The organism is Paenibacillus naphthalenovorans (assembly GCF_001465255.1).
Taxonomy (GTDB): Bacteria; Bacillota; Bacilli; order Paenibacillales; family NBRC-103111; genus Paenibacillus_G; species Paenibacillus_G naphthalenovorans.
On sequence record NZ_CP013652.1, the window covers coordinates 5,135,074 to 5,192,744 of the forward strand.

A 57,671-nucleotide genomic window follows, 5' to 3' on the forward strand; every position below is an offset into this window, starting at 1 on the left:
AACTTCGCCATCCCGAAAAATACCGATATGGATGGATTCTTTCGTTTTTTTACCCAGTTGGCGGATAACGGGCAGTGCCGTTTGATGAAGGGGCATGGTGGAAGTGACGATATTGCTGATGGCCAGAATCGAAATGCCCAGTCGGTACAAATTCGTATTCGGGTCCTTGGCGATGAAGCCTTCACCTGCCAATGTGGTTACCAAGCGGTGAACGGTGCTTTTGGCAATCCCCAGCTTCTCGGACAGTTCGCTGATGCCCAATTCGGCTTCTTCCGGGGAGAAGGCGTTCAAGAGGCGCACCGCGTTTTGAACAGAACTAAAGCGCTTGCCGCCTTGATGAGGCCGCATCACGATTTCCTCCTTATATCCGGGTACTACGCTATTCCACGGCCCTCCTTTAATACGTATTTTATTTCATTTGTTTAATATAGAAGAAAATTAAAGTTTCGCAAAATACACTCTGATACTATTATAGATTCCAATAACGTTATTTGTAATCGCTTTAAAAACCTGTGCAGGGTGAAAATGTAAATATTTTTGCGGTGAGCAGAGGGAACACGATTGAATTTCATATTGGAAAGGCGGTTTACCATGGAACCATCATCCCCGAATAACCAATCCGCAGTAACTTATGAGCTAAAGGATGGTTTGGACAACAAGGCAGCAAGTAAATTTACTACGGCTTCCGCTTTAATGGAATCGCTTCATGAGGCCGGCGTTTCCTGTATTTTCGCCAATTTGGGAAGCGATCACCCCGCTCTCATCGAAGAATGGGCACAGGCCCAATTACAAAACAAGAACTACCCCCGCATTATTATTTGTCCGCACGAATTCGTCGCTTTAAGCGCTGCCCATACCTACGCCCAAGTCAGCGGACGGCCGCAAGCGGTATTTATCCATGTGGAATGCGGCACCCAAAATCTCGGCGGATCCGTACATAATGCGGCAAAAGGCAGGGTGCCTGTGCTTATTTTTGCCGGCGCTTCTCCGTTTACTCAGGAAGGCGAGCTTGTCGGAAGCCGAAATGAACATATTCATTGGATTCAAGACGTGTTTGATCAACGCGGTATTGTGCGGCAGTATATGAAGTACGATAATGAAATCCGCACCGGAAAAAATGTGAAGCAGCTTGTCCATCGGGCACTGCAAATAGCGGAAAGCGACCCGAAAGGGCCGGTATACCTCATGGCCCCGCGCGAAGTGCTGGAGGAAGAGATCGAACGGTCTTCCTTCCGGACGCAAGGCTGGGAACCGCTGTCCCCGAGTGCCATTCCCCCGGAGAAGATTGCCGAGATCGCGAACGATTTGCTGCAGGCCCAAAAACCGCTAATCGTCACCTCTTATTTAGGAAGAAACAAGCAGGCGGTTCCGGAGCTTGTCCGATTGAGCGAGCGTTTAGCCGTTCCGGTACTGGAATCAGCGCCTTATTATATGAACTTCCCCGGAGATCATCCTCTTCATGTAGGCTATCAGTGGAATCATCCGGAGCAAAATGAAATCCTTGCCGAAGCGGATCTGGTTCTTGTGATCGACAGCGATGTGCCCTGGATTCCGCTGCACAATCAACCGGCCAAAGACTGTACGGTTTACTTTATAGACGTTGACCCATTAAAAGAAAAGACACCTTTATGGTATATCCCGTCCAAAAGATTTTATAAGGCCGATTCATTCGCGGCTCTTCAGCAGTTGAACGCTTATTTCAATACAATCCATCATTTGATCGATGAAAAAGCTGTCCGGGAGCGCAACCAATATTTCACCCTGATTCATCACCGGCAAAGGGAAGAATGGAGGCGCCTGGAGCAGCTGGACGACAGCGACATCATTACGCCGGAGTATCTTACTGCCTGTATCCGTGAAGCCATAGATGAGGATACGATTGTGCTGACCGAAACGATTACCAATTATGCAACCGTCAGCAAGCATTTACCGCGCAATACACCTGGAACCTTGCTGGGAAGCGGTGCGAGCGCTTTAGGATGGCACGGAGGAGGGGCGATTGGCGCCAAGCTTGCTGCGCCGGATAAAACCATCGTCAGCCTTACGGGGGACGGTTCCTATATATTCAGTAATCCGACACCCGTTCATTGGGTGGCGAGGAAATACAATACCCCTTTTCTGACCGTTATTTACAACAATCATGGATGGGGCGCGCCCAGAATGTCTACGCTCGGTGTCCATCCCAACGGCGTAGCCCGCCAGACGGACCAATTCTGGGTCAATTTCGATCCATCGTCCGAATTGGCCAAGGTGGCCGAAGCCGCCGGCGGAGCGTATCCCAGATTGGTTGAAAAACCAAGTGAATTAAAGGAGGCCATAGTCAGCGCTCTGCACATGGTCAAAGGAGGGCGGTCTGCTGTGCTTGATGTGCGTTTGCCGCAAGTATCCAAGCAGCAGCACTGAATGTTGAACACGAGGGTTCGGATTCTCAAAGAGGATAGTTGGACAAAAGGTGCGGCGGGACATCTTACGAATATGATTACTCCTATGGAGGGAATCAGATGAAGAACATATCCAAATGGTTAGGTAACGCTTTGAACATTTTGATGGCGTTTTCCCTATTATTTATGTGCATTCTGGTACTGGGCAATGTGATTTTGCGGTATGTGTTTGATTCGGGGATCACCTGGTCTGAGGAAATGTCCCGTTTCTTATTTGTGTGGATGATCTTCTTGGGATCGATCGGGGCCTTGAAGGATAATGAACATCTCGGGGTAGAGATGCTGGTCAAAAGACTGCCGCCTTCCATGAAAAAGATCGCCTATATCATCAGCCATGTGTTGATTCTCTTTGCCTTGTTGTTGATTTTACAAGGAAGCTGGAAGCTGATTCTGCTCAATATGGACAGCAATGCGCCTGCTACAGGAATACGGATGTCCTATGTATACGCGATTGGCATCATTATGAGCTTAGGTATGGCCCTTGTGGTTATGATCAAAATGTACAAAGTGCTGCTCCGCAAATCTGCCATAGATAAAGCTGTTCGCATGAAAGAATCGGAAGAAGAGATGCTCGGGCCTGTATACGAAAAGAGGCAGACGCTTTCGGGAGGGAACCAACCATGACAATGACGATTTTCCTCGGTTCACTCTTGGGCTCTATGGTTCTTGGAACGCCTATTGCTTTCGCGCTGTTAATTAGCGGTGTGGCTTTAATGATCCAATTGAATATGTTCGACAGTCTGATCATTGCCCAGAATTTGATTAACGGAGCGGACAGCTTCCCGCTAATGGCTGTCCCGTTCTTTATTCTCGCAGGCGAATTGATGAATGCAGGGGGGATTTCCACTCGTATTATCAACTTTGCATTGTCGTTCGTCGGACATATACGCGGAGGATTGGGTTATGTCGCCATCATTGGAAGCGTCTTGTTTGCCGGTTTATCCGGGTCGGCTTTGGCCGATACGGCGGCGCTTGGCGCAATCCTGATCCCGATGATGGTAAAGGCCGGGTATGATCGCAATCGATCGACCGCTTTGATTGCATCGGGCGGTATTATTGCGCCAATTATCCCTCCGAGCATTCCGATGATTATTTTCGGCGTGACCAGCGGTGTATCGATTACCAAGCTGTTTATGGCCGGTATTGTCCCCGGGCTTCTGATTGCATTAGGGCTAACCATTGCTTGGACCCTGGTCGTTCGTAAAGATAAGGTAGCCGTTTTCCCCCGCAAGTCTGTAAAAGAAATGTGGCATGCAACCAAACAAGCCGTTTGGGCGCTCCTCCTGCCGGTGATTATTATCGGGGGATTGCGCGGGGGGATATTTACACCAACGGAAGCAGCGGTGGTTGCGGCTTTCTATGCCTTTCTCGTCGGCTTCATCATCTACCGTGAATTGAAAATCCAGCACTTGTTCCGTGTCTTTGTGGCTTCAGCAAAAGTGACGAGCGTGGTCATGTTTTTGGCGGCTGCCGCGATGGTTTCCGCTTGGCTGATTACGATAGCAGATATTCCCATTCTTTTGGTGGATATGCTGGGACCGTTGATTGAGAACAAATTGCTGCTGCTCATTGCGATTAATATCTTGGTATTACTTGTTGGGACGGCTATGGATCTTACACCCACTATTCTGATTTTGACCCCGATCCTCATGCCGATTATCGAACAGGCCGGGATTGATCCGGTTTATTTCGGAGTCCTTTTCGTTCTAAATAACTGTATCGGTTTGCTAACCCCGCCTGTGGGGGCCGTATTGAACGTCGCTTGCGGTGTCGGCAAGGTGGATATGGAAGGCATATTGAAGGGAATTTGGCCTTTTTTACTGGTTGAAGTGCTGATTTTGTTTCTGCTGATCCTCTTTCCGTCTATCGTAACCGTTCCGCTAGGATGGTTCACTTGAGAGAAGGAAGGCTTCAATATCAAATCCACATGAAACGAGGGAAGGCTATGAAAAAATGGTTAAAACCGCTCGTAATTGGATTAACTGTACTTAGCTTACTTGTAGTCACAGGCTGTGGAAATGCCGGAAGCGGGGGAACTCAAGGCGGTAACGGAGATAGCGGTGCAAATGTCGCCAATGGAGCATCAACGCCGGCAGCAGCTAAAGCCCAAGATTCCGCCAATGTGAAAACGCGCGTGATGAAAGCCGGAATTGTCAGTCCTAAAGGCCACCCGCAGGGGCTCGGTTTGGAGAAATTCGCGGAACTCGTCGAGCAAAAAAGCGGTGGGAAAATGAAGGTTCAACGATTTTATGATGCATCGCTTGGTGATGATAAGAAAATGATGGAAGCCGTGCAGGGCGGCCTGCAGGAGGTAGCGGGAATCACGACCCCGCCCATATTCGGCACGATCAAAGCATTCGGTATTTTCGATTTTCCTTTCGTAATTAATAATGAAAAACAAGCGGATGCCGTCATGGATGGGCCTATCGGCCAAAAATTGATGGATTTACTGCCGCAGCACAAAATCATTGGATTAAGTTATTGGGAAAACGGATTCCGTAGTATCACCAACAGCAAGCACCCGATTACGAGGGTAGAAGATTTTAAGGGAATTAAGATTCGGACGCTGCCTAACCCCATCCATTTGGAGATGTTTAAAACGCTGGGAGCCAATCCGACGCCGATGGTCTTTTCCGAAGTATTCTCCGCTTTGGAGAGCAAAGCCATTGACGGACAAGAAAACTCCTTTGCGGTGGTCGAATCCCATAAGCTGTATGAGGTTCAAAAATATTTAACTATCACGAATCATCTGTATGCTCCGACCATCCTCATATTCAGCAAGAAATATTGGGATCAATTGTCGGATGAAGAAAGAAAGATTGTTCAGGAAGCCGCTGCAGAATCCGGTAAATTTCAGCGGGAAACCAACAGAGCGATGGCCCAGGAAACATTGGAGAAGTTGAAGGCCGCCGGTATGCAAGTGAATGAAATGTCACCTGAAGAAAAAGCCAAAATGCAACAGCTCACCCGACCGTTAATTGATAAGTTCTCCAAAGAAATTGGCGAAGATTTGGTGAAGGAGCTCTTCAAGGAATTGGATAGTATCAAATAATCAGCTTGACCGCGAACCCGACAATGAAGCGGCATAGCTGTCAAAGAGGTGATGGGATGAGAATCGCAGTCGCAGGCGCAGGAGCGATGGGGTGCCGATTTGGCTCGATGCTGCATCGCAGCGGGCAATCCGTGATATTGATCGATCGTTGGAGAAATCATATAGAAGCAATTCAAACCAACGGATTGCGTGTCATTCATGAAGGCGGCACATCCACGTATAGATTAGAAGCCGTGACGGATTTTACTACGGTAGGCGTTGCAGATCTTGTCATGGTCTTCACCAAAGCCATGCATACCCAAGCTGTTGTCGAGCAAGCGCTGCCCATCATGGGTCCACACACGCAAGTGCTGACATTGCAGAACGGATTGGGTAATTTGGAAGCGGTTACTTCATATGTCCCTCGCGAGCGGGTGATTGTCGGCGTGACCAATTTCGGTACGGAGCTGGTTGCTCCGGGAGTGATTCGCGCACTCGGCTCCGGGGAAACCGTCATGATGAGCGCTCACGGACAAATCACCGAAGCGCTGCAGCAGATTTGCGGCATGATGAACGAGGCCGGCCTGCATGTGTCCATTGAACCGGACGTGATGTCCATCGTTTGGAAGAAGGTCGCATTTAATGCGGTGTATAATCCGCTTGCGGCGCTGACTCGATTGAAGGCATCGGATATCGGAGGCTATGAACGGTTTGACGAGCTCGTGAACGGCATCCTGGACGAAATCGTGACCGTAGCGAAAGCGGAACAAGTGGATATCGAAAAAGAAGATATCATCGCAGCGATCCAAGGCGTTCTCGATCCGGCCATGTCGGGCGAGCATCTGACTTCCATGCTGCAGGATGTGCTGGCTCAACGGGCAACGGAGATCGCCTTCCTCAACGGAGCCATCGTGGATAAAGCGGGGAAATACGGTATTGCCGTTCCGTATAATACGCTGCTGACCCATCTGATCCGTATGCTGGAAAGCACGTATGAGAAACGGATCGAAGTCCTTCACTAGAAGGGACTGTCAGCTTTCAGCCTTTAATAATAAATGATGAGAGGAGCTTACAAATGGCAATCACAAAAGAAGAACTTCCAATGATGCGTTACGAAAATTTAAACAAAAGCTTTATTAACGGCGAATGGGTGGAGGGGAGAAGCGACCAAACTTACGATATTGTAAATCCTTACGATCATTCGGTTGTGACTACGGTTCGGTTGGCGACGTCCCAGCAGCTGCATGAGGCCATTGACATGGCGAAGCAGGCGCAAAAGAAATGGGCCAAATCTTCCGCCGATGAAAGGAAGACGGTCATTTACAAGGCGGCAGAGTATTTGAAAGCTAACCGGGCCGCCATTGTGGATATCATCGTTCGTGAGACGGGAGGCACTTTGTTAAAAGCCAATGTGGAAGTGCATCTCGCCCTGGAGGTGCTGGAGGAAGCAATACATTATGCGGACGCAATCGATCAGGTGAGGGAGATTCCTTCTGCCATCGAGGGGAAGGTCAATCATATCCGCCGGCTTCCTTTGGGAGTGGTTGCGTCGATTTCGCCGTTTAATTTCCCAATGAATTTGTCGATGAGAACCATTGCGCCGGCCATTGCGTTGGGGAACAGCGTGGTGCATAAGCCTGATATTCAAGTTGGCTTAACCGGCGGTTCCATTATCGCCAAGGCATTCGAGCACGCCGGTCTGCCTCATGGCGTATTCAATATGATTCTCACGGATATCACAGAAATCGGCGATGACCTGTTAACCCATCCGCATGTCGGATTGATCAGTTTCACCGGTTCTACTGCCGTCGGAAGACACATCGGCGAGATTGCCGGTAGAAACTTGAAGCGAGTTATTCTGGAACTGGGCGGTAACAGTCCGTTTGTGGTGCTGTCGGATGCGGACGTCGACCGGGCGGTGGATGCTGCGGTGTTTGGGAAGTTCATCCATCAAGGACAAATTTGTATGATTATTAACCGTATCATTGTCCATAAAGATAAGCACGACGAGTTTGTCCAAAAGTTTGTGGAAAGAGCGAAGGCCCTTCCGTGCGGCGATCCGAGGGACCCGAACACCATGATCGGCCCTCTTATTAACGAGCGTCAGCTTGAGAAAGCGGTCAGTGCGATTGAGGCGGCCAAACGAGATGGAGCGAAAATGGCGTTGGAAGGCAAACGGGAAGGCAATGTGCTTACACCTTACGTATTTATTGATGTAGATAACTCAAGCAAGCTGGCGCAAACCGAGCTGTTTGCCCCCATCGCCACCATTATCAAAGCGAATACGGACGAAGAAGCCATAATTATGGCGAATGAAACCGAATACGGGTTAAGCTCTTCGATCTTTACGACAGATTTGGCCAAAGGCGAAGAGTTGGCGCTGCAAATCGAGAGCGGGATGACGCATATTAACGACCAGACGGTGAATGACAGCCCCAACATTCCGTTTGGCGGAAATAAGGCGAGCGGAAGCGGAAGGTTTGGGAATCCGTGGATTATCGATGAATTTACAATAACCAAATGGGTTTCGGTTCAGGAAAAGTATCGCCGTTTCCCATTCTAAAAAGCAGCGACCGCTCCCCGGTATCGTTAGAAGGAGCGGTCGCTTTGTGTTATCTGCGGCCTTGGATCTCACCGAACGCCGGGATTCAACCGTAATAGCCCAATTTGGCGGAAATCCCAAGCCCCGCTTGCTTCAACGTTGTCACCGCATGCTCAATATTGCAGCTCCGGATGCGTTCTGTCGGCCCGGCGATACTGACGGCGGCCACCACCTCGCCGGTATAATCGCGTACAGGCACCCCAATACTTGAAACGCCTTCGTATATTTCATCAATACATAGGGCATATCCCTGGCTTCGGATATCCTTTAAATGCTTCTTGAAGCGTTCCGGGTCGGTGATGGAATTGGGACCGTAAGGCTGCAAGCGTTCCGCTATTCCTGAAATGATCTCCTCTTTTTGAAAGGCCAGAATCGCTTTTCCCGATCCGGTGCAGGATACGGGGTTCCGGTTGCCTACGGGCGACAGGGGATGGGGATGTTTAACATCCACTTTCTGAAGGTACGCCACATTAGTCCCTTCCAAAATGCCGATAAAAGCGGATTCCCCCAGTTCCTCCGCCAGTCTCTCCAAAAAAGGAAGCGATTCCCGGTGAATTTCCATCTGTGTCGTAATGATCCCGCTGTAACGCAAAAAGGCAAGGCCGAGGCGGTACCGGGACTTTGGGCTTTTCTCCAACAGACCCTCGGCCGTGAGGAAAGTCATGAGATGGTAGGCCGTACTTTTGTTTAGTCCCAAGAGCCTGGAGATCTCCGTCACTCCCAATTCAGGCCGTTCCAAAGAGAACAGACGCAAGATACGCGCCGCATTTTTTACGGAATTAAGGGTATAATCCTTCTTTTTAAGCGCTTTCATAAGCCTCTCCGGCGAATTCGCGTTTTTCACTTATTATATCACTAAATGATATGAATATGGTAAAGGGGGGCCCATATAGTCAATTGACCGGACTCAAAAATTCTACTGTATATTGACATCAAAAAATCGTCTATGTAATATTAAAAGAAGAGTTAGCACTCAGGCGCTTAGAGTGCTAATCGCGGAACGGATTGAAAGGAGAGCGAATCATGGCCAAAAAACAGTTTAAAGCCGAATCCAAAAGATTATTGGAAATGATGATTAACTCCATTTATACGCAGAGAGAAATTTTCCTAAGAGAGCTGATCTCGAATGCGAGCGATGCCATTGACAAAATCTACTATAAAGCGCTGTCCGACGATCAATTGGTTTTTGATAAAGACAATTATTACATCAAAGTAAAGCCGGATAAGGCCAACCGGACATTGACCATCTCCGATACGGGGATCGGTATGACCAAAGAGGAGCTGGAGAATAACCTGGGGGTTATCGCCAAGAGCGGCTCATTGGCATTCAAGAAAGAAAACGAATTGAAGGATGGGCACAATATCATCGGTCAATTCGGGGTGGGATTTTATTCTGCTTTTATGGTAGCCGAAGTGGTTACGGTCATCAGCAAGGCTTTGGGCAGCGATGAGGCGTATAAGTGGGAATCCAGAGGAGCAGACGGGTATACGATTGAGCCATGCGAGAAAGCGACGGCAGGTACGGATATTATTTTGAAAATTAAAGAGAATACGGAAGAGGATCAATACGACGAGTATCTTGAAGAGTATCGTTTAAGATCGATTATCAAAAAATACTCCGATTTTATCCGGTACCCCATAAAGATGGATGTGAAAGGGCAGCGGCCTAAAGAAGGCAGCGACAATGAATTCGAAGAATATGTTGAAGAACAAACCATCAACAGCATGGTTCCGATTTGGCGGAAAAACAAGAACGAGCTTACGCCGGAAGACTATGAAAATTTCTACACCGAGAAACGCTACGGGTTCGATAAGCCTCTAAAGCATATTCATATTAGTGCCGACGGTGCCGTGGTGTATAATGCCATTCTGTTTATCCCGGAGAATACGCCGTTCGATTATTATACGAAGGAATATGAGAAAGGCCTGGAGCTGTATTCCAACGATGTGCTGATCATGAATAAGTGTCCCGATCTGCTTCCCGACTATTTCAGCTTTGTTAAGGGAATGGTGGATTCCGAGGATTTATCGCTCAACATTTCCAGAGAGATTCTGCAGCATGACCGGCAATTGAGCCTCATCGCCAAAAACATCAAGAACAAAATCAAGAGCCAGCTGCAAAGCTTATTGAAGGATGAAAGAGAGAAGTATGAAAAATTCTATAAGGCCTTTGGCAGACAGCTGAAATTCGGGGTATACAGCGATTTCGGCGCCAATAAAGAGGTGCTGCAGGATCTGCTGATGTTCTACTCCTCCAAAGAGAAGAAGCTGGTCACCCTGGATGAGTACGTGTCGAGAATGCCTGAGGATCAAAAATACATCTACTATGCCTCCGGGGAATCGATTGAACGCATCGAGAAGCTTCCTCAAACCGAGCTGGTAGCCGACAAGGGATATGAGATCCTATACTTTACCGATGATATCGATGAGTTCGCCGTCAAAATGCTCATGACCTATAAAGAAAAAGAATTTAAATCGGTATCGAGCGGCGACCTGGGAATTGAACCGGATGCAAGCGAAAACACGTCGGATGCAGAAGAGGGCGAAACCAAAGACCTCTTTGAATATATGAAAAACATACTGAAGGATAAAGTGAAGCATGTCAAAGCATCCAAGAGATTGAAGACCCATCCTGTCTGCCTGTCTACGGAGGGCGAATTAACGATTGAAATGGAAAAGATCCTCAAAGCCATGCCTAGCGGCCAGGATGTCAAAGCGGACAAGATTCTGGAGATCAACATCCATCATGAGGTATTCCAATCCTTAAAGGATGCTTATGCAAACGATAAAGAGAAACTCAATCTGTATACAAATTTGTTGTACAACCAGGCACTGTTAATCGAAGGATTGCCGATCCAGGATCCCGTCGAATTCACCAACGATATTTGCAAAATCATGGTTTAATATAACAGAATAACCCGATTCGGGCGCAAGCCCGGGTTGGGTTATTTGTCGTTGTCCCCCTGACGCACCGTGCATGGGATATGTCCAAAGAAGGACTTTCCTGTAGACAGAAGAATAAGTAATATACAGAAAAATAGTGCTGGATGACCAAGGGGAAACACAGGAGGCAAACTCATGAATCAATTGGCTATGAAAACATTCAATACGACACAAGTCAACCTCGAGAAAATAGCGGCGCTGTTTCCCAATGTGATTACGGAGACAAGAGATCGTCAAGGGAAATTGATCCGCGCGATCGATTTTGATTTGTTAAAACAGGAGCTGTCCGATGTCCTTGTCGAAGGAGAGAAAGAACGATACCAGCTGACCTGGCCGGGCAAGAAAGAGGCGATCCTCAACGCCAATACGCCCATCGATAAAACGCTGCGGCCGGTCAAAGAAGACAGTGTCGATTGGGACAGCACGCAAAATCTGTACATCGAAGGCGACAACCTCGAAGTGCTGAAGCTGCTGCAGGAGTCCTATTTACATAAGATTAAAATGATTTACATTGATCCCCCGTACAATACAGGAAAGGATTTCATTTATAAGGACGATTTCAAATCGTCTGCCGATGTCTATTTGGCGGCGTCGGGACAAGTCGATTCCGAAGGGAATAGACTGGTTCAGAATACCGAATCCAATGGAAAATTCCATAGTGACTGGTTAACCATGATGTATTCCCGGCTTAAAGTATCCAAGAACTTGTTAAGAGACGACGGAATCGTGTTTATCAGTATCGACGAAAGCGAGCATCCAAGACTGCGCCTGTTGTGCGATGAGATATTTGGAATCAAAAACCATATCGCGGACCTGGTTTGGCAAAATAAAAAGGGCGGGGGAAACGACTCCAGGCATGTCGCCGTCGAGCATGAATATATTCTGGTTTACGCCAAAAATAAAGAGATGGTCGATGAGCTTTATGAAATGTACTCCGACGACTATTTGAAGCGCTACAAAGAGGAAGACTCGGAAGGTAAATTTTATTGGGACACATTTAAAAGAAAATCGGGGAAGCAATATTATCCGATTACCTGCCCGGACGGCACCGTCCTGGAATTGGACGAAAACGGCAATCCGATCAGCTGGCTCCGGTCGGAGAAAAGGTTTAAAGAAGACCTGGCCAAAGGAGAAATCCGGATCATTAAAGTCGGCGAGAACTGGTCGGTCCAGTTTAAACAACGATTGCCCAAAGGCAAGACGCCCAGAAGCATCTATAAATCCGGCGCCATGCTGGATGAGAATGGAACAACCAGCGACGGCAGCAGCGATTTGCTCCGGCTATTCGGCAAAGACGTGTTTTCTAACCCGAAGCCCGTCAGCTTAATCAAGCATCTGATCGGCTTTGGCATAGGCTCCGAGGATCTGGCCCTCGATTTCTTCTCCGGCTCCGGTACACTGGCCCATGCGATCATGGAATTAAACGCGGAGGATAACGGCCGCAGAAAATTTATTCTGGTGCAGCTGCAGGAAGATATTGACGCGATGTACAATCAGGCCGAACAAAACCGGAAAATGATCTTCAAAAATGCGATAGATACGTTAAACGAACTGAACCGCCCTCATTACTTAACGGAGCTGGGTAAAGAGCGCATCCGCCGCGCCGCCGGGAAAATCAAAGAGGAGACCGGAGCGGACATTGATTATGGCTTCCGGGTATACCGTACGGATTCCTCCAATATGAAGGATGTCTACTATACGCCGGCCGAGCTGGGTCAAGTGGATCTTGCGGATTTGGCATCCAACATCAAGGAAGACCGGACCGGGGAAGATCTGCTCGTTCAAGTGATGCTGGAATGCGGCCTGGAGCTTTCATTGCCCATGGAAACAAAGGAAGTTGAAGGGAAGACCGTTCATCATGTGGCAGGCGGCTCCTTGATCGCCTGCTTCGATGAAGACATCACGGAATCGGTCATGAAGAAGATTGCAATGGAACAGCCTCAGCGTGTCGTATTCCGCGACAGCTCTTTTAGGGACGACGCCGCACGCATCAACGTGGAAGAACTGTTCAAGCTGCTTTCTCCGGGCACGGAAATCCAGGTGCTGTAAGGAAGGTGAGCTGACATGAGAATAAAATTCAAGCACCAACCGTTTCAGCTGGATGCCGTCAAAAGCGTTGTCGGCGCGTTTTACGGGCAGCCTAACGAATCCTCCCGTTTCACGCTGGATAAGGGCAGACGGCAGAAGGCCGAATATGCGGGGGATTTGTTTCAAACGGCAAATAACGAACCGGAATATGGATTTAAAAATCATGCCATCAAGCTGCCCGATCATGACATACTCCGCAATATCCAAGCCGTACAACGCGAGAACGGATTGAAAATATCGGAGCGGCTCGAAGGCCAATATAACCTGACGGTCGAAATGGAAACCGGTACGGGCAAGACCTACACCTATATCCGGACGATGTTTGAGCTGTACAAGAAATACGGATGGAGCAAATTCATCATCGTTGTCCCGTCCATCGCCATCCGGGAAGGCGTACTCAAGACGTTTCAAATGACGGAAGATCATTTTATGGCCGAATACGGGTCGAAGGTTCGATATTTTGTCTACAACTCCAAGCAATTGCATCATATCGAGAGGTTTGCCGCCGATGCCGGCATCAATGTCATGATTATTAATTCGCAAGCGTTTGCAGCCAGAGGGCAGGATGCAAGACGGATTTACATGGAGCTGGATGAATTCCATACCCGCAGACCCATGGATGTGATTGCCGGCACGAATCCGATCCTGATCATTGACGAGCCGCAATCGGTGGAAGGCCAGAAGACCAAGGAATCGCTCAAATTATTCAATCCGCTGTTCACCCTGCGATATTCGGCCACCCACCGGGAGGAATATAACAAGGTTTACCGGCTCGACGCCTTGGATGCATACAATATGAAGCTCGTAAAAAAGATCAGCGTCAAGGGCATCTCGGTGAAAGGGACAAGCGGAACCGAAAGCTACCTGTATCTCGAAGGCATCGATGTCAGCGATAAACATGCTCCCATAGCCCGGCTTGAGCTGGAAATCCGCACAAAAACCGGCTTGAGCAAAAAAACGCTGAGAATCAGAAGCGGCGACGACATGTATCCATTATCCGGCCGGCTGGAACAGTACAGAGGCTATAAGGTGTCCGAAATCAACGGTCGGAACAATACTGTGAGCTTCATTAACGGGGTTACGCTGCGGGCCGGTGACGTCCAGGGCGACGTGAGCGAGCTGCATTTGCGGCGAATCCAGATTCGGGAAACGATTAAATCCCATTTGGAGAAGGAGCGGGTGCTGTTCTATAAAGGGATCAAAGTGCTGTCGCTCTTCTTCATCGATGAGGTTGCCAAATACCGGCAGTATGATCAGGACGGCAGCGAACATAATGGCGTGTACGCCGGCATGTTCGAAGAGGAATATATGGATCTCCTGAACGAGCAGCTGTCGCTGGGTTCGGACGATCCGTACGTTCAGTATTTAAACGGAATTCATGTAAAAGAGACGCACAAAGGGTACTTCTCCATCGACAAGAGGAGCAGCCGGTTCATTGATTCCAAAGTATCCGCCAGAGAGACGGATTCGGATGATGCCGACGCCTACGATTTGATCATGCGGGACAAGGAGAGGCTGCTGAGCTTCGAGGAACCGACACGGTTTATTTTCTCGCATTCCGCCTTGAAAGAAGGCTGGGATAATCCGAACGTGTTCCAGATATGCACGCTGAAGTACAGCGATTCCGCCGTCAAAAAAAGGCAGGAGGTAGGCCGGGGCCTCAGACTGTGCGTCAACCGGCATGGGGAGCGGATCGATTCCAGCGTCCCCGGTATCGACGTGCATGAGATCAACGTCTTGACAGTAATCGCCAGCGAATCCTATGAGCAATTCGCCAAGCAGCTCCAGCATGAAATTGCCGCTGCTTTATCGGACCGGCCCCGCAAGGCGGATATGGGCTTCTTTATGGACAAGGTGTTAACAAACGCCCGCGGCGAGCCATTGAAAATCGGCGAAAAGCTGGCCGCCAAATTGCAGTATACGTTCATAAAGAACGGCTATGTCGACGATCAGTTCCGGTTAACGGATGATTATTATGCCGCAGTTGAACGGCAAGACGTCAAGCTGCCTAATGAACTGTTGCCTTATAAAGAACCGCTCATCGAAATGATCAAAACGATATATGCAGCAGGCAAGGAGGAAATGACGGAGAATGACCGGGACCGCAATATCCCGTCCGTCACCGTGAACGGCAACTTCTACAAAAAAGAGTTTAAGGAGCTGTGGGATCGGATCAACCGCAAATCGGTCTATACCGTCCGGTTCGATTCCGGCGAGCTGGTTCGAAATTGTATCGCGGCATTGGATGCCGACTTACGGGTTCCCTCCGTACGTTATGCCGTCCAGCATGGAGTAATGAACCGGATCGAGTCAAGGGAGCAGTTGAGGCAGGGTGAGGCGTTTGTGACCCGAAAGACGCAGACGGAGTTTGTTCACAAGGAGGCGTCCTCTAGGATCAAATACGATTTGATCGGCAAGCTGATGGATGAGACGCGGCTCACACGAAAGACGATTGCGTCTATCCTGACCGGAGTGAAGCAGAACACCTTTCTGCAGTTCAGGGAAAACCCGGAGGAATTTATCATTCGGGCGGCCAAGCTGATCAATGAACAAAAGGCGACTACCATCATCGAATCGATCACCTATGACGTTGTGAATGAGACGTTCCATACGGACATATTTACCCAAAATACGCTGAAGGGACAGTTGGGCCACAATGCCGTTTCCGCCGAGAAGCACATTTACGATTATGTCGTGACCGATTCCAAAATCGAGAGGGCCTTCGCCCAGGCGCTGGATACGAGCCAGGAAGTGCAGATTTATGCCAAGCTGCCGCGCGGCTTCTTCATCCCGACTCCGGTAGGTAATTACAACCCGGATTGGGCCATTGTGTTCAAGGAAGGCACGGTAAGGCACATTTACTTTATTGCGGAGACCAAGGGCTCGATCGACTCGATGGAACTGAGAGAAGTGGAGAAGGCGAAGATCGAATGTGCCCGCAAGCATTTTGCCCGATTAAGCACGGGACAATTGAAGTACGATGTGGTCAATAATTACGAGAAGCTGCTGGAGATTGTAAAAGGATAATTCCCGTGCGAGCATGGTTCATAAGGTTCGCCGGAAAAAATTGCAAAATGCCTTTGTGTCCGAACCGTTCGGGCTCAAAGGCTTTTTTATGGAGCGTTTTTTTGTGAACAAAATGGGGTTCTTGCAAAAAAAACATTGACGTTGATAATCATTATCAATTAGAATGTGACTTTGTAATGATATTGCAATAGCCGTCGATATATAGAAAGGAGTCATGGGATCATGATTTCGACATTCATCAACGATCAAGCGGCATATACACCAATGGAGAACATGTGGTTTAAGCTCCACGATGTTTGGCATATACAGAAGCGTAATACGTGCTGGAATTTTAAATCGAATAAGCTGGATTTCCATATGCTTTTTATCCCGATCGGCGGGCTGGGCCATGTAAGCATCAACGGTCACAATTATGGGCTGCGGTCCGGATTTATCGTGGTATGCAGGGCGGGTCAAGAGGTCCGGGCAGAAGCCGCCGTTCAGGATGAGGACGGGATATATATCGTTTGTTTCGAATCCGGATTTGCAGTGTTGGAGACAGCCAACGATCAACCGGACCGTTCGGAAAGCTTATTTCCGTTCAGCGGCGACATTGACTTCACTCCGAGCCACGCCGATCTTGCACTTTGCGATACGATGGCCCGCTGCTGGCATAGTAAAAACAAGATGGAGCGCCTGCGCAGTCAGGCCGCTTTTCATGAATTGCTTTACAGCATCATGCAAAGCCGCCTTTTAAAAAACGTCAAGGGCTGGAACAAGGAACTTGTAGCTGCAAAAGCTTTCATGGAGCGGCATTATGAACAGGCTATCGACATAGAACAGCTGGCGGGCTCGATGCAGGTCAGTTCCCGTCATTTTAGGCGGTTGTTTAAGGATACTTACGGAATTAGCGCGATGGATTACATTAATGAGCTGCGTATGAATAAGGCGAAACAATTGATGGAAAAGGGCTGCATGCCCATAGAAGAAATTGCGCGGCAGACCGGATATAACAACGAGAGTCACTTCAGGCGCATGTTTAGAAAGCAGGTGGGCATTCCGCCTGCCCTTTATCTGAAAAACCGGCAAATGAAAGTGGCGGCATACAATTGGTCTAACTTGGGGCAATTGCTGCCGCTTCATATCATTCCGCAGGCAGCCCCGATGGACCAGTATTGGACCGACCACTACCGCAGAAAATACGGGGCCGACGTTACGGTACCCTTGGGACACCGGTATGATTTTAACCGCGAGGCGCTGAGCCGTTTTGGCCCCGATTGCATCATTGGAATCGATGCCTACGTAACGCCGGAGGAGCAAGAAAGGCTTGGGCAGATCGCGCGGACGTTTTTCGTGCCTTGGCTGACCGGAAGCTGGCGTGACCATTTGCGTCTGATAGCGGAATTTCTGGATCGGGGAAGAGAAGCGGAGGCATGGCTCGATAAGTATGACGACAAGGCCGGCCTTGTCTCGGATAAGGTAAACCGCCTGATCCGTCAGGATGATCTGCTTACGATCATGATCGATAGAAAAGGATGCTACCGCTGGGTAAACCGGAGAGAGGATCCGGCTGCGCTGCCCTTTGCTCCGCGTCGCATCGATCAGCTCCCTTCAGACTTTATACGGATGACTGCGGATGAATTACAGGATTGGGAGGCCGGGCGCATACTGATCCTGCTGTCAGAGGATGTCATGTCAAGAGTAACCTGGCATGAACTTCAGCAGACGCAGCATTGGAAGAATTTAAAGGCTGTTCGCGGACAGCGGGTTCATATCGTTACCATTGGCCCTTGGTTCGAGTACACGGCTTACAATCATGGAATGATTCTTGATCAAATCATGGGTATTTGTGGGCATGTTCTTCCGTGAAGCATTCGGACGCCGATGATTTAAAACCTGTCCGAAAAGATCATATACAAAAAGACAAGGCGTAACTTATACTTCTTGTTGATAATGATTATCTTTATCAATGAGTGGTGAAAGGATGAATTGTTTTTTATGTATAAGTCTTTGTCCGTTTTTACTATGGCATCCACTATAGCGATGTCTCTCGTGTATCCGATGGCCTTGGCCAATGCGGCGAGTCCGTCCGATACCTCATCCGGTTATTCCCATCCTCAGGTTAAAACCTCGGAACATTTTAAAGATTTGGATTCTATTGAAGCCGATACGAGAAAAATCGTGGACTTCATGCTGGCCCAAGGTTATGTCGAAGGCATGTCCGATTACCACTTCGGGCTGGCCGACCGGCTGACACGGGTGCAGGCCGCCAAAATAGCGACCAAGCTCTTTGGCATACCTGTAGATTCATCGGTTCAAAAGTCTACTTTTACGGATGTCAGCGCTCAATCCCCCGAACACGCATGGGGAATTCCTTACATCGAAGCGGCCAAACAGGCTTCACTGATCGAAGGCGTCGATCAAGCGCGTTTTGATCCTGACGGGTCGATCACGCTGGGCCAGCTTGCTGCCATCCTGGTCAGAGGCTTGGGAATAAAAGCCGCTCCAACCGGACCGAATGAAGCCTGGTACACCGGCTATATGCAGGCAGCCCAAACGCAGGGCATCGATTTTGGAGGCAAAGCCGGAGATGAGGCTGCAACCCGGGAAGATTTTATCAAAGCCTCCTATCAGGCTCACCAAGCATACCAATTGCAATTGAATGCAGCCAAAGCCGGGAAGGTCTCTGTTGTTTCGGCGGAAGCGACCGATTACAACAAGGTGAAGGTACAGTTGAACCGGCAAGTGGATCCGGATACGGCTACACTGGTCTTAACAAAGGACGGTGTGGAAGTGGCGGCGACGGTTGCATATACAGAGGGGCACCCCTCCGCCGTTCTTACATTGAAGGAAGGCAAGCTTACCGCGGGCCGGTACAAGGTGACGCTGGGAGGATTGAGGGAAGAGGATGTGGAGCAAATCGAGGCGGAATTTACAGCGGACAACGAAACCGTAACAAGCATTGAATTTGTTACGGAAAGTGAAATGCTGGCCAAATCGCGCTATGCCTCGATTCGGTTAAAGGCGATCAATCAGTATGGGCAAAAAGCTTCCTTCTCGCCCGCTTCGTTCTCCTATACGGTAAATGACAGTTCGGCGCTGCATCCGAGATTGGACAAAACACCGGATGGGGATTTGAGGCTCACCCTGGATACGCTGACGTACCATTTGAATTCGCGATCCACTCTTATACAAGTTAATCTCCGGCATAACGATACGAATATCGCCGTGCAAAAAAGCTTTACTATAGGCGCCGAGCCGGTGGTGACGACGCTGAAGGCGGGTGAGGTTTCCTATTCGGACAGCCGGACGGCGATTAAGACAAAGGGACAGAAGGCCGTATTCGATTTGATTCCATATGACCAGTATGGGAATGTGCTGGGATTTAACGCCCTGCGCGAAGCGCTTCAAGCCGGCCAGGGGACGGCGAATCTGAAGGATGCCGTAAGTCTTCACTTTCATCCCGGAACGGCGAATTTCCGTTATGATATTGTGGATGAACGGGGAGACGATACGATTCAGGCGCACGTCACTCTTATTGAGGACATCCTTCTTGCAGCGGATTATACAGCCAGCGTATACGTTCAGGGAGGCTCGGCTTCGGTTACAATTGCCGTTCAAGCCTATGCCAAAGCGGTTTCCATTGAATTCGGCGATATGAACAAAGTGATCGCTAATGGAGACACGAACGTCTACATTCCGGTTACAGCCTATGACGAGTCCGGAGCCAAGCTGAGTCTCGAAGATTTGACCAGCGACGCTTTCGCCGATCGGGTCAGGATCACTGTAATCGGTGCTCAGGCCGATCGGCGGGACGGTTCATTAGGCACGGGTGCGGTGATTGAGAAGGCCGGCAAGAACAAAGGCAGCATTTGGCTCACTTCAATTACCGCTCCGGCCAACGGTAAAATCCGTCTTACCGCCGATATCATGGATCAAGGAAAGACCGCTTCATTTTTCCGTGAGTATGCCGTACAGAATGCCCGCATTCCTGCTGGTTTTAAAGAAGTAAAGGCGCCTGCAAGTGAGATTGTTCCTGGAAGCTATACCAAATTCACTTATACCGTGGTCGATCAATATGGAGAAGAACTGGACGCGGCCAACAATGTGGCTATGGGTAAAATCGTGGCCAGCGGAGGCGACGTGTACTCCATCCGGCTTGATCCGGGCTCGACGTTTACGGATACCGTTACAGAGACCACTTATGGATTGACATTGGATAAAGATCCGGCCAAGGGACATGCCAATCGTCCGGCTTTCGAATATACCGGAGCTGAATTTGAAACGTTCAACGACGGATTCCGTTTTTACGCACCTCCTGGGCAAGAGGGTGGTTCATACACCTTTTCGGCTCAATTGCTGAAGAATGGAACAGAAATATCCCGTGCAACCAGAACGGTGCAGATCAAAAGAACGAATGATCTCACCTATTCCCTGGATGCCGTACCGGCTTTATACCGCCCCGGCAGCATCGTTCCCGCGGCTTATCAGGATGCGCATCTCGACCCTGCCCAGAGCCTGTTTGCCAGAAAGCTGTCTTTTACGATTAAAAACGCCCGGGGAGAACAGATCTATTTCGTTAACGGTTTTAGCCAGAGCGCTGCCGCTTCCGATACACAGATCGTAAAAACAGCCGTTAAAAACGGCAACGTTTATGTTCTTGGCAGTAAAGCGGGTAAAACGAATATCAGTGTAGTATACACAACGGTAAAAAATGAACAAAAAATAGCAAACGTAGAGGTTAACGTTAAGGATGACCCGCTTTCCGTCAGTTCTTTTACGGCGGATAACGAAACGGCTGTACTAACGCTGCCGTCCGGCGGCTCGGTGACGGAAAATGTCTACACCTTAATGGGCCTCTCTTTTAAAGACAATTATGGCATCGGCTATAAAGGAAGCAATACGGTGAATTATAACTACGCCTTCGGCAACTCATTCGGCGTAGACTATATAAAGCCAATGAATCCTGGCGCTCCATTAGGGACAGTGAGCATCGATGCAGAAGGACGGGTAACCGTCACAGGCAACGTCGGCCGATTTGATCTTATCGCTTATAAAGGAAGCTCGGCGGAAGTGAGAACCAGAGTGACGGTTGTGACCGCTCCTTAACCGTTATTCATCATTATTATAAGACGAAAGACCCTCACCAAAGAGGGTCTTTTTCGGCTTTCAGAAACTTTCCCGGGAAATACTGTTTCTTTTGAACTAAAATGGAAATAAAAAATGGGAAAATAAGACTAAAAAAATGTAAAATTTTGTTGTAGCTTTGATCTTACGATGGTAATATATACATGCTACTATTACTTAAGGAGGAACTATGGGTGAGACGAATGAAGTATGTATCCAAAGCGATCTTACTCCTGTTATGCGTGCTCATCGCATTACCGGGCTTCGTGATCGCAGCACCAGCTTCGGCGCCTTCCGACATTAACAAGCATTGGGCCGAGAAAGAAATGAGGCAATGGATCGACAAGGGTTTATTGTCAGGTTATTCGGATGGAACTTATAAGCCGGATCAGAGTATCAGCAGAGCGGAATTTTTTACTTTAGTTAATCGCTCTTTCCACTTTAGCCAGGAAGCTTCCGTATCCTTCACGGACCTTAGTGCTTCGCATTGGGCCGTATCTGAAATAGCCCGTGCTCAAGCGGCGGGATATGTTAGCGGTTACCCGGATGGAACAATTCATCCTGATCAACAAATCAGTCGTGAAGAAGCAGCAGTCGTGCTGAAGAATGTGCTTAAACTGCAAGAAAATGCTGCGGGTGCCGAAACATTCAAAGATGCGGCGCAATTTGCCGGCTGGAGCAAGGGTTCCATTGGTGCACTTGCTGCCAAAGGGTACTTATCCGGATATGAAGATGGAACATTCAAGCCCAACAACGCTATGACGCGAGCAGAAATTGTCGTACTGTTGGATCGGATTCAGTCTAACGCGATTCCTGTCGTGACCTACGATCACAAGGGTACATTTGGTCCTGCAACAGGTGTAGAGACGATCCGCGGAAATGTAGTCATCAGCGCTCAAGGGGTTACTTTGAGAAATACGGTCATTGAAGGCAATCTTCTATTAGCTGAATCGATCGGTGAAGGGGATGTCTTCTTAAAGAATGTAACGGTGAAAGGTATTACCACCGTCAATGGCGGTGGTGCCAACTCGGTACATATTGAAGATTCCGTGCTGCTTACCGTCATTGTAAATAAAGCAGACGGCAGCGTTCGTATCGTGGCAGAAGGAGCTACCAGCGTACAGCAATTCACGGTACAGTCGAGTGCTTTGCTGGAAGCAAGAGGGACGAGCACGATTACCGATGTCATTCTTTCCAGTGTGCTGCCCCCTCATGCTCAGGTAACTTTAGCTGGGCAATTCAATACAGTGGATGTGCAGGCCACCAGCGTACGGGTAAGCCTGACTGAGGGTTCGATCCAGCAGCTTACCGTTGCCCGGGAAGCAGGCAATTCGACAATAAATGTTGGAACGGGCGCATCCATCGCCGAATTGATTTTGAATGCGGCAGCTTCCGTAACAGGGAACGGGACAATAGAACGTGCCGCCGTGAATGCGAACGGCTCGACTTTTGAACGTACTCCTTCCAATATCACCACAGGGAACGGAATAAGTGTAGGCAGTACTTCCGGCGGTGGTGCATCAGGCGGCGGCAGTTCTTCCAGTGACGATGACAGTTCTTCCGGCGATGATGACAGTTCCAATGACGATGATAGTTCTTCTGACGATGATACTGTGACAGAAACGGTATACGGTTTTGAAGGAAGAATTGTCGATGTTCAGAATCAACCCGTTGCCGGGATGACGATTCATTTCCGGAGAGGACTGGATAATAAGGACGGTACCATCGTCGCTACGGTTGTCACCGATAGCAACGGCCGTTATTCTGTTGATTTACCGCCGGGGATTTATACGGGTGAGCTTTCTAAACCAGGGTTTATTACCACCTATCTCGTTGGAGTTTCAGCAAGTAACGTGCGTAACACCAATGAGAATGCAACGGCTATTCGTGTAGCGGCAGCCCATGAAATTCGTATTGTATTAACCTGGGGTGAACGGCCTCGGGATCTTGATTCGCATCTTGTAGGTCCAATACCGAATGGAGGGGTTTTCCATACTTGGTATGCGGATAGAATTCATTCCGTATCCGGCGCTGTATACGCAGATCTGGACCATGACGATGTTACTTCTTATGGTCCTGAAACGACGACCATTCGTCAATTGGTAGACGGTACTTATCGTTTTTATGTGCATAATTTTTCCGGTGAAACGAATATGAGGGAATCGGGAGCTCATATTGAGGTATACGTGGGGGCTACGACAACGCCTGCAAAAACTTACGATATTCCAACCGGAGCAGGCTCAGAGCTTTATTGGACTGTGTTTGAAATGAATGTGTCTAACGGCTTGATCAGCTCGTTCACAGATATTAATCAGTTTTATGCAAATGAAAGTGCTGCACAAGGCCATCTTGCTAACGGAATCGGCAATACTGCGATAACATCCGCAGTATATAGCATTGATCAGAATGTGCGCGAAATTCTGGTGCCGGCAAATACGCCGGTAGAGAGCTTCAAGGCAGGACTTTCCGTTTCGCCGGGAACATCGTTAGAGGTGTACCAATCCGATGGAACTACGGTTCGTACAGGCTTTGTTATGAATGGAGATAAAGTGATCGCAAGATCTTTTGACGGTCTTTCATCCCGGACGTATACGGTTTCTATTATAAACACACCTACGGTTACATCTCTTACTTACTCGCCTGCAGGTCCGATTGTTTTTTATGATTTGACACCGTTAGGTGTGACGGTAAGTGCAGCCGGATGGGACGGAACGGTAACCGACGTGACTTATGATGCTAATATGGTTTATATATCCCAAAATCTGAACATTGCTGCTGTAGCTCCCAATGGTGTCATCACACCCGGTGCCTCCGGATCGACAGTGATTAGCGCGGTATATGGGGGAATGACGTTAGAAATCCCGGTTACGGTGATTCTCGCCCCTGCCTTAACTCAAAACGGATCGACATTGGAATCGTCAGGTTTAATCTCAGGCGCTGAAGTGCGCGTATACGATGCAAGCAATAATACGGTCATCGGCAGTACCTATACTGTAGGACACAATGGTGCGGTAAGTATACCTTCTTTACCAGCAGGCTCTTATTACATTGTTCAGTCCTATCAAGGCTTTACAAGCCGCCTATCGAATACAATAACGATAACTAATTGAATTGATTTGAAAACCGCCTCTGTGAAGTTGAAATCAGGTAACCGCAGAGACGGCTATGTTGACGGGGGGGGGGCCAAAAAGTCACTGAGGTGACGGGGATACCCCCTTTTTTAATTTTGTAAAACAAAAAGAAGCCAAACCTTGGTAAAATGGAAGTGACGAGCAACCATTCAAAGGAGGGCTTCTTTTGTACATTCAATATAACATGGATCAACTCTGTCTGCCAATGGAGCAACAAACGGAAAGCGGCTATGAGGTTCGTCTGCGCCACTACCGGAGTCGGGAGTGTACAGGCTGTCCTTTGAAGGATGCCTGCACGAAAGCCAAAGGGAACCGGGAAATCCGGGTGAGTCTCAAGTACCTTCGCTACAAGCGGCAGACGCGGGAAAAGCTGCGAAGTGAGGAAGGCTACGCGTTGTCAGTTCGACGTATGATCGAACCGGAGAGTGTGTTCGGACAAATGAAAAATAACCGGAACTTCCGGCGTCCTGACTTCGCGGCTTGCCCAAAGTGAGCCTGGAGGTCGGGTGGCTTTCCCTTGCCCATAATTTATTAAAGTGGGCGGCGATGAACCAAAAAGGTCGAGTAAGAGAGCAACTTATGGGACGGCCCCGTATTTGCGAATACAATAGATTAGCACTAAAATATGTAGATATACTGCTGCATGCATAACGAGAGGAGACTCATCCTGTGAAAACGATAAGCTTTGTCCAGCCTGACCCTCAGAGCTGGTTGGAGAAATTTCATTTTTCCATTCCGATTAAAGTCCGCTATTGTGAGACGGATCTGCTCGGACATGTGAATAATGTCAGCTACTTTATGTATTTCGAGCAGGGACGCATCGAGTATTTTGAACATCTCGCATTGACGGAGGATCTGTTCAACGATAAAACGGTATCGGTCGTTGCCAACCTGGAATGCCAGTATCTGGCGTCAATTTACTTGAGGGACCCCTTGAAGCTCCATATAAGAACAGCCAATATAGGACGATCTTCTCTGGATCTGGAATACGCCTTGGCCGTGAATGGCCAGTTGAGAGCAGCCGGAAGAGGGACGATTGTGCTCGTGGATACAAACAGCGGGAAAAGTACGCCGATACCCGATGCAGCCCGCGAAGCCATTCGATCATTCGAAGAACGATCCATAGAACAGAATAGAATGGGGAGCAGGTCTTGAAAAGATTTAAAAAAGTATATATCGAAATTACAAGCGTATGCAACCTGGCCTGCTCCTTTTGCCCGCAAACGAGCCGAAAGGCTAATTTTATCAGGCCGGACACCTTTAATGACATATTGGATCAGGTCAAGCCGCATACGAATCATATTTATCTTCACGTCAAAGGCGAGCCGCTTCTTCATCCCAAAATTGATGAGCTGCTCGACGCATGCCACGCCAAAGGCTTTAAGGTCAATATAACGACGAACGGAACGCTGATTCATAAAGCCGGGCATAAAATCCTCGGAAAACCGGCGCTGCGCCAAATGAACTTCTCGCTTCACAGCTTTGACGGGCATGAGGGGTCGACGAACCGGGAAGAATACTTAGCCAACATTTTTTCGTTTGTCCGGGAAGCGGTCGAGCATAAGGTGATTATTTCGTTCAGGCTGTGGAATTTGGATAAAGATAATGCCACCAACCTGGAGAAGAGCAGAAACCGGGAAACGCTGGCCATGCTGGAGAAAGAGTTTAACCTGGACTTCAAAATTGAGGAAAAAGTCGTACCGGGCAGCGGGGTCAAAATTGCAGATCGCATTTATTTGAATCAGGATCATGAATTTCAATGGCCGAGCTTGCAAGCGCCTGAGGATGACGGTAAGGGCTTCTGTCACGCGCTTCGGAGCCATGCCGCGATTCTGGTTGACGGAACCGTCGTGCCCTGCTGTCTGGATGGAGAAGGCGTGATTAATCTAGGGAATATCCATAGCCGTTCTTTCTCTGAAATTGTAGAAGGTGAAAGAGCGAACAATCTTTTCTATGGATTTTCCAGGAGAGAGGCTGTTGAAGAATTATGCAGGAAGTGCGGCTATAGGCAAAGATTCGGTGCATAGGTTTCATGGCTGTTCGGCTGTGGGGCACCCTCCTGCCGAAATGAATAAATCCCTCCGCAAGAACGGAGGGACGGGCCCGTGAATTTAATCCAAAACGGCAAACTTGATGCACACGGGCTTGGACACTTCCAGTACACTTCCGGCAGGAAGAAGCTTGCCGGTGCTTGCATCTCTGCTGAATGTGACAATATTGTTGGAATCCCGGTTGGCGGCGAGCAGAAAGCGTCCGTCCGGCGACAGTGCAAAGTTGCGGGGATGCCTGCCCAGCGTGGAGGCGTGCTCCACTAAAGTGAGCTTGCCTGTTAACGGATCGATGGCGTATACCGCAATGCTGTCATGTCCGCGGTTGGAGCCGTACAGAAAACGGCCGTCGGGGGAAATATGAATATCCGCACATGCGTTTTCTCCCTTATAGGAGTCAGGCAGAGTAGACACCGTTTGAATTTCACTCAATTCCCCTTGTTCCTCATTATAGAAGAACGCGGTAATGGTGGCATTCAGCTCATTAATCACGTAGCCGTAAGGCAATGACGGATGAAAGGCAAAGTGCCGCGGACCGGATCCGGGCGCAACCCCGACTTCCCCATGAGGAATCAACCGTTGGCTGGGAAGATCCAGCCTGTAGATCAAGATTCGATCCAGGCCCAGATCGGAAGCGACGGCAAAGCGATTGGAACGGTCGAGAAAAACGGAATGCGCACGCGGCTGGTTCTGCACGGGAAGAATGCTGGAGCCCCGATGCTGGTGGATATCCGTTGTCGCACCGATGCTTCCGTCCTCCAGAAGCGGGGACAGCCCGATCATGCCGCCATGGTAGCTGGATACGATGACACATTGGCGGGAATGATCCAGGGTGATATGGCAGGTAGGCGCCGGTACGGTGTTTTCCTTATTTACCAAGGTTAATTTGACGCTTGCCGGATCGAAATGAAAAGCGGCGGCGGCTCCGCGGCGCTGACCGCTGGAATCCGTTCCTTCCGTTATGGCGTACAGCTTCTTTCCGGCAGGATCGACATCGAGAAAAGTCGGGTTTTGAAGGCCGTCGGCTTGATCGACGATTTCGAGACTTCCGGTTTCCGTGTCGAACCGGCAGGCATATAATCCGGGACCGGACGAATCCGCGTAGGATCCCAGGAAAGCAAGCACCTTCTTTTTTTTCTCCATTAACCATCATTCCTTTTTTTCCATTAAAGTCATAAACACATTATCGCAAATCCGCTGCCCGCAGGCAAATGAGATCTCAAATGCAAAAAATAGGAACGATGTGGCTTCAATGACTTGGAGAACGCGCCTCCATATAGAATACATACAGAAATTTTCGAATATTCAACTTGGAGGACGACGTCTTGCTGTCTTCCTCCAGTTCTCGCATCCTGTTGCGCACCTCCTGAAAATCGAATAAACGGGAGGCAAAATATTCGAAAGTCGGGTTTCCGTAATCGTTTAATCCCAAAGATGAAAGATGGGTAAGAGATTGCAGCGCCAGCCGGCGTACCCGCTGCTCCAGCGCGCGCACGTCCTTGAGCATGCTTGCATCCGGATGCTGGCTGTTCTTCTTGGCAACCTGCTCATAAATGGTTTTGAGCGGCGGCAAATCGGGCAGCATATTCCCGTCTTGTTCCTGCTCTTTCAACCAACCGACAATATGGATAAGGTCAGAGGCACCCGCTTCTCCGGCGATGCCCAATAGCGGCAATAAGGATCTGGCCTGTTCTTCGATGGATTTTTCCTTCCGCTCGGCCGTTTTTCCTTTGGAATCCGCAATGCCAGATGTCTCCAATAAACTCAGCGATTGACGGATGGTTTGCATGGATTTTTCCAATAATAAATGATCCGATACACGTCTTAAGACGGCAAGAACCTCCAGGCGGTTAATCGGCTTTTGGATGAAGGTATCGACTCCTTGCTGGTAAGCCTCCCCGATCATTTCCTTATTCTCTACCTGTGAAATCATGATAAACCTGCCCTCGTAGCCTTCTTCCCTAAGCGCTTTGACGGTTTCAATCCCGTCGCGGCCAGGCATCAATAAATCGATGATCACGATTTGAGCATCCCGAATGTCTTCTCTGGATGTTTGCGCTCCGTCATCTGATTCGCCGGTGACCTCTCCGAGGCCGCTTTCTCTAATGATCCGGGAAATCATTTTTCGGACGGCAGGGTCGTCATCCACCAGATAAAATTTCAGCATGATCGGCCTCCTCCCTTTGTATTAAACGTTCCGACGGAATCCGGACTTCAAACCTTGTTTGACCCGGTACGCTGTATACGCTTATGTTCCCCCCGAGCAAACGGACAATATCCGCCGCGTGCGAAAGACCAATACCGGTTGACGAGTTCCCTTCGTCGTCGAATTTGGTCGTATAGCCGGGGTGAAAGATTAAGTCCAACTCATCGTGAGAGATGCCGGGACCGTTGTCTGTCACGTAGAATACGACGGAATCGAATTCGAGATCGACCCGGAGTTCAATCCGTCCCTGGGACTCAATGGCCTCGACCGCATTGGATACGATATTGTTCAGTACGGAAAGAAGCGGATAAATCTCATCGGTAGAAAGATTTACGTCGCATCGGTTATCCAGTTCGATGGTTTTACCCAGCAGCAGGCTGTAGTTTTTATTGGCCCTCGCTACCATCGAGCAAAGAAACGAAATGGGGATGCGCTTGGACAGCATCCGTTCCTGCTGAATGATTTTGGATAAGCCGGATAGAATGCGCTGGGAATCCTTCTTGAGTTCATGCACGTTCTCCGCGATATGGAGCGCTTGCGCCGCATGAGGAGGAGAAAGAATTTTTAGCTCCTTGGATAAGCGGTAGCTCTCCCGGGTGATGTCCTCAATATGGGACATCGATTTGCGAAGATAAAAGGCTTCTTCAAATAAATCCGAATTAATGAGCATTAACCGCTCCAATTCCTGCCGCCGCTGCTCTCCCTGGGCCCTCACCTGCCGAATGGCCAGCATATTGCAGAGTCCGACGACAAAGAAGCTGCGAAGCAAGCCGATCAGCACAATCATCAAAACCCCATGGATCGTTATCATGGTTGGCGAGCCCGACACCATACGAATCAGCAGCTCCGCTCCATTGGACGCGATATCCGCAAACGCACCGTAAAAACCGACCTTCAACGGATATTCCACGTTAGTTTTTATTTTTAGCAGGGAGATGATCACCGCAAACGTAACATAATAAAAAAATACAGGCATATGCTGCACGATGCCTTCGGTCCAAGGAATACCGTACAGCGAAGCATCCATCACAATCCGAAAAAAGACGATAAACAAACCTGCCGATAAGCCTGTTGCAAGGACGGGAACGGAAAACCACAATAATCCGAAGAAATACGCCGCGATACCAAGTGAAAATCGGAAATCCCCGCCGAATGGGATCATTTTCACCTCTCCCAGCAGCGCCGTCGACAGAAGTATGACGACCCAGATGAACAATCTGTGATCCCGCATCTTGATTCGCCGCTCCTTTCTGCTCCGGATACCAAAAATACTCCCTCTTCCTATGGTACAGGAAGAAAGAGCATTTTGTCGCGTGGGAAAAGATTCATAATTTTAGGCCTGTTTATTTTCGAGCCTGTGCGATGCGATAGAAAGCAGGTAATTGACTGCAAAATAGAGCAAAGCTGCAAACAGGAACGTCGGTATGACGTAATTGATATTGTGACCGTTAATGATCTGCACGTGGTTCATCAGCTCCGGCAGCGCAATCACCACCGCTAAAGACGTATCCTTCAGCAGCGAGATAAATTGGCTGACCATAGGTGGCACCATCCGGCGAAGAGCGATCGGAAGAACAATATATCTTAACGTTTGCGTCGCTGTCAATCCGGAGGAACGGCCAGCTTCGATGAGCCCTTTTTCGACCGAATTCAACCCGCTTCGCACGATCTCGGAGATCATGGCCGATTCAAAAATCACCAGAGCGACGACGGCCGCTGTAAACTTATCCAGCTTGATGCCGACCTCCGGCAGAGCGAAGTAGGTAAAAAAGATGATCAAAAGCAGCGGCAGGTTGCGGATGGTCTCGACCAGGACCGCGAATACTTTGCCTAATACAGGTACCTTGGCGTACCGAACGGTGCCCACAAGAATACTGATGACAAAACTGATCGCAATGGAGAGGATTGCCACCTCAATCGTGAGCAGAAAGCCTTGCAGCATAAATTGTATATTGACAGGGGACAATGCACCTATAAAATCCATTACGCTTCCCCTCCTTTAATTCCCCGCGTACCTGCGTTCCAGATATCGCACGCCGTAGCTGAGTGGAATGGTCAAAATCAAGTAAAATAACGCAGCAAAGATATAGGAGCTGAACGTATCGAAGGTATCCGAATTAATCAAATCGGCTTGATACATGAGATCCGACGCGGACAAAACCGTAAAGATCGAAGAGTTTTTCACCAGGTTCAAAAACTGGTTGCCGAGCGGCGGAATCACTATTTTAATGGCCTGCGGCAAGATGATGTGCCACATGGCTTGAAGGTAGGTTAAGCCGGATGAGCGTGCGGCTTCCATCTGACCTTTAGGCACCGTCTGAATACCGGCGCGAATCGCTTCCGCGATAAAGGCGGAGGTATATACGGTTAAGGCAACCAATCCGGTCACGAACGGAACCAGGACAACGCCCGTCAGGATTGGAAGTCCGACCAGAACGAAAAAAGCAATCAGCAGCAAAGGAATATTCCGAATAAATTCAACATAGGCCGTGCCGAACCATTGAAGCGGCTTAAAAGGGGTAATTCGAAACACCGCAATCACCGTGCCGAGAATAAAACTGGCAATGAGGGATATCACGCTTGCTGCGACGGTTCCGCCGAAGCCGATCATGTAGCGGTCTATATTGTCGGTCAGGACCGTAAAATCAATAAACATATCCCTAAGTTCCCTCCTTACATCCCGTTTGAAAGCATAGAGGAGACCAGCGGCTTGCGCTCATCCCCTCGGCTTTTATTACTTCGTCGGTTTTTTGCCGATCCATTTCTCGTAAATGGCATCGTATTGACCGTTTTCCTTCAATTCCTTCAAGGTTTCGTTCACCAGGTTCACAAACTCGGTATCGCCTTTACGGATACCAATGCCGTACGGCTCTTCCGTGAACGTTTCGTCCAATACCTTGAAGTTCGGATCCTGCTTTGCCATACCGAACAGAAGAGCGTTATCGGTCGTCAATGCGTCGCCTTGGCCGGCTTTCAATGCAGTAAACGCTTCGGCGTAGTTTTCGAATTCAAGCACTTGCGCGTCCGGCGCCGCCTCGCGAACGTTTTTGGTGGACGTGGAGCCTTTTGCCGTAAGCACCTTGGAAGCTTTCGTCAGATCCTTGACCGATGTAATTGGACTGTTAGCCGGAACAAGAAGCGATTGCCCCGCTGTGAAATAGACGTCGGAGAAATCGATCTCCTGCTTGCGCTCCTCCGTAATCGTCATCGTCGCCACGATCATATCGATTTCGCCGTTTTTCAGCATGGGAATCCGCGTTTTGGAGGTCACTTCCTTAAGCTCGATCGCGTTCTCGTCACCAAGCACTTTCTTGGCTATGGCTTTCGCGATATCGATGTCCAAGCCTTGAACCTGGCCGGTAGACGGATCTTTTAATCCGAACAAATTCAGGTCATACTTCACACCGGCGATAACTTTGCCCTGCTCTTTGATTTTCGCGATCGTTCCTTGCGCTTCCTGGTCAGACGGCTTGCTACAGGCTGCCAAAGTGCCCATGGCCAATACGGCGGTTAAAGCAATACTCATCATTTTACCCCAACGTTTCATTGCGAACCTCTCCTTTACCTGAATTAGTGATTTAAGATACGGCTGAGGAATAAGCGTGCCCGTTCTTCGCGCGGGTTGGCAAAAAACTCAGCCGGCGGTGCTTCTTCAATAATTTGACCCTGGTCCATAAACACGACCCGGTCGGCGACTTCTTTGGCGAATCCCATTTCGTGGGTGACCACGACCATGGTCATGCCTTCGCGCGCCAGCTTTTTCATCACGTCGAGGACTTCCCCGATGGTTTCCGGATCGAGTGCCGACGTCGGTTCGTCGAACAGCATGATTTTCGGTTTCATCGAAAGACCGCGCGCAATGGCGACACGCTGCTGCTGGCCGCCGGACAGCTGAGACGGATACGAATTCGCTTTATCGGGTATACCGACTTTCTCAAGGTAAAACATGGCGGTCTTTTCCGCTTCCTCTTTGGATATCCCGTTTACTTTCATGGGAGCGAGAGTAATATTTTCAAGTACGGTTTTATGCGGGTATAAGTTAAAATGCTGGAACACCATTCCGATGTTCCGGCGCAATTTATTGATGTCCGTCGACTTGTCATTGATTCTAACACCGTCGACAATCAATTCGCCGTCTGTGATCGTTTCCAATCGGTTGATGCAGCGAACCATCGTGCTTTTCCCGGAACCGGAAGGACCAATGACAACAACGACTTCGCCTTGTTTTATCGATAGGTTAATATCCTTCAGCACATGAAATTGGCCGTAATGTTTATTGACCTGATGGAAATGTATCATCGGGCTCCCCCTTCTTTTGTCAGGATTGTTTACGTGAATGAAATCATGGTATTCCTCAAACAACCGAAAACGACCGGATCCGACAGAAACGATTCAAAAAAAATGAACATTATTTTCTTTACCATGTCCTAAAGGGAAAAGAATGGGTAAACAGGAAAAAGGGAATAGTATTCATTGAATCTCAAGAATAAGGGGAAATTCGTGATGAAGCTAACGCCGGAGCAGCGAATCCAATTGCATGGCTTTAATAATCTTACCAAATCGTTAAGCTTTAATATGTATGACATTTGCTATACGGAAACAAAAGAAGAACGCGAAGCTTACCTGAAATATATAGATGAACAATATAATGCCGACCGATTGACCAGCATTCTCAAGGACGTATCCGATATTATAGGCGCGCACGTCTTGAATATCGCAAAGCAGGATTATATCCCCCAGGGCTCCAGTGTGACTTTGCTGATTTCGGAGGGACCGGTGGAAGAAGCCCCGACGGAATCGTTCGAGGAATCGCCCGGACCTCTCCCGGCAACGGTCGTCATGCAGCTGGACAAAAGCCATATTACGGTTCATACGTATCCCGAATACCATCCGGATGAAGGGATCAGTACGTTTAGGGCGGACATCGACGTGTCTACCTGCGGGGAAATTTCGCCGCTCAAAGCGCTGAATTATTTGATTCATTCGTTTGATACGGACATTATGACGATCGATTACCGGGTTCGCGGCTTCACGAGAGATATCAACGGCCACAAATTATTCGTCGATCACGAGATCAGCTCCATCCAAAATTACATTCCGGAGGAAATCAAAAGCTTATATGACATGATTGACGTCAATGTATATCAGGAAAATATTTTCCATACGAAATGCAAGCTCAAAGCATTTGATTTGAACAATTATTTGTTTGGATATACGAAAGACAAGCTGAGTCCGGAGAAGCAAAAGGACATAACGGAAAGCTTGAATATGGAGATGGACGAAATATTTTACGGGAAAAATATGTACTGAGGCAGAACGGGAAAAGCGATCGTTTTCCATCCGGATCACGGATATTGGATGAAAACGATCTTTTGGTGTCTTTCCTGTTTCTAACCATTCGTAGTACCCGTACAGGATTGTTTTTTTACGTTTCATACCCTTTTTTTAACGATTCGCGCGCGTTTTTCACTATAATCAGCAAATCCGTGTATAATCGGTATAAAGCGCTTTCAATATTGGTTAAGGGGCTGGTTTCATGACAGAACGCCAACTTGTCGAAACGATTCCAAGTGTGAAAGGGAGGTATAATCTGCAATCCTACGAATCCGCTTACAGTACGTTTCGCTGGGACGAAATCAAGACTCAATTTACTTGGCATCAAACAGGCAATTGCAATTTGGCCTACGAGGCGATCGACCGCCATGCGCAAGGGTCTCTAAAGAATAAAACGGCCTTAATTTATGAGGATGACGCGCGTAAGGAAAAATATACATTCGAGCAGCTCAGCCAAATCTCCAACCGGTTCGGTAATTTGCTGCTGAAGCTGGGCATTGGTCAAGGAGACCGTGTCTTTTTCTTCATGCCGAGGAACCCGGAGATTTATACGGGTATCATAGGAACGATCAAGATCGGCGCAATCGTCGGCCCTTTGTTCGAAGCCTTTATGGAAGGGGCTGTACTGGACCGGCTCGCCGATGCCGAAGCAGTGGCCATTGTCACAACCTCCGCGTTGAAGCAGCGTATTCCGCGCGATAAGCTCCCGCACTTGAAATATGTCATTGTTGTCGATGAACAGGAGCAATGGCTTCCGGGAGAAATCGATTACCGTCAGGAGATGGCGGAAGCGTCCGACGAATTGGACATTGCATGGGTTGATCTTGAACATCCCTTCATATTGCACTATACATCCGGATCGACGGGCAAGCCCAAAGGCGTGCTCCACGTTCACGGAGCCATGATCCAGCATTACATTACCGGCAAATGGGTGCTGGACCTGCAGGATGACGATATTTACTGGTGTACTGGCGATCCAGGGTGGGTGACCGGAACCACATACGGTATATTTGCCCCATGGTTGAACGGGGCGACCAATCTGATCCGCGGCGGACGATTTTCTCCCGAGCGCTGGTATCAGACGATTGAGGATTACAAGGTTACGGTTTGGTACAGCGCGCCGACGGCGTTTCGGATGCTGATGTCTGCGGGCGATGAAGTGGCAAGAAAGTCCGATTTATCCACGCTTCGTCATGTGCTTTCCGTGGGCGAACCGCTAAACCCCGAAGTGATCCGCTGGGGAATGAAAGTATTCGGCAAACGAATTCACGATACATGGTGGATGACGGAAACCGGTGCGCATATGATTGTTAATTTCCCATGTATGGATATGCGTCCGGGATCGATGGGCAAGCCGTTCCCGGGCATTCAAGCGGCGATTGTCGATGACCAGGGCAATGAACTGCCGCCGTATCGCCTGGGCAATCTGGCCATCCGTACCCCGTGGCCGTCCATGATGCGCAAGATTTGGAACAACCCGGCCAAATATGAAGAGTATTTCCGTTTGAAGGGCTGGTACATTTCAGGCGACTCCGCTTACCGTGACGAAGACGGTTACTTCTGGTTCCAAGGCCGCGTGGACGATGTGATCAACACATCGGGCGAAAGGGTCGGTCCGTTCGATGTGGAAAGCAAACTCGTGGAGCATCCCGCTGTGGCGGAAGCGGGCGTGATCGGTAAGCCCGATCCGATTCGCGGCGAGATCATCAAAGCATTCATCTCTTTGCGCGAGGGTTATCGCGAAACGCCGGAGCTGCTGGAGGAAATTCGTTTATTTGTGCGCAACGGGCTTTCCGCACATTCGGCCCCACGGGAAATCGAGGTGGTAGGCAAGCTGCCCAAGACAAGATCCGGCAAAATCATGCGCAGGGTGTTGAAGGCTCAGGAGTTAGGCCTTCCGACAGGAGATCTTTCCACTATTGAGGATTAATGCGATGTTTGGGCTGTTCCCGAAGCGGATGTATGCTTTGGGATTCGCCCTTTTTTCTTATGGACCGCAAAATAAATGCTAAATTTATCCATATCCACATCCGATAACAGGTATAGGGATTATGGCTTCATCTATTATAGCGCTGGCAAAGCGAAGGGGGCATTCCATGTGAAAATACCTAAACAGCTGGAACATCGCGCATTAGCCAAAGTACAATCCATGGCGGCAGAGATCGGCAAGCTTTTGGAGGGACATGATTTGTCCGAAAGGTCGGAAGAAATTCGGGCGCTGCTCGACAATGGTCTTCAGCATGACGAATACTTTTTGCTCGTAGAGCATCAGGGTCTTTCCGTCCTGCATACCAATCGGCTCCGGGAGGGCACGATCTTCAACGACACCGTCGGCCTGGCGGCCGCTCAAACGAGCGAACCGTTAACCCAGATTTACCACCGGAATACAGGAGAGGTCTTATTGGATGCAGCGGTTCCGGTGAACATTCCCGGAAGGAAGGATTCGCCGTATAATTTGCGGTTAGGCGTAGTTGTGCAGTCTTTATCGTTTCGGACCCTGTTTTATAGCTTATTCGGCATTCCTCTGCTCATCGGATTGGGCGGACTTTGGTTGGCCGATTCGGCGGGCGAACGCGTATGGCTGAGTTTGCTGTTGTTGGCGTCATTCTTGCTTGTAAGCGTTTACTTACAACAAACCGTTTTTCAGGGAATAAAAAACTGGACGGAAAGGATGAAGGCGATCTCTTCAGGCAAGCTCATGCCCGTTCCGGCAGGCTCCAGGCGCAATGAGCTCGGGCAGGTTTCATTTGAAATTAACAAAATTGTCATCGGCATGAGAACGATTTTGTCGGAGATGAAGGAGGTTTCAGCGACCGTCAATACCATCGGCTCCGAACAGGCGGATGAACTTCGCCGGCTTCTTTCCTCGGCCGAGCAGCTGTCGGCAAGTATGCAGGAAGTGAGCGCGGGAGCAACCGACCAGCTGGAGCTCATAGAACAAAACAGCAGCTTGATGAACCAGATTCAAGAGCTGGTCAGCCGGGCCGGTCAAGAATTGGAGCTTTCCGGCAGGATATCCGAGGAGGCACGGGCGTCCTCTCATATGGGACTGGAGAAAACATTGGAGATGCGCAAGGAAATGAATGATTTGCATGAAACGAGCAAGCAGAGTGTTTCATCTATGGAAGAGCTGGAGCGGCAATCGCAAGAAATGAGAGAGTTCATAACTTACATACGGGAAATCGCCGAACAGACGAATTTGTTGGCGTTGAACGCGGCGATTGAAGCGGCAAGAGCCGGGGAAGAGGGCAGGGGATTTGGGGTGGTAGCCGATGAAGTGCGCAAGCTTGCCGCTACATCCAATGAGGTGGCGGATCGCGCGATAGAGCTGACGCATAATATGGCGCTGAAATCGAAAGAAACCGCAGCCAGTGTGAAAGCGGGGCAGTTTGCTGTAGAACGGGGAATCCGCACGCTGGGCGAATTGAACGATATGATTCGCAATGTCGCCGACAAATGCAGCCGGACGGCCGAACAAGCGGTCGTTCACTCCGCGGAAATGCGTGAAATTCAGCTGGGACTCCATTCTATGGAAGACAGGATAAAGACGATTTGGGATATATCCCAGCAGTTTACCGCATCTGCGCAATCCATGGCGGTCAACGGAGAACAGCATCATATGGCTACGGAACTCATTGCTGAACAAGCGGAATTGCTCAAAAGCATTTCCGGCAATCTGCAAAAGATCACTGGTCGATTTGTAATGGAATAGCTTGCGAAACAACAGGCCGCGATATTGTCACAACCTGTTGTTTCTTATAAAGAACATTTACATGTATCTGCGGCCGTAGAGCCAGTCGGAAACACTGAAGTCGTCAGCGCTTCGCCCGGCTAGAATTCTGTTCCGCAGAAGGATGGCCATGGCGTCTCCGGTGTGGAGGAATTCGCCCCACAGGCGGGCGCTGCGCTGCACTTCCGCCGTGCGTGGAATGCGTTCCTCCTGATAGGCCAGGAAAGCCTTTTCCGTATCGTTGCCGTACTTGCGGAGAGATTCGGTCAGACATGCAACATCCTCCAAGGCCTGGCAACCGCCTTGAGCGAGATACTGCAGCATAGGGTGGGCGGCGTCTCCGAGCAGGGTAATGCGTCCCGCCGTCCAGTTACCGATCGGCTCCCGGTCATACATCGGCCAGCGGCGCTGACGTTGAATGAAGGTCACGGCATGGCGTACAGGCTCGCAGCATGTGCCGAAATGCTCATCCAACTCCTCCGGTGTGCCCCAGTCATCGGAATCTTCCTTGTATCGGAAGCTTTTGAATACAACCACTTGGTTGTAAAGCTCCTTCCGGCGTACAGGGTACTGGACAAGGTGGAGGTTAGGGCCGATCCACATGATGACATCATCCAGGTCGGCGCTCGGAGTAATCTCAGACATAGGGATCGCGCCGCGGTAAGCTACATATTGCGAGCAGACGGGCTTGTCGGGACTGAACAGTTTGCGTGTATTAGACCACAGTCCGTCAGCTCCGATCACTGCGCCGGAGAGGTAGGTTGTACCGTCGGAGCAGGTAACCCGGACCTTCTCGCCGACATTCTCGGCAGATTGCACCACTTGGTTGTTCACCAGCGTAATCTGGTCGTTAGCCCGGCAAGCATCAAGCAAAGCCTTGTGCAAATCGGAACGGTGCAGCACGATGTACGGATAACCGTAACGCTCGAGGAAGGCCTCGCCAAGACTAAGCGCGCTAAGTTCTTTTCCGGTAAAGGCATCCATCAGCACCAAACGTTTCGGAAAGACCGCATATTCCGATATGGCATCAAGTACCCCCAGTTTGTCTAATACCGCCGTAGCATTTGGCGCCAGCTGGATACCTGCGCCGATCTCGCCGAATTCAGGCGCTTGCTCTAGCACATGTACGGATCGACCCGTCTGGGTAACACCGAGCGCAGTCGCGAGACCGCCGATGCCGCCGCCAACGATCAGGAACGGAACGTTTATTTCTTTCGTCATAACGGTATGCTCCTCTAATAATGTTGATTTAAATTAAAGCGGATAAGGGAATGAATCCGGAACTTGCGAGTTAAGGTAACAGAGGTTTAAATTCATCCACAATTTCCTGGTTCCCTTGATTCTCTTCATAATGTTCTTCACGTTGAAGATCAAACTTCTCCATAATCGGCAGGTCGCTAACGGAGAACAAATAAGATTCTTCCGCAGCGACATGCTCGTGCCAGGCCCAGTTCGGTACGACAAGGAAATCGCCTTGGGACCAATCATAACGAATCCCGTTGATGACGGTATAACCTGTGCCTTTGAATACCTGATAAATGGTGGAGCTGGTATGCCTGTGCGCTTTGGAGTGAAATCCTTTAGGAAGCTTCTGCATCCAGGAAGCAATGTTCGGGTTCGCTGTTTTTCCGTTGGACGGATTGATATATTCTACCGCATAGCCATCGTACGGGTCCGGTTCAAACCGGCTTAAGCCTTCGAGTGCAGCCAAGGTCTGCTTCCATTTGAAAGAGCCCAGAGGCGCAGCCTGGGATTTGCGATCCGAGATGGGGCGAACCATGCCGCCTTCATAGCGTTGAGCGGTATAATTATCCGGCACCTTCGGCTGTTCGATCCTTTCAGGGTAATTTTCAAAGAACGTCCCGCCGATCGCGTAGATGGTCGGTATATCCAGGCAATCCATCCAGATCATCGGCTGATTTCCGGGATGGGCATGGCCATGCCAAAGCCCTCCCGGCGTGGTCAGAAAATCTCCTTCTTCCATGAAGATGCGTTCGCCTTGAACGATAGTGTAAGCTCCTTCTCCTTTCATGATGAAACGGAGAGCGCTTTGCGTATGCCGGTGTGACGGCGCGGTTTCGCCAGGGAGGATTAACTGAACCGCCGCATACAGGGTTTGGGTAGTGGAAGCCCATCCCCAGGGCTGCCGGTAGGTTAATCCCGGGTTTTGCAAATAGATGGCTCTTCTTTCACCGCCGCGATCGGGCGTGAAAATTTCTCTGGCTTCCATGAGCTTGGCGTACAGCGTCTCCCATTTCCACAGATAAGGTACGGCTTGCGGAGTAGGCTGTTTGTGCATCAAGTCAGGGATGGCATTCCAAAGAGGTCCCAGATGGTACTTCTCAATTTCCTTATTAAAATCTTGTACGGTTTGACTTTGGAAAAATTCCATTTTTTCTGCCATGCGACCACACCTCCAAAGGGTTTAGGGTTTAATGCGCTTCCCGATACTGTCCGATATTGCGGTTGATTTGGTTCAGGTGGGTGATGAGATGCTCGACCAACAGATGATCGACAATAAATTGCAGCGGCTTGGTTCCAAAGCGGGGGTTGCGGCTCGGCGCCTCCGCCTTTAAATCTTCCTCGGTAAGCGTGCCGAGAACCGCCTGTACTTGCGCCTTGGAGCTCTCAATGCCCTGAAGAACCTCGCCGGTGGAGCGCCCGCCGGCCGCAGCTACGGCGGCTAACCGGCCTTCATGCTGAAGTCCGCGTCCCCACTCGATACCCGGGGATTTCACCAACGCTTGAATTTCATTCAACCAAAAAGGAGTGGCTTCTTCCACATGGCACAATACTTCGATCACGGACCATTTATCCTCGGCGGGCTTCCAGCGAATGATGTCTTCGGATAATCCTTTGGACACGCGCACCATGTCATCTATCGTGTCATGGATGGAGCGGATCGCCTCTTGGATGCTCATGCTTATTGTCCTCCTTCGACTTTGGATACCCGATTCTCCAACGCCCCGATGCGGTCGATTTCAATTCGAACCACGTCTCCGTCCTTCAAGAACACTTGAGGATCACGGGCTACGCCTACGCCGCCCGGTGTGCCTGTTAAAATCACATCGCCCGGCTCGAGGGTCATCAGGTTGGATAAAAACTCGACCAAATAGGCAACGGTAAACACCAGATTTTTTGTATTGGAACGCTGACGCTCTTCGCCGTTGACGGTAAGCACGACTTCCAGGCCGGTCGGATCATCAAGCTCGTCGCTCGTCACCAACCATGGACCCATAGGGGCCGTACCTTCTACGGTTTTTCCCTGGAGCCATTGAAGGGTTCTTCGCTGCAAATCGCGGTATGTCACATCATTGACGATCGTGTAACCGGCTACATAATCCAGTGCCTGATCCTGCGATACATTTCTGGCCCGCTTGCCAATGACAAAAGCAAATTCCGCTTCATAGTCAAGCTGCTCGGAGATCGGGAAGAAAGGAATATCATCCTGAGGGCCGATGATGGTATTGCTGAACTTGGCGAATACGACAGGAACGGGGGGGAGTCCGCGTCCCATCTCCAAAATATGCTCGCGATAATTATGGCCGACACAAATCATTTTCCCGGGGTTGAGCACCGGAGCTTCCAATTTTACATCTGAAGTCGGGTGAACCGCCTTATATTTCAAGGCAGCCTCATTCTGCCGAACATATTCGATCGCCTGTTTGGCCAATTGGAGACTTTGCTGTCCGCCTTGAAGAAATTCAACCATATTGGCAGGAATGTAGGCTTCTGCGATTTGCTCGGCCCGGATGACGCCTTGCGATTCAAGCATGCTGCGGTACGCCAAATTTAAATCGATGATCTGCTCGTCTGCGATGCAGCCGATCCGGGTAATCCCGTTATAACTAAAGCTCACTAATTTCATGGTTATAACTCCTTATATCCAAAATTAAAGCCCTTACATTTTACTGAACGTTCCATTCCTTTATCGTATAGATACATTCGTTCTCCATGTACATGGGATCTTGCTTCATGGTTTGGGTTGCGCTTTCAAGGGAATGTGCTTGAAGGACATAGGCACCGCCGGTTTGATCGTTAAAACCGCCGGCCGATACCAGGATGTCATTATCTCGCAAGCTTTGGATAAATTGACGATGCTCCGGTATGGAATTCCCGGAAAAGCCCGGTTTGCGTTCAATGAATACGAGAAATTTTTTCAATGGGATTCACCTCACTTTGATTTGGATAGTCAGCAATCAAGGATGACACAGTAACGCTGGTTGTGAATCACCTCGGTTGGATTGAAATCCACAAATAGAGAATTAAGTTCTCATTTATATTTCTATTATAACGATGACCGCCTGATGATTGTCAATATCAAAACATGAATATTTTTTCAAACGATTTTTTAAAACTATCGTCTCTATTGCGTAAAGCAGTAGTTTACAGGCGAGAAAAGCAGGCTTTGGAAGCGTCTGTCATTCGTGGTGCGATGAGGCTTGCTTCAAAAAAAATAATGTTGACAGAAACTTCATAACATAGTTATATAATATAAACATAGAGAACTTAATTCACATATTATCGTTATCTAGTCCCAATCAATTTAATCCCGATCCATGATTACTTGATAAGATGTATGCGTTTTCGAATTATCGGGTGTTGGAGAGTATTGGAGGATACATGCTGAGAAATCTTTGCGCTGGGTAGAAGAGATGGGATTGCGGGCATAGGAAAGGAGTGAAAAGAGTACCCGGCAGGATGCTTGTTGTATGCCGCAGCCTTCGTAATTTCAATCGTTGCAAGTAATATGAAAGCGATTTCTTCATGACGGAAGAGCTCATTCTGCCTGCAATGAAATCACCATGAAACATTGGATGCCCGATGCAATGAATTTATAAAAAACAATTTATAGGGGGATTTTAAACTATGAAAAAGACGTTTTCACTCGTATTGGCCGCGACGCTGAGCGTATCTCTCATTCTTGCCGGTTGCGGAGGCGGAACGCAAACCAAAAGCTCCAATGAAGGGCAAGCAGCAGGAGAGGAAGGTAAAACGTACACGTTCAAACTGGCGCATATTACGCAGCCTACACACATTTGGCATAAGACCGCCGACAAGTTCAATGAAGAATTGAAAGCGCGTTCTAACGGCCGAATGAAAGTGGAGACTTTCCCGGCGGGACAACTTGGGGCAGAAAAGGACATGGTGCAGCAGCTGGAGACCGGCACGCTCGATTTCGGGATTATAACGAACGCCTACATGAGTACCCGTTCGGAAGAATTCAATGCTTGGTTCATGCCATTCCTGTTCAGCGATATTGAGAAAGCTGTGGCTGCGCGGAATTCCACAGCGGCGAAGAAAATTTTGGATGGCTTGAGCAATCAGGGGCTTGTCGGGATGGACTATATTTTTGCGGGGAACCGCCATATTTTGATGAAGAGTACGACAGTCACCAAACCGGAAGACTTGAAGGGCAAAAAAATTCGTATTCTCGGCAGCCCGTCCATTCAAGATTTCTGGAAGGCCGTAGGCGCCGGTCCGACTCCGATGCCTCTGCCGGAAGTGTATACGGCTTTGCAAACAGGCGTGATCGACGGGATCGATATTGACCTTGATGCTTTGATGACCGAAAAATATTATGAAACCGCTAAAAACTTTACGCTGACCAATCATATGGCGTGGCCGGGGGTTGTGATCGCGAACAAAACGAAATTGGAAGCTTTGTCGCCGGAAGATCAAAAAATAGTAGCTGAAGCCATGAAAACGGCTGTGGACTGGGGGAACAAGGAATCGATCAATTTGGAAAAGCAGAACCTGGATAATTTGAAAACAAAAGGCGCAACGGTTTCTGAATTGAGCAATAATGACAGCTTTAAGGCCATCCGCGACGAACTTTATACCAAGTATTCCAGCAACGCATTGATTAAAGAGCTCATTCAGGAAAATCAGAACAAGTAGTCTATAGCTGTTGCGATGCCTTGGTTTCTTATTTCATGATCCGGCGAGGGGGAAAGCTTTGCTTTTCTCCCTTGTCCGGAATCACCTCTCTTTTCTACCCGCACTTATGGGAGCTTATGATATTCATCCAAGGGAGTTGTACGTATGACCTTCGTTCGCAAACTTAGTGATGCCGTCTTTTCCATAGAACGAATATTAGCCATTCTGTTATTGTCGTTTATGGTCACTTCCCTGATGTTAGGGGTTATATTTCGTTATTTTTTAAATTCACCTCTGAGTTGGTCGGACGAATTTGGCTTATTCGCTTTAGTATGGGTGACCTTCATTGGCGGAAGCATGAGTATCAAAACCAACAAGGCGGCGGCCGTAAGCTTTATTATGGAAAGGCTGTCGGAAAACACAAGACGCATCTTTTTGGGAATTGCTTTTTTTATTTCATTAGCCTTTTGCATTTTTGCTCTGGGCTTATCTTTGAAATGGATAACGAACCCCTCTATCCTGCTGCAAAAATCGCCGGCCGTCGGCTTACCGATGATCATTCCTTATATAGGCATTCCCCTGGGGCTGTTATTTATGGCTATACATTCGTTGGATTTATTTGCAAGCGTATTTCAAAAACAACGTAGAGAGGGAATATAATGGTTATTTTACTCATTTTTTTCGCCCTGCTGGCCATTCAGATTCCCATCGCATTGGTGCTTGGGATTACTAGCGTAGCCTATATCGGGCTGGACGGTAATATGGTTCTGTTCAATAATGTTCCGCAGCGTCTGTACTCAGGAGTCGAAAGCTTTAGCCTGTTGGCTATTCCGCTCTTTATGCTGGCCGGCGAGCTGATGAACTCAGCCGGCATTACCGGAAGATTAATCGATTTTTCGAAAAAGCTCGTAGGTCACTTTCGCGGAGGATTGGCTTACGTCAACATCATTGCGAATATGTTCCTGGCCTCTATTCTTGGTTCCGCGACGGCCCAGACGGCAATGATGTCGCGGATCATGGTTCCCGAGATGGAGAAGGAAGGCTACAGCCGTTCATTTGCGGCGGCAACTACGGCATCGGCTGCGCTGTTGGGACCTATCATTCCGCCCAGTATGCTGTTTATCATCTATTCTGTAGGATCTGGAGTTTCGATAGGCAAGATGTTTATAGCGGGGATTATTCCGGGGCTTTTACTTGCTGCAGCTTTTATTCTCTTAATCGCATATTTAGGCTACAAGCACAGTTTTCCGAGATCCGAAAAAGCATTATGGAAAGAAATAGTTTCCAGTTTTTTTAAGGTATTGCCGGCTTTATCGGTTCCCGCTGTCATTGTGGGCGGGATTCTAAGCGGTATTTTCACAACAACCGAGTCTGCGGCGTTCGCTTGCTTCTTGGCGATTTTGATCGGATTCTTTGTTTACAGGGACTTGAAAATCAAGCATTTTCCCAAAATATTAGTGGGTGCAACCATATCCACCTCTGCGGTGACCTTGCTGATTTCGACGGCGAACTTGTTTGGATGGGTCATGGCGTTTGAACAAATTCCGCAAAAAATCGTCGAATTTATGGGAACGCTGACCTCGAGCCCTTTTGTGTTCTTACTGCTGGTGAATCTGTTCCTGCTGCTTATCGGTATTATTATGGACGAGATGGCCGTTTTGATTGTGTTATTGCCGATATTCATGCCGCTTGTTCATGCGTTCGAAATTGATCCGATCCATTTTGGCGTTATCGTTTGTTTGAACGCTACCATCGGGCTGCTCACACCGCCGGTCGGAGCAGGCTTATTCATTGCCTCGGCAGTAGGCGAAGTGAAGTTTGAGACGCTCATTCGATCGGTTGTTCCTTTTCTCATCGTTGCGCTTGTGATCCTTTTCCTGGTTACTTATTGGTCGCCGCTAACCACCTGGTTGCCGAATAAGCTGATGGAATGACATGGCTGTTCTGTTGACAATATCCGGCATCATCAAGGACGCCTTTCTCAGGGATGATGATCGTCTCGTTTAACTGTCAAGTGATGGGGAGATATTGATCATTGGATATGATTATCTTATATTGTATACAGAGGTCAATTACAGAAGGGTTGTCTAAAATGGCTGCTTCCAAAACAAGTACGACAATTCAGTCTTTGCAGGTTGGCAACGAGATCCTTGAATTAGTCGCTTCTTATGACAAACCGTTGAAGTTCAACGAGATATACGAAAAAACAAAAATCACCAAGAGCAATTTGTACAAGTATCTGAATACGCTGACTCAAATCGGGATGCTTTACAGGGATAAGGAAACCGGCCTGTATACTCTTGGGAGCAAGCTGGTAGAGTACGGTATGAAAGCGATCAACCGGGAGAACATGATCGAGCGGGTGACGCCTTTTCTTCAGGAAATCAACCGGACCTGCAAAAACACCGTACTGCTGACGACGTGGTCTCACAATGGACCGATGGTAGTGAAAATTATCAATAGTCTGCAGGGACTGAACATCGGGGCTCAAATCGGCACGTTTCTTCCCATTATGTCGGCCACCGCAAAGGTTTTTGCGGCTTTCATGGAAGAGCATCTCATCCGGGAATGGAAACAGCAGCAGTTGGCCAAGCTTGACGAGGAACAGAGGCATCGTCTGGAATCCGAAATTTTAATTGTCCGTAAGAACGCTATATCTTTTGCGAAGGAACCGCTGGTTCCGAGCATATCCTCCATAGCCTTTCCGGTTTTTAATTTTGAAAAGCGATTGCTCGCCGTCATCGTTGTCGTTGGTTTTTCGCATACGATCCCGACGCAAATCGATGATGTGACAAGCCAATATTTATTAAAGATGATGAAAGAGGTCTCGCAATCCTTTGGATATAAAGCATAAAGAAGTATTATAATCATTCACTGAAAGGGGGAGCAGGAGCTCGCCTCTTTTGTTTATTAAACGAGAATGGATAAACAAGCTCAAACCGTCACAAACATCAATATCAGAATAGTGCGAAAAATCAATTGACAAAGAGAAGTTTCTACAGTATATTTTACTTAACGTTCATTAAAATTTTATCATCACAGGAGGTGAGGCTTGATGCCAATTTGACGAGCTGACATTGGAAATATCGTATTTTGACAGCCGACTCGCATTCATCCATCAGGACGTTGATTGCAGTTCCCTTATTTTTTTACCCCAAAAAAGAAAGCGCTTTATTTAAAAAATATTTCCATAGAGGGGGAAATGCAGTGGTGAAAAAGTTCAAGCTTCCTTTTATTTTCATCATGATCTGTATGCTTGCGGCAGCCGGATGCGCTAATCCGTCCGCCAATCATCAGGTAGAGACGAATCCAGCCTCCGACCAACCATCCGCTGGACCAAAGGGCAATGAAGCTTATAAAATCGGCACAATACTCTCTCTGACGGGTCCGGCCGGATGGCTGGGACAAAGCACACAGCGTGCCGTTGAAACCTTGAAAAAGCAAATCAACGAAGCGGGAGGAGTGAATGGCCATCCTCTTGAGATTATCGTTTACGATGACCAATCCAAACCGGAAGAGGCAAGCCGTTGGGCCAAGCGTCTGATCAATGAGGATAAGGTCGTGATGATCATCGGCCCGAACGGCACGCCGACCTCCAACGCTGCGGAGCAGGCGGCGGGATCCGCCAAAATTCCCATGATCTCGATGTCGGGAGGTTACATCCCGGATCCGAAGATTGGCTGGGGCTGGGCGGTCGTCCATTCCACGGATCAGGTCATTGAGCGTCAGTTTCAGTACTTTGCCAATAAAGGCTTGAACAATATCGGTGTCCTCAATCCCAACGATGCCTTGGGACAGATCGCAGACAAAGCGATTGCCCGGTACGCGGAAAAGTATAAAGTCAATATCGTCAAACGAGAATCATTTAATATGAACGATATCCAAATGAAGCCGCAGCTGACTTCCATTATGTCAGCCAAGCCGGATGCTGTGATTTCGTTCGTGACAGGGGAGCCTGCCGTCAAGGTAAGGAAAGAAATGGATGAAATCGGGCTGAATGTGCCGATGCTGCCTCCCCATTCTTCAGCTACACAAGCTTTCCTGGACTTGATCGGAAAAATCGATAATGATAAAGTGCTGGCCGCCGGAGGAATTATTACGGCATTCGAGCAAATTCCTGACGATCATCCGCAAAAGCAAGTCTTGGAAACATTCATCTCCCGTTTTCAAAAGGATCATAACTATGTACCCGGTTATATCGAAGGCTTCGGTTACGATGCATTAAATGTCGCTTATCATGCTTTGAAACAGGCTGGAACCGACCCGCAGAAGATCAAGGATTATTTGGAAAACGGGGGGGAGAGCATAATCGGCGTGAACGGAACCTTCAAATTTACCAAAGACAACCGGATCGGACTGTCTCCGGAAACGTTGAGAATCGTAGAGATCCGTGATAATAAATGGTCCTTGCTCGAGTAAATATGTTTTAAAGGGGATTTCCTATGGACAATGTCTTGCAAAGCCTGATCACGGGAATCAGTTTAGGCAGCATCTACGGCTTGATCGGCATGGGATTTACGTTAGTCTTTTCGATCTCCAAAGTGATTAATTTGTCCCAAGGCGAATACTTTACAATGGGAGCGCTTTCATTCATTGTACTCAGCGGTTATATGCCTTCCGTATTGGCTTTTATTGCAGCGGTATTCATTGCGGTAATCATCGGACTGATCATCGAGCGTTCCTTGATGAGGCCGGTTTCTTCCTCGCCGTTGATTAATCAAATTATCATGACCTTGGCCATCATGATTACTTTACAAGGGATTTCCATGCTGGTGTTCGGCAAACAGTCCAAAACGGCCGAGCCGGTTTGGGCCGGCGCCGTCAAATGGGGCGACATTACGATTCAGTACCAGGTCCTGGTGATTGTTGCCGTCATGGTTCTGATCAACGGCGGGCTCTACTATTTTCTGCATAAAACGTATTACGGCAAAGCGTTCCGGGCCTGCTCCTCGAATCCTGAGAGCGTAAGACTTGCCGGCATCCGCGTGAACCAGATGAGAATGATCGCCTTTGGTTTAAGCGGTGCAATCGGCGCCATAAGCGGCGTCGTGATCGCGCCTCTGCTGCTGATGAATTATACCTTGGGACTTGTCTTTGTCGTAAAGGGTTTGGTGGCCTCGATTCTCGGAGGGCTGGGAAGCCCGGTCGGGGCTTTGCTGGGAGGACTGCTGCTCGGGATATTCGAGAGCAATATGGCGGGATTCGTTTCATCGGAGTACAAGGATGTGATGACGCTTGTATTTTTGCTCCTGCTCCTCATTATTATGCCCAAAGGGTTAGTAGGAGGGTTTAAGCGATGAGAAAAAAACAAATCGCCGTTTGGACCGTTGTTATCGTGCCGGTCGCCATCATGCTCGCTGTGCTTCCACCCAATCACTATCTGTACAGCATGCTTACCTTTGTAGGAATCTACGCTTTAGCGGCCACCGGCCTGGAAATGCTGATGGGATACGGCGGACAAATTTCGCTCGGCAACGGAGGCTTTATCGCACTTGGAGCCTATATTACAGCCATACTAAGCCAGCATGGCGTACATCCGGTTCTCATTTTTATGATTGCTCTGATCGGTTCAGCGCTTGTGGCGTTCATCATCGGTTATCCGATTTTGAAGCTGGAAGGCTATTACCTGGCTATTGCCACGCTGGGTTTCGCCCTTCTGGTTCAGGCGCTGGCGATATCGATGTTCCCGCTCACCGGCGGCTCTTCGGGAATGTCCGTAAATTCCTTGACCGTATTTTCGAACAGCTTGGGTGAAAGAGGCTATTTTATATTAGCCTGGGTCATTTTCGGAGTCGGATTTATTCTGGCCCGCAATCTGACCCGAACACGCACGGGGCGGTCCTTGGTTGCGATCCAAAGCAATGAAGAAGCGGCGTCGGCCTTGGGCATTTATACGGGGAAGGTGAAGCTTCAGATTTTCGTGGTCAGCGCGATGTATGCGGCTGCGTCCGGTTTTGTGATGGCCAACTATTTGAGCTTTATCGCGCCAGACATTTTCGGCTTGGCCCTTTCCGTCGATTTGGTTGTCATGTCCTTGCTTGGCGGTCACGGAGTCATCTACGGTCCTCTGCTGGGATCCTTCGTATGGGTGCTGCTGGTCGAAACGACGCATTCATTTAAGGATTATAAAATATTGCTGACCGGGGCGGCGCTCATCGTCATTTTGCTGTTCATGCCTAAAGGCATCTACGGTATTTTACAAAAAAGGTTCTTTCAACGGCGCAAAGTGTGACGAGACCGAATCAGCCCAACGGTATGGAGGTGTTTCGATGCTGCAGGTACAGAAGATTTCCAAAATGTTTGGCGGTTTGAAAGCAGTGGATCAAGTGAGCTTCGACATCAAGAAAGGAAGCATTAAAGCCCTCATCGGCCCGAACGGAGCGGGGAAAACCACCATGTTCAACATCATATCGGGGAATTTTGCCCCGACGGAGGGTCAAGTGATTTTTGAAGACCGGGCCATTACGGGAAGAAAGCCGCACCAGATCGCCCATTACGGGATTATTCGGACCTTTCAAGGCGTCAAAATGTTTGACAGCAACGGATTTACCGTTCTGGACAATTTGTTGGTCGGCTATGACAAGCGCTTCCAGGCGGGCATGCTCCGAAGCAGTATACGCAGTATGATCTCCCGTAAAGAAGAACAAGAAGCGTTGGAAGAAGCGCATCGGGTGAGCGGCCAGATCGGGCTGTCCGATTGGCTGCACGCGCCGGCAAGCGAGCTTCCCTGCGGGTATCAGCGGTTGCTTGAGTTAGCCAGAGCCTTGATGGCAAAACCCAGGATGCTGCTGCTGGATGAACCGGCCGCCGGTTTAAATGACAGCGAGACCAAACGCCTGGTTGGCGTTCTCCGCGAAATACGCCAAATGGGCATAACCATTTTGCTGGTGGAGCACCATATGGGACTCGTCATGGAGGTCTCCGATGACATTGTGGTGATGAATAACGGAAAGAAAATCGCCGAGGGGTCCCCGGAAGACATTAACCGCAACCGTGATGTGATTCAGGCTTATATGGGAGAGGAGGATATCAGTGCTTAGGGTGGAAAACCTGGAATCGGGCTACGGCAAAATCCATGTTTTGCAGCAGGTACAGCTGGAAGTGATGGAAGGGGAAATCGTCAGCATCTTAGGCGCGAACGGGGGCGGCAAAACAACGCTGCTTCGAACCTTATCCGGATTGAATCCCGCCTACAAGGGCAGCATCACCTTTATGGACCGGGATATCACCCATATGCCGGATTACAAAAGAGTCGAGGCCGGACTGATTCATGTGCCGGAAGGCAGGGGAGTCATCAAGGAGCTTACCGTGATTGAAAATTTGGAGCTGGGTGCCTTCCGTTGGAGAAGGGAAAAGGAGAAGGTAGCCCGGAAAATCAAGGAAGCGTTCGAGCTCTTTCCGAGACTTTACGAACGCCTCCATCACAAAGGCGGTACGCTAAGCGGAGGGGAACAGCAGATGCTCGCGATTGCACGCGGCTTTATTGCACAGCCTAAATTACTGATGCTCGATGAGCCTTCCTTAGGGATCTCTCCGATTATTACGAAAGAAATTTTCAAAACCATCCGCAGGCTGCGGGATCAGCATATCTCGATTCTGCTGGTGGAACAAAATGTGAAGGCCGCCTTACATGTATCGGACCGATCCTATGTCTTATCGCACGGAAAAGTGTTGAAGGAAGGGAGCTCTTCCGAATTATCCGCAGATTCCGATATCCAAAAGATGTATATGGGCGCGTAATTAAATCCAACATAGTGGAGGAATGAAGATGAACCGACGCTTATTCAATCCGAAATTGGAACAGCTGACCCGGGAAGAAATCAAACAACTGCAATGGAAAAAGCTCAAATTTTTGCTGGAGCATCAATATGCGCGCAATCCGTTTTACCGGAATTTATTTGACCGGCACAAGATCAAACCCGACGATATCCATCATTTTGATGATTTCCGGAACAAGGTGCCGAGAATCAGCAAACAAGATCTGGTCGCCGATCAGCAGGCCAATCCGCCTTTCGGCAGCCGGACATGGATGAAAAAGGAGCAATTGATCGGTCTGTATATGACAAGCGGAACCTCCGGATTGGGACAGGAAGTGTACGGTCGAAGCCGAGCAGATCAGGAATACGCAGGCCAAACGTGGGCGATGGGTCTGCATTGGTCCGGGGTAAACCGGGGAGATACCTGTTACAATACGTGGCCCGGCTCGGCGGGACAATTGGCGGGTCCGGATTCGTTGACGCAATCCTACGTGCATCTAGGCGTGTTGAGTATGCATGTAGGCACCCAAAGATCCGAGGACAAACTGAAAATGATGCTTCGTTTCAAGCCGAATCAAATCACCATCGTGCCTGCCTACCTGACACGGTTATCCGTGCTTTGTACCGAAATGGGCATTGACCCGCGCAAGGAATTTCCGGAGCTCAAGAGCATTATGCTGGCTACGGAATGCTACTCCCCCGCCTGGGTCGAGAAAATGGAAGCCTTCTGGGGCGCCAAGCTTTTTGAAATGTACGGTTCAACGCAGCAGGGCGGCGGACTTGGGTTTACATGCGAGCACGGGGTTCTGCATAACGGGACTCGAGGCCATATTCACATCTTCGAACACATGTCCTATGTCGAGGTGCTCAACCGGGAAACCGGCGAGCCGGTGAAGCCGGGGGAAGAAGGCGAAATCGTATTGACGAATCTGGATCGCGAAGCGGCTCCGCTGATCCGGTTCTCGACCGATGACAAAGTCGTATTCCTGCCGCATCATACCTGCTCCTGCGGTCGCGCCTTCGATGCTTTTGAGGCCGGAAGCATCGCACGATACGACGACATGATCAAAATCAAGGCCGTCAATGTATGGCCTGCCGCTATCGAATCCATTCTGTTCCATTATGATGAAGTGGAAGAATACCGGGGCAAGGTGTATATGGAAGAGAACGGAACGGAAGAGGTGTTGATCACGTTGGAATTCAAAAGCTTCGTATCGGAGAACAGAAAGCGGGAAATGCTCTGCTTATTGGAGGATCAGATCCGGCATAAAGTCGGGGTCCGGATGAAAGTCACGGAAGCGAAGGAAAGCTTGCCGCGTTTTGAATTTAAAGTCCGCCGTTGGACCGACGAACGCAGCAAAGACCGCGACCGCATTTTCTATACGGCGAAATAAGGCAAAATAAGAATCGGGAGGCGAATCAAGCATGAGCAAGCAGCTGGAAATGAATACGGAGGAATTGGTATTTCAAACGCACGAGAACCTTAAACGGCTTTGTCAGCATGATGTGCCCGGCATCAAAAATTTAGCCATTCTCATGTTGGCTCTTTCAAGACAATTGGTGATGACGGTGGATCCTTTCCATGTGGAGTATATCCACGATTATGAATAATGAAGCGAGGGGTTGGATTGGAGTATCGGCTGGTTGTCGATTTTGACGATGTAGATTATGCCAGAGTGGTCTATTTTGCCAGATATTTGGCATTTGCAGAAAAAGCGCAAGCACAAGTCTTGCGCAAATATAACCTGTCGCACAAAAGGATGGCGGAACAATACAATGTGGCAACACCGGTGATTCGCTCGGAGTTTTCCTATCTTTCGCCAGCCAGATTGGACGACGAACTGATCATTCATGCCCGAATCGAACATTTATCGGCCAAAGGCTTCGAATGCGAATATAAAATCATCCGCGCGGAACAAGAAAAACTGATCTGCACGGGCAAAACCCATCACCGCTTTATTGACCTGGAATCTTTTAAAGCAACTGAAATTTCTGGAGATTTGTATCGAATCTTTGATACAATAAGAAAGGAAGTTAGGGTATAATGGAAATTATTGGTGTTGTCGAGGGCAAGTATTTCGATGATTTGCAGGTTGGCGATGCATTTGGTTCCTCCGTTACATTGACCGAAACGCACTTGGTATTGGGAAGTGCCTTGTTTGGCGACTTCAATCCTGTGCATGTCAATGAAACCTTTGTTCAAAAAGGCCCGTTTCAAAAGCGGATTTTTCCCGGGCCCTTCACGCTTGGTGTGATGGCGTCGTCGTTGGGAAACTTTTTTGCGGGTACAGCCGTGGCCAACACGAACATCAGCGGCAAATTCCTCAAGCCGGTATTCGCCAACGATACCGTAACCACCCGATGGACCATCGAAGCCCTGACCTATAAAGAGAAGCTGAAAGCGGGATTCGTTGAGCTTGCAGGGCGATGCGTGAACCAGCACGGTCATGAGGTCGTGGAATCCAGGGCGGTCGTATTGGTTCATTCGAAGCCGAATGTCATCTAGTAAATATCGTTTAGAGGTGTTCTAAGTCATGGGATCTAAAAGCCAGAAATACCATCTCCGTCGCGAGGAAATCATAGACCAGGCGGCCAGGATATTTCAGGAAAAGGGATATAAAAGCGCAACCTTGAAGGATGTTGCCGATCGTCTGGAAATTACTGCACCGGCTGTCTATTATCACTTCAATAGTAAACAGGAGATTCTATATGAAATTTTCCAACGGACGATGAAATTAGGGCTGGATTCCATGAATCGGATCGCAGAAAATTCCATGAATCCTAAAGACAAATTGAGAATGGTGATAGAAGAATATTCCGCGTTGGTTGCCAATAATCTCGATTTCTTCACGGTATTTTTTCAAGATAAATATGAATTGTCCGAAGATCACACGGAGTTGATTACCGCCCGCGAAAGAGAATTCATCCGTGTTCTCAGAAATATTTACGCTCAAGGGGTGAAAACCAACGATTTCGTGGATTTGGATCCTGTGTTGGTCGTTAACGGGATTCTGGGGATGTGCAGCTGGCTTTATAAATGGTTCAAGCCGGAAAAGAAATACAGCGTTCAGGAAGTCAGCCGGCAATTTACTCAAATGATTTTGAGCGGTTTGGAAAAAAAGTAGTTGAGAGAAGGGGGCTTCAGCATGAACCCTGTGAAAATTCTCGGAGTCGGGATGACCCGGTTTGCCAGGCGTGAGCACGAAACCTTGAGGAGCTTGGCACAAAGCGCAATCACAGAAGCTCTGGCAGACGCCCGAATAGACAAAAAAGAAATCCAGGCGGTATTCTTTGCGAATTCCATGGCCGGCTTCGTCACGGGTCAGGAATGCGTTCGGGGCCAGGTCAGCCTTTGGGATTCCGGGTTGTCGGGACTTCCTGTCTATAATGTGGAGAATGCCTGCGCAAGCGCGTCTACTGCGTTCAATCTGGCCCATATGGCGGTCAAGTCGGGACAATACGATGTGGTTCTCGTCGTTGGAGCAGAGAAGCTGTTCCATCCAGACCGTTCCCGGACATTAAAGGCGCTTGCCGCCGCAACAGACGTGGAGCTGATCAAGGACGGCGAAATGCAGGGAAGTATTTTCATCGAATCCTATGCCCAAAGAACAAGAGCCTATATGGATAAATACGGAGTGAGTCCGCTGGAATTTGCTCTCATATCGGAAAAGAACCGGTATCATGCTTCCCTTAATCCGTATGCCCAATACAGAAACCCGATTACCGTAGAGGATATATTAAACTCGCCTATGGTAAGCGATCCTTTGACCCGGCTGATGTGCTCTCCTATAGGCGATGGCGCCGCTGCGGCCGTGATCTCCAGCCAAGCGTATGCCAAACGCACTTCGTTAAGCGAACCGGTCGATGTCCTGGCTTCCGTAGTCAATTCTTCAGCGCCTTATGCCGAGGACGGCGAACGTGCGGCGGAGCGGGCGGCCAAACGCGCATACGAGCTGGCGGGAGTGGAACCTACGGATATTGATGTAGCGGAGGTTCACGATTCCGTTTCACCGGTAGAGCTGTTCATTTATGAATCATTGGGCTTTTGTAAAGAAGGGGAAGGCGTCAAGCTTCTTCGGGAGAAGGCAACAACGCTTGGCGGTACCATTCCCGTCAATACGAGCGGTGGACTCGTTTCGAAAGGGAATCCCAGCGGAGCGACCGGATTGGCTCAAATCTGTGAGATCGTGTGGCAGCTAAGAGGCCAGGCTGGTGCAAGACAAGTGGAGGGAGCCCGAGTAGGGTTAACGGAAAATGCCGGCGGAAGAGTAGGGAATGATTCGGCTGCTCTGGCCGTGCATATTTTTTGCAAAGCATTTTAATTAACAGTAATTAAAAAAAAGGAGGCCATACGATATGATGACGGCTCAAGCTTTTTTTCAGCATGTGGAAGGCGGCGGGAAAGTCGATTCGACCGATTGGATGCCGGAGGAATACAAAAAGGAAGTGACGAGAGTCATGGGCTTTCAGGCGTTAGCCGAAATTGTAGGCGCGATGATGCTGTCCCAGTGGATTCCTTATACCCCTTCGATTGTCAGGAAAATGATGTACGCGGCAAAATCTCAGGACGAAATGGGCCACGCTCATATTCTCATTCGGGCCTGTGAAGATCTGGGCTACTCGCGGGAAGAAATCATTGAAGGATATATTGAACGCAAAAACAAGCTGTTGAATATTTTTCATTACTCCTTCGGCTCTTATGAGGAAATGGTTGCGGCTATGCTGCTGCAAAACACCGGGGCGATCGTCCAATTTCAATCGCTGGTGCAGGGCAGCTACCTCCCCTATCAACGGGCGCTGAGAAAAATCATGAAGGAAGAGTCCTTCCATTACAACCTGGCCGTGAATATGATTCAACAGCTGACGACACATGGCACCGATCGGCAGCGGGAAACCGTGCAGTATGCATTCGATCTCTGGTATCCGCGGATGCTGGCTTACTTTGGTCCGTCGGAGAAAGGCAAAACGCCAAGCAATGCCTTGAAATGGAGAATCAAGGTCGACACCAATGACACGATTCGCACGCGCTGGTTGGATAAGATTGTTCCTCTGGTGGAATCTTTGGGCTACAAGTTTCAAGATCCGCAATTAGCCAAAGATGCAAAAACAGGAACCTGGTCCTATACCGAGCCGGATTGGGAAGAGGTCAAAGCGGTGATTAACGGCGGCGGTCCTTCCTCGGAATATTGGCGAGAAAGCGTAAGTAAAAGCTACGAAAACTATCAATGGATCAGGGATTTGATGAACAAGGGCAGTAAAATCCAAACGGCATGATGCGAGGTGAACCGGTATGGCTCAGGCTCAACACGATACGAGCAAACAGCAATTATATGAGGTATTCATTCAAGAAAAAGCGGACCGCTCCGCTATTCATGTAGGCAGTGTGCGGGCGCCGAGCGAGATCCTTGCCCTTCACAGCGCCAGAGAAATTTTTGCCCGCCGCGAGAATTGCGTGAAGCTGAGCATTGTGAATCGAAAGCACATGATCCATTTTCAGGACACCGAATTTTTGGGTATGTCGAAAGATAAAAAATATCGCTTGGCTTCTATGGATTACAACGTCTGATTGGAGGGGCTGTCATGCAGGAAAATACGGTACTTATCGACTTTGTGAATCAATGGGCGGAAGACGAGTTTTGGGTAGGCCATTTGCTGACCAAAAAAATATATGAATATGGACCCGATCTGGAAGAAAACATCGCCATCGGTTCGATCTCCCAGGATGAGATCGGACACTGCAGGATGCTGCTGAACCTCCATACGACCGGCGAAAAGCAGATAGATCATTTGATCTACGGGAAGCCGCCGGAACAAATCAAGGTCTCCCGGTTAGCCGAATATTGGTATGAGTACGATTGGGCCCGGCTGGTGATGAAGCAGCTCATCTATGACATTTGCGACGGCGTGCGCTTGTCCTTCGGCGGAGAAATCCCGGATTCGGGGCTGCAAGATGTTCTGAGATTGATGAAGCGGGAGGAGGCCGTTCATCTGGAGCATTGGATGGAATGGGCTCTGCTCATTTCGGAAGACAGCCAAGGCCAATCGCTTCTGCAAAAAGCGGCCGGGCAAATTTACCCGCTGATCTCCGATTTTTTCGCCGATCCGTTAATTGAGCGCGTCTCCGCGGAATACGGCCTAAATTCGGTCAGCGCGAAGTTGCTGCTAAAGCAATGCCTGGACGAATTGAATCCCCGATTGATCCAATTGGGACTATCGATTCCATGCCCTGAACAAGAGATGATCGGCAATCTGTCGGTACAAGGCGGACGTTATGGACTGCACTCTTCCGGTTTTATGCCGTTGTACAACGAATTTACTTTGGTTTACCGTCAAAACCCGGACATGGT

General features: G+C 49.0%; 49 protein-coding genes and 1 pseudogene (2 of these 50 only partly in view). 36 read left to right on the forward strand and 14 right to left on the reverse strand.

Features of this window, described 5'->3' with window-relative positions:
- Positions 1 to 348, reverse strand: partial view of an IclR family transcriptional regulator gene (locus tag IJ22_RS25220; protein ID WP_062410759.1) — the start only. 432 nt of this gene lie to the left of the window's left edge; the window shows 348 of its 780 coding nt (coding positions 1-348); it begins with the start codon at positions 346 to 348; its stop codon lies off the left edge, out of view.
- 243 nt (positions 349 to 591) lie between these two features.
- On the opposite strand from IJ22_RS25220, the gene IJ22_RS25225 reads away from it, so the two are divergent.
- The 6 genes from IJ22_RS25225 (at position 592) to IJ22_RS25250 (ending at position 8,035) form a co-directional block, all read left to right on the forward strand.
- Positions 592 to 2,403: a thiamine pyrophosphate-requiring protein gene (locus IJ22_RS25225; protein ID WP_082660956.1), complete on the forward strand. Its 1,812-nt coding sequence runs from the start codon at positions 592 to 594 to the stop codon at positions 2,401 to 2,403.
- Between the two features lie 98 nt (positions 2,404 to 2,501).
- Positions 2,502 to 3,065, forward strand: coding sequence for a TRAP transporter small permease (locus IJ22_RS25230; RefSeq protein WP_054818425.1), 564 nt, complete (start codon positions 2,502 to 2,504; stop codon positions 3,063 to 3,065).
- Positions 3,062 to 4,339: a TRAP transporter large permease gene (locus IJ22_RS25235; RefSeq protein ID WP_062410760.1), complete on the forward strand. Its 1,278-nt coding sequence runs from the start codon at positions 3,062 to 3,064 to the stop codon at positions 4,337 to 4,339. The genes IJ22_RS25230 and IJ22_RS25235 overlap by 4 nt, the downstream gene beginning before the upstream one ends.
- Positions 4,340 to 4,386: 47 nt before the next feature.
- Positions 4,387 to 5,493, forward strand: a complete 1,107-nt coding sequence (locus IJ22_RS25240) for a TRAP transporter substrate-binding protein (protein WP_062411155.1) — start codon at positions 4,387 to 4,389, stop codon at positions 5,491 to 5,493.
- A 56-nt stretch (positions 5,494 to 5,549) separates the two neighbouring features.
- Positions 5,550 to 6,494 (forward strand): ketopantoate reductase family protein, encoded by a 945-nt coding sequence (locus IJ22_RS25245; protein ID WP_054818426.1) that lies wholly within the window; start codon positions 5,550 to 5,552, stop codon positions 6,492 to 6,494.
- An 83-nt stretch (positions 6,495 to 6,577) separates the two neighbouring features.
- Positions 6,578 to 8,035 (forward strand): aldehyde dehydrogenase family protein, encoded by a 1,458-nt coding sequence (locus IJ22_RS25250; protein WP_235594380.1) that lies wholly within the window; start codon positions 6,578 to 6,580, stop codon positions 8,033 to 8,035.
- An 85-nt stretch (positions 8,036 to 8,120) separates the two neighbouring features.
- Here the strand turns inward: IJ22_RS25250 and IJ22_RS25255 are convergent, their stop codons facing one another.
- Entirely contained in the window at positions 8,121 to 8,888 is a 768-nt protein-coding gene (locus IJ22_RS25255; protein ID WP_062410761.1) for an IclR family transcriptional regulator, read from the reverse strand.
- Between the two features lie 209 nt (positions 8,889 to 9,097).
- Between IJ22_RS25255 and htpG the strand changes: the two genes are divergently transcribed.
- The 9 genes and pseudogenes from htpG to IJ22_RS25300 all read left to right on the forward strand — a co-directional run bounded on the left by htpG (position 9,098) and on the right by IJ22_RS25300 (position 26,396).
- Positions 9,098 to 10,978 carry a molecular chaperone HtpG gene (htpG, locus tag IJ22_RS25260; protein WP_062410762.1) on the forward strand — a complete coding sequence of 627 codons (1,881 nt, stop codon included), beginning with the start codon at positions 9,098 to 9,100 and terminating at the stop codon, positions 10,976 to 10,978.
- A gap of 174 nt (positions 10,979 to 11,152) precedes the next feature.
- Positions 11,153 to 13,066 carry a site-specific DNA-methyltransferase gene (locus IJ22_RS25265; protein ID WP_062410763.1) on the forward strand — a complete coding sequence of 638 codons (1,914 nt, stop codon included), beginning with the start codon at positions 11,153 to 11,155 and terminating at the stop codon, positions 13,064 to 13,066.
- Positions 13,067 to 13,081: 15 nt separating this feature from the next.
- Complete coding sequence (locus tag IJ22_RS25270; protein ID WP_062410764.1) at positions 13,082 to 16,132, forward strand: type III restriction-modification system endonuclease; 3,051 nt, start codon at positions 13,082 to 13,084, stop codon at positions 16,130 to 16,132.
- A 222-nt stretch (positions 16,133 to 16,354) separates the two neighbouring features.
- Positions 16,355 to 17,980: a helix-turn-helix domain-containing protein gene (locus IJ22_RS25275; protein ID WP_054818429.1), complete on the forward strand. Its 1,626-nt coding sequence runs from the start codon at positions 16,355 to 16,357 to the stop codon at positions 17,978 to 17,980.
- Between the two features lie 129 nt (positions 17,981 to 18,109).
- Positions 18,110 to 21,220, forward strand: coding sequence for an S-layer homology domain-containing protein (locus tag IJ22_RS25280; RefSeq protein ID WP_062410765.1), 3,111 nt, complete (start codon positions 18,110 to 18,112; stop codon positions 21,218 to 21,220).
- Positions 21,221 to 21,441: 221 nt separating this feature from the next.
- A complete protein-coding gene (locus tag IJ22_RS25285; RefSeq protein ID WP_062410766.1) occupies positions 21,442 to 24,348 on the forward strand; it encodes an S-layer homology domain-containing protein in 2,907 nt (968 codons plus the stop codon).
- A gap of 238 nt (positions 24,349 to 24,586) precedes the next feature.
- Positions 24,587 to 24,927: pseudogene (locus tag IJ22_RS25910) on the forward strand (transposase); the annotation flags it as partial.
- Positions 24,928 to 25,038: 111 nt separating this feature from the next.
- Positions 25,039 to 25,524 (forward strand): acyl-CoA thioesterase, encoded by a 486-nt coding sequence (locus IJ22_RS25295; protein WP_054818439.1) that lies wholly within the window; start codon positions 25,039 to 25,041, stop codon positions 25,522 to 25,524.
- Positions 25,521 to 26,396, forward strand: coding sequence for a radical SAM/SPASM domain-containing protein (locus tag IJ22_RS25300; protein ID WP_062410768.1), 876 nt, complete (start codon positions 25,521 to 25,523; stop codon positions 26,394 to 26,396). The genes IJ22_RS25295 and IJ22_RS25300 overlap by 4 nt, the downstream gene beginning before the upstream one ends.
- Before the next feature lie 84 nt (positions 26,397 to 26,480).
- Here the strand turns inward: IJ22_RS25300 and IJ22_RS25305 are convergent, their stop codons facing one another.
- The 7 genes from IJ22_RS25305 to IJ22_RS25335 all read right to left on the reverse strand — a co-directional run bounded on the left by IJ22_RS25305 (position 26,481) and on the right by IJ22_RS25335 (position 32,922).
- On the reverse strand, positions 26,481 to 27,560 hold the full coding sequence (locus tag IJ22_RS25305; RefSeq protein WP_062410769.1) for a lactonase family protein: 1,080 nt from the start codon (positions 27,558 to 27,560) through the stop codon (positions 26,481 to 26,483).
- Positions 27,561 to 27,666: 106 nt separating this feature from the next.
- Positions 27,667 to 28,584 (reverse strand): response regulator, encoded by a 918-nt coding sequence (locus tag IJ22_RS25310; RefSeq protein WP_062410770.1) that lies wholly within the window; start codon positions 28,582 to 28,584, stop codon positions 27,667 to 27,669.
- Complete coding sequence (locus IJ22_RS25315) at positions 28,559 to 29,854, reverse strand: ATP-binding protein (protein ID WP_062410771.1); 1,296 nt, start codon at positions 29,852 to 29,854, stop codon at positions 28,559 to 28,561. Before IJ22_RS25315 ends, IJ22_RS25310 begins: the two co-directional genes overlap by 26 nt.
- 102 nt (positions 29,855 to 29,956) lie before the next feature.
- Positions 29,957 to 30,607 carry an amino acid ABC transporter permease gene (locus tag IJ22_RS25320; protein WP_062410772.1) on the reverse strand — a complete coding sequence of 217 codons (651 nt, stop codon included), beginning with the start codon at positions 30,605 to 30,607 and terminating at the stop codon, positions 29,957 to 29,959.
- Positions 30,608 to 30,622: 15 nt separating this feature from the next.
- Positions 30,623 to 31,279 (reverse strand): amino acid ABC transporter permease, encoded by a 657-nt coding sequence (locus IJ22_RS25325; RefSeq protein WP_054818442.1) that lies wholly within the window; start codon positions 31,277 to 31,279, stop codon positions 30,623 to 30,625.
- A gap of 78 nt (positions 31,280 to 31,357) precedes the next feature.
- Positions 31,358 to 32,119 carry a transporter substrate-binding domain-containing protein gene (locus tag IJ22_RS25330; RefSeq protein ID WP_235594381.1) on the reverse strand — a complete coding sequence of 254 codons (762 nt, stop codon included), beginning with the start codon at positions 32,117 to 32,119 and terminating at the stop codon, positions 31,358 to 31,360.
- Between the two features lie 74 nt (positions 32,120 to 32,193).
- On the reverse strand, positions 32,194 to 32,922 hold the full coding sequence (locus IJ22_RS25335; protein ID WP_054818444.1) for an amino acid ABC transporter ATP-binding protein: 729 nt from the start codon (positions 32,920 to 32,922) through the stop codon (positions 32,194 to 32,196).
- A gap of 204 nt (positions 32,923 to 33,126) precedes the next feature.
- Between IJ22_RS25335 and speD the strand changes: the two genes are divergently transcribed.
- The 3 genes from speD to IJ22_RS25350 all read left to right on the forward strand — a co-directional run bounded on the left by speD (position 33,127) and on the right by IJ22_RS25350 (position 37,669).
- The gene (speD, locus tag IJ22_RS25340; RefSeq protein ID WP_062410774.1) at positions 33,127 to 33,933 is read left to right on the forward strand and encodes an adenosylmethionine decarboxylase; all 807 of its coding nucleotides are present in this window, start codon (positions 33,127 to 33,129) and stop codon (positions 33,931 to 33,933) included.
- A gap of 226 nt (positions 33,934 to 34,159) precedes the next feature.
- The gene (gene acsA, locus IJ22_RS25345) at positions 34,160 to 35,887 is read left to right on the forward strand and encodes an acetate--CoA ligase (protein ID WP_062410775.1); all 1,728 of its coding nucleotides are present in this window, start codon (positions 34,160 to 34,162) and stop codon (positions 35,885 to 35,887) included.
- Between the two features lie 168 nt (positions 35,888 to 36,055).
- On the forward strand, positions 36,056 to 37,669 hold the full coding sequence (locus tag IJ22_RS25350; RefSeq protein ID WP_062410776.1) for a methyl-accepting chemotaxis protein: 1,614 nt from the start codon (positions 36,056 to 36,058) through the stop codon (positions 37,667 to 37,669).
- A 57-nt stretch (positions 37,670 to 37,726) separates the two neighbouring features.
- On the opposite strand, the gene IJ22_RS25355 is transcribed toward IJ22_RS25350, so the two are convergent.
- The 5 genes from IJ22_RS25355 to IJ22_RS25375 form a co-directional block, all read right to left on the reverse strand.
- Positions 37,727 to 38,908 (reverse strand): FAD-dependent monooxygenase, encoded by a 1,182-nt coding sequence (locus IJ22_RS25355; protein ID WP_062410777.1) that lies wholly within the window; start codon positions 38,906 to 38,908, stop codon positions 37,727 to 37,729.
- Positions 38,909 to 38,978: 70 nt separating this feature from the next.
- A complete protein-coding gene (locus IJ22_RS25360; protein ID WP_062410778.1) occupies positions 38,979 to 40,091 on the reverse strand; it encodes a cupin domain-containing protein in 1,113 nt (370 codons plus the stop codon).
- Between the two features lie 28 nt (positions 40,092 to 40,119).
- A complete protein-coding gene (locus IJ22_RS25365) occupies positions 40,120 to 40,608 on the reverse strand; it encodes a DinB family protein (protein ID WP_062410779.1) in 489 nt (162 codons plus the stop codon).
- Between the two features lie 2 nt (positions 40,609 to 40,610).
- Entirely contained in the window at positions 40,611 to 41,555 is a 945-nt protein-coding gene (locus IJ22_RS25370) for a fumarylacetoacetate hydrolase family protein (protein ID WP_062410780.1), read from the reverse strand.
- 40 nt (positions 41,556 to 41,595) lie between these two features.
- Positions 41,596 to 41,850 (reverse strand): YciI family protein, encoded by a 255-nt coding sequence (locus tag IJ22_RS25375; RefSeq protein ID WP_062410781.1) that lies wholly within the window; start codon positions 41,848 to 41,850, stop codon positions 41,596 to 41,598.
- Between the two features lie 706 nt (positions 41,851 to 42,556).
- On the opposite strand from IJ22_RS25375, the gene IJ22_RS25380 reads away from it, so the two are divergent.
- From IJ22_RS25380 to IJ22_RS25465, 18 genes are all read left to right on the forward strand, one after another.
- Complete coding sequence (locus IJ22_RS25380) at positions 42,557 to 43,588, forward strand: TRAP transporter substrate-binding protein (protein WP_062410782.1); 1,032 nt, start codon at positions 42,557 to 42,559, stop codon at positions 43,586 to 43,588.
- A gap of 144 nt (positions 43,589 to 43,732) precedes the next feature.
- Positions 43,733 to 44,227: a TRAP transporter small permease gene (locus IJ22_RS25385; RefSeq protein ID WP_062410783.1), complete on the forward strand. Its 495-nt coding sequence runs from the start codon at positions 43,733 to 43,735 to the stop codon at positions 44,225 to 44,227.
- Positions 44,227 to 45,501 (forward strand): TRAP transporter large permease, encoded by a 1,275-nt coding sequence (locus tag IJ22_RS25390; protein ID WP_062410784.1) that lies wholly within the window; start codon positions 44,227 to 44,229, stop codon positions 45,499 to 45,501. Before IJ22_RS25385 ends, IJ22_RS25390 begins: the two co-directional genes overlap by 1 nt.
- Positions 45,502 to 45,659: 158 nt before the next feature.
- The gene (locus IJ22_RS25395) at positions 45,660 to 46,421 is read left to right on the forward strand and encodes an IclR family transcriptional regulator (RefSeq protein WP_062410785.1); all 762 of its coding nucleotides are present in this window, start codon (positions 45,660 to 45,662) and stop codon (positions 46,419 to 46,421) included.
- A 353-nt stretch (positions 46,422 to 46,774) separates the two neighbouring features.
- Entirely contained in the window at positions 46,775 to 47,986 is a 1,212-nt protein-coding gene (locus IJ22_RS25400) for an ABC transporter substrate-binding protein (protein WP_062410786.1), read from the forward strand.
- A gap of 23 nt (positions 47,987 to 48,009) precedes the next feature.
- Positions 48,010 to 48,867 (forward strand): branched-chain amino acid ABC transporter permease, encoded by an 858-nt coding sequence (locus tag IJ22_RS25405; RefSeq protein ID WP_062410787.1) that lies wholly within the window; start codon positions 48,010 to 48,012, stop codon positions 48,865 to 48,867.
- Positions 48,864 to 49,799 (forward strand): branched-chain amino acid ABC transporter permease, encoded by a 936-nt coding sequence (locus tag IJ22_RS25410; RefSeq protein WP_062410788.1) that lies wholly within the window; start codon positions 48,864 to 48,866, stop codon positions 49,797 to 49,799. The genes IJ22_RS25405 and IJ22_RS25410 overlap by 4 nt, the downstream gene beginning before the upstream one ends.
- A gap of 37 nt (positions 49,800 to 49,836) precedes the next feature.
- Complete coding sequence (locus IJ22_RS25415) at positions 49,837 to 50,607, forward strand: ABC transporter ATP-binding protein (protein ID WP_062410789.1); 771 nt, start codon at positions 49,837 to 49,839, stop codon at positions 50,605 to 50,607.
- Positions 50,600 to 51,307 carry an ABC transporter ATP-binding protein gene (locus IJ22_RS25420; protein WP_054818462.1) on the forward strand — a complete coding sequence of 236 codons (708 nt, stop codon included), beginning with the start codon at positions 50,600 to 50,602 and terminating at the stop codon, positions 51,305 to 51,307. The genes IJ22_RS25415 and IJ22_RS25420 overlap by 8 nt, the downstream gene beginning before the upstream one ends.
- Before the next feature lie 28 nt (positions 51,308 to 51,335).
- A complete protein-coding gene (locus tag IJ22_RS25425) occupies positions 51,336 to 52,718 on the forward strand; it encodes a phenylacetate--CoA ligase family protein (RefSeq protein WP_062410790.1) in 1,383 nt (460 codons plus the stop codon).
- A 31-nt stretch (positions 52,719 to 52,749) separates the two neighbouring features.
- Positions 52,750 to 52,935 carry a hypothetical protein gene (locus IJ22_RS25430; RefSeq protein WP_054818464.1) on the forward strand — a complete coding sequence of 62 codons (186 nt, stop codon included), beginning with the start codon at positions 52,750 to 52,752 and terminating at the stop codon, positions 52,933 to 52,935.
- Between the two features lie 17 nt (positions 52,936 to 52,952).
- Positions 52,953 to 53,369, forward strand: coding sequence for an acyl-CoA thioesterase (locus IJ22_RS25435; RefSeq protein ID WP_160327418.1), 417 nt, complete (start codon positions 52,953 to 52,955; stop codon positions 53,367 to 53,369).
- A complete protein-coding gene (locus IJ22_RS25440) occupies positions 53,369 to 53,830 on the forward strand; it encodes a MaoC family dehydratase (RefSeq protein ID WP_062410792.1) in 462 nt (153 codons plus the stop codon). The genes IJ22_RS25435 and IJ22_RS25440 overlap by 1 nt, the downstream gene beginning before the upstream one ends.
- Positions 53,831 to 53,858: 28 nt before the next feature.
- Positions 53,859 to 54,449 carry a TetR/AcrR family transcriptional regulator gene (locus tag IJ22_RS25445; RefSeq protein WP_062410793.1) on the forward strand — a complete coding sequence of 197 codons (591 nt, stop codon included), beginning with the start codon at positions 53,859 to 53,861 and terminating at the stop codon, positions 54,447 to 54,449.
- A 21-nt stretch (positions 54,450 to 54,470) separates the two neighbouring features.
- On the forward strand, positions 54,471 to 55,646 hold the full coding sequence (locus IJ22_RS25450; RefSeq protein ID WP_062410794.1) for a thiolase family protein: 1,176 nt from the start codon (positions 54,471 to 54,473) through the stop codon (positions 55,644 to 55,646).
- A gap of 34 nt (positions 55,647 to 55,680) precedes the next feature.
- Complete coding sequence (locus IJ22_RS25455; RefSeq protein ID WP_062410795.1) at positions 55,681 to 56,598, forward strand: Phenylacetic acid catabolic protein; 918 nt, start codon at positions 55,681 to 55,683, stop codon at positions 56,596 to 56,598.
- A gap of 16 nt (positions 56,599 to 56,614) precedes the next feature.
- Positions 56,615 to 56,890: a hypothetical protein gene (locus IJ22_RS25460; RefSeq protein WP_062410796.1), complete on the forward strand. Its 276-nt coding sequence runs from the start codon at positions 56,615 to 56,617 to the stop codon at positions 56,888 to 56,890.
- Between the two features lie 14 nt (positions 56,891 to 56,904).
- Positions 56,905 to 57,671 carry the 5' portion of a Phenylacetic acid catabolic protein gene (locus IJ22_RS25465; protein WP_062410797.1) on the forward strand. Its footprint extends 10 nt past the window's final position, so the window shows 767 of its 777 coding nt (coding positions 1-767); the start codon lies at positions 56,905 to 56,907; its stop codon lies beyond the right edge, outside the window.

Bases quoted from the DNA above. Each gene is read 5' to 3' on its own strand.
- acsA (WP_062410775.1), top strand. From the start codon at position 34,160: ATGACAGAACGCCAACTTGTCGAAACGATTCCAAGTGTGAAAGGGAGG.
- IJ22_RS25440 (WP_062410792.1), top strand. From the start codon at position 53,369: ATGGAAATTATTGGTGTTGTCGAGGGCAAGTATTTCGATGATTTGCAG.
- IJ22_RS25335 (WP_054818444.1), bottom strand. From the start codon at position 32,922: ATGATACATTTCCATCAGGTCAATAAACATTACGGCCAATTTCATGTG.
- IJ22_RS25275 (WP_054818429.1), top strand. From the start codon at position 16,355: ATGATTTCGACATTCATCAACGATCAAGCGGCATATACACCAATGGAG.
- IJ22_RS25230 (WP_054818425.1), top strand. From the start codon at position 2,502: ATGAAGAACATATCCAAATGGTTAGGTAACGCTTTGAACATTTTGATG.
- IJ22_RS25395 (WP_062410785.1), top strand. From the start codon at position 45,660: ATGGCTGCTTCCAAAACAAGTACGACAATTCAGTCTTTGCAGGTTGGC.
- IJ22_RS25360 (WP_062410778.1), bottom strand. From the start codon at position 40,091: ATGGCAGAAAAAATGGAATTTTTCCAAAGTCAAACCGTACAAGATTTT.
- IJ22_RS25245 (WP_054818426.1), top strand. From the start codon at position 5,550: ATGAGAATCGCAGTCGCAGGCGCAGGAGCGATGGGGTGCCGATTTGGC.
- IJ22_RS25455 (WP_062410795.1), top strand. From the start codon at position 55,681: ATGATGACGGCTCAAGCTTTTTTTCAGCATGTGGAAGGCGGCGGGAAA.
- IJ22_RS25330 (WP_235594381.1), bottom strand. From the start codon at position 32,119: ATGGGCACTTTGGCAGCCTGTAGCAAGCCGTCTGACCAGGAAGCGCAA.
- IJ22_RS25365 (WP_062410779.1), bottom strand. From the start codon at position 40,608: ATGAGCATCCAAGAGGCGATCCGCTCCATCCATGACACGATAGATGAC.
- IJ22_RS25265 (WP_062410763.1), top strand. From the start codon at position 11,153: ATGAATCAATTGGCTATGAAAACATTCAATACGACACAAGTCAACCTC.
- IJ22_RS25320 (WP_062410772.1), bottom strand. From the start codon at position 30,607: ATGGATTTTATAGGTGCATTGTCCCCTGTCAATATACAATTTATGCTG.
- IJ22_RS25315 (WP_062410771.1), bottom strand. From the start codon at position 29,854: ATGCGGGATCACAGATTGTTCATCTGGGTCGTCATACTTCTGTCGACG.
- IJ22_RS25280 (WP_062410765.1), top strand. From the start codon at position 18,110: ATGTATAAGTCTTTGTCCGTTTTTACTATGGCATCCACTATAGCGATG.
- IJ22_RS25415 (WP_062410789.1), top strand. From the start codon at position 49,837: ATGCTGCAGGTACAGAAGATTTCCAAAATGTTTGGCGGTTTGAAAGCA.
- IJ22_RS25390 (WP_062410784.1), top strand. From the start codon at position 44,227: ATGGTTATTTTACTCATTTTTTTCGCCCTGCTGGCCATTCAGATTCCC.
- IJ22_RS25380 (WP_062410782.1), top strand. From the start codon at position 42,557: ATGAAAAAGACGTTTTCACTCGTATTGGCCGCGACGCTGAGCGTATCT.
- IJ22_RS25445 (WP_062410793.1), top strand. From the start codon at position 53,859: ATGGGATCTAAAAGCCAGAAATACCATCTCCGTCGCGAGGAAATCATA.
- IJ22_RS25255 (WP_062410761.1), bottom strand. From the start codon at position 8,888: ATGAAAGCGCTTAAAAAGAAGGATTATACCCTTAATTCCGTAAAAAAT.
- IJ22_RS25325 (WP_054818442.1), bottom strand. From the start codon at position 31,279: ATGTTTATTGATTTTACGGTCCTGACCGACAATATAGACCGCTACATG.
- IJ22_RS25405 (WP_062410787.1), top strand. From the start codon at position 48,010: ATGGACAATGTCTTGCAAAGCCTGATCACGGGAATCAGTTTAGGCAGC.
- IJ22_RS25310 (WP_062410770.1), bottom strand. From the start codon at position 28,584: ATGCTGAAATTTTATCTGGTGGATGACGACCCTGCCGTCCGAAAAATG.
- IJ22_RS25270 (WP_062410764.1), top strand. From the start codon at position 13,082: ATGAGAATAAAATTCAAGCACCAACCGTTTCAGCTGGATGCCGTCAAA.
- IJ22_RS25460 (WP_062410796.1), top strand. From the start codon at position 56,615: ATGGCTCAGGCTCAACACGATACGAGCAAACAGCAATTATATGAGGTA.
- IJ22_RS25385 (WP_062410783.1), top strand. From the start codon at position 43,733: ATGACCTTCGTTCGCAAACTTAGTGATGCCGTCTTTTCCATAGAACGA.
- IJ22_RS25225 (WP_082660956.1), top strand. From the start codon at position 592: ATGGAACCATCATCCCCGAATAACCAATCCGCAGTAACTTATGAGCTA.
- IJ22_RS25370 (WP_062410780.1), bottom strand. From the start codon at position 41,555: ATGAAATTAGTGAGCTTTAGTTATAACGGGATTACCCGGATCGGCTGC.
- htpG (WP_062410762.1), top strand. From the start codon at position 9,098: ATGGCCAAAAAACAGTTTAAAGCCGAATCCAAAAGATTATTGGAAATG.
- IJ22_RS25235 (WP_062410760.1), top strand. From the start codon at position 3,062: ATGACAATGACGATTTTCCTCGGTTCACTCTTGGGCTCTATGGTTCTT.
- IJ22_RS25410 (WP_062410788.1), top strand. From the start codon at position 48,864: ATGAGAAAAAAACAAATCGCCGTTTGGACCGTTGTTATCGTGCCGGTC.
- speD (WP_062410774.1), top strand. From the start codon at position 33,127: ATGAAGCTAACGCCGGAGCAGCGAATCCAATTGCATGGCTTTAATAAT.
- IJ22_RS25425 (WP_062410790.1), top strand. From the start codon at position 51,336: ATGAACCGACGCTTATTCAATCCGAAATTGGAACAGCTGACCCGGGAA.
- IJ22_RS25285 (WP_062410766.1), top strand. From the start codon at position 21,442: ATGAAGTATGTATCCAAAGCGATCTTACTCCTGTTATGCGTGCTCATC.
- IJ22_RS25305 (WP_062410769.1), bottom strand. From the start codon at position 27,560: ATGGAGAAAAAAAAGAAGGTGCTTGCTTTCCTGGGATCCTACGCGGAT.
- IJ22_RS25240 (WP_062411155.1), top strand. From the start codon at position 4,387: ATGAAAAAATGGTTAAAACCGCTCGTAATTGGATTAACTGTACTTAGC.
- IJ22_RS25355 (WP_062410777.1), bottom strand. From the start codon at position 38,908: ATGACGAAAGAAATAAACGTTCCGTTCCTGATCGTTGGCGGCGGCATC.
- IJ22_RS25450 (WP_062410794.1), top strand. From the start codon at position 54,471: ATGAACCCTGTGAAAATTCTCGGAGTCGGGATGACCCGGTTTGCCAGG.
- IJ22_RS25250 (WP_235594380.1), top strand. From the start codon at position 6,578: ATGCGTTACGAAAATTTAAACAAAAGCTTTATTAACGGCGAATGGGTG.
- IJ22_RS25430 (WP_054818464.1), top strand. From the start codon at position 52,750: ATGAGCAAGCAGCTGGAAATGAATACGGAGGAATTGGTATTTCAAACG.